The 55,910-nt window shown below is 42.8% G+C and carries 68 protein-coding genes, 1 other RNA gene and 1 riboswitch (2 of these 70 cut by a window edge); of the genes, 51 read left to right on the top strand and 18 right to left on the bottom strand.

Features of this window, described 5'->3' with window-relative positions:
• The 5 genes from aspB to M1D65_RS10935 all read left to right on the top strand — a co-directional run.
• Window positions 1-135, top strand: partial view of an aspartate transaminase AspB gene (aspB, locus tag M1D65_RS10955; protein WP_003230667.1) — the final stretch only. 1,047 nt of this gene lie to the left of the window's left edge; 135 of the gene's 1,182 nt are visible here — the last part of the coding sequence; its start codon lies off the left edge, out of view; it ends in the stop codon at window positions 133-135.
• Between the two features lie 143 nt (window positions 136-278).
• The gene (asnS, locus tag M1D65_RS10950) at window positions 279-1,571 is read left to right on the top strand and encodes an asparagine--tRNA ligase (protein WP_004398777.1); all 1,293 of its coding nucleotides are present in this window, start codon (window positions 279-281) and stop codon (window positions 1,569-1,571) included.
• 92 nt (window positions 1,572-1,663) lie between these two features.
• Window positions 1,664-2,362 (top strand): DNA replication protein DnaD, encoded by a 699-nt coding sequence (gene dnaD / locus M1D65_RS10945; protein WP_456270573.1) that lies wholly within the window; start codon window positions 1,664-1,666, stop codon window positions 2,360-2,362.
• 18 nt (window positions 2,363-2,380) lie between these two features.
• Window positions 2,381-3,040 (top strand): endonuclease III, encoded by a 660-nt coding sequence (nth, locus tag M1D65_RS10940; RefSeq protein ID WP_009967580.1) that lies wholly within the window; start codon window positions 2,381-2,383, stop codon window positions 3,038-3,040.
• Window positions 3,037-3,531 carry a YpoC family protein gene (locus M1D65_RS10935; protein ID WP_032726025.1) on the top strand — a complete coding sequence of 165 codons (495 nt, stop codon included), beginning with the start codon at window positions 3,037-3,039 and terminating at the stop codon, window positions 3,529-3,531. The genes nth and M1D65_RS10935 overlap by 4 nt, the downstream gene beginning before the upstream one ends.
• Before the next feature lie 75 nt (window positions 3,532-3,606).
• Here the strand turns inward: M1D65_RS10935 and M1D65_RS10930 are convergent, their stop codons facing one another.
• Together M1D65_RS10930 and recU are read right to left on the bottom strand one after the other, a co-directional pair.
• The gene (locus M1D65_RS10930; protein ID WP_456270572.1) at window positions 3,607-6,354 is read right to left on the bottom strand and encodes a PBP1A family penicillin-binding protein; all 2,748 of its coding nucleotides are present in this window, start codon (window positions 6,352-6,354) and stop codon (window positions 3,607-3,609) included.
• Window positions 6,355-6,375: 21 nt separating this feature from the next.
• Window positions 6,376-6,996 (bottom strand): Holliday junction resolvase RecU, encoded by a 621-nt coding sequence (gene recU / locus M1D65_RS10925; protein ID WP_004399067.1) that lies wholly within the window; start codon window positions 6,994-6,996, stop codon window positions 6,376-6,378.
• A 40-nt stretch (window positions 6,997-7,036) separates the two neighbouring features.
• Here recU and M1D65_RS10920 point away from each other — a divergent pair, with 40 nt between their 5' ends.
• Entirely contained in the window at window positions 7,037-7,999 is a 963-nt protein-coding gene (locus M1D65_RS10920; protein WP_021481527.1) for a DUF2515 domain-containing protein, read from the top strand.
• A 24-nt stretch (window positions 8,000-8,023) separates the two neighbouring features.
• Here M1D65_RS10920 and sspM read toward each other — a convergent pair whose 3' ends face one another.
• Entirely contained in the window at window positions 8,024-8,128 is a 105-nt protein-coding gene (sspM, locus tag M1D65_RS10915; RefSeq protein WP_003225606.1) for an acid-soluble spore protein SspM, read from the bottom strand.
• A 198-nt stretch (window positions 8,129-8,326) separates the two neighbouring features.
• On the opposite strand from sspM, the gene M1D65_RS10910 reads away from it, so the two are divergent.
• Both M1D65_RS10910 and M1D65_RS10905 read left to right on the top strand, forming a co-directional pair.
• Window positions 8,327-8,572: a DUF5446 family protein gene (locus tag M1D65_RS10910; protein WP_021481526.1), complete on the top strand. Its 246-nt coding sequence runs from the start codon at window positions 8,327-8,329 to the stop codon at window positions 8,570-8,572.
• A 45-nt stretch (window positions 8,573-8,617) separates the two neighbouring features.
• On the top strand, window positions 8,618-8,989 hold the full coding sequence (locus M1D65_RS10905; protein ID WP_003246080.1) for a YppE family protein: 372 nt from the start codon (window positions 8,618-8,620) through the stop codon (window positions 8,987-8,989).
• A gap of 38 nt (window positions 8,990-9,027) precedes the next feature.
• Here M1D65_RS10905 and M1D65_RS10900 read toward each other — a convergent pair whose 3' ends face one another.
• The gene (locus M1D65_RS10900) at window positions 9,028-9,216 is read right to left on the bottom strand and encodes a YppF family protein (protein ID WP_003230690.1); all 189 of its coding nucleotides are present in this window, start codon (window positions 9,214-9,216) and stop codon (window positions 9,028-9,030) included.
• A gap of 186 nt (window positions 9,217-9,402) precedes the next feature.
• Between M1D65_RS10900 and M1D65_RS10895 the strand changes: the two genes are divergently transcribed.
• Window positions 9,403-9,780, top strand: a complete 378-nt coding sequence (locus M1D65_RS10895) for a YppG family protein (protein WP_456270571.1) — start codon at window positions 9,403-9,405, stop codon at window positions 9,778-9,780.
• Window positions 9,781-9,800: 20 nt separating this feature from the next.
• Here the strand turns inward: M1D65_RS10895 and M1D65_RS10890 are convergent, their stop codons facing one another.
• Window positions 9,801-10,220 (bottom strand): Hsp20/alpha crystallin family protein, encoded by a 420-nt coding sequence (locus M1D65_RS10890; RefSeq protein WP_124048174.1) that lies wholly within the window; start codon window positions 10,218-10,220, stop codon window positions 9,801-9,803.
• Between the two features lie 137 nt (window positions 10,221-10,357).
• On the opposite strand from M1D65_RS10890, the gene M1D65_RS10885 reads away from it, so the two are divergent.
• From M1D65_RS10885 to M1D65_RS10845, 9 genes are all read left to right on the top strand, one after another.
• Window positions 10,358-10,864, top strand: a complete 507-nt coding sequence (locus M1D65_RS10885; protein ID WP_169037900.1) for a PTS sugar transporter subunit IIA — start codon at window positions 10,358-10,360, stop codon at window positions 10,862-10,864.
• Window positions 10,865-10,966: 102 nt separating this feature from the next.
• On the top strand, window positions 10,967-13,216 hold the full coding sequence (mrfA, locus tag M1D65_RS10880) for an ATP-dependent helicase MrfA (protein ID WP_456270570.1): 2,250 nt from the start codon (window positions 10,967-10,969) through the stop codon (window positions 13,214-13,216).
• Window positions 13,217-13,231: 15 nt separating this feature from the next.
• Entirely contained in the window at window positions 13,232-14,473 is a 1,242-nt protein-coding gene (gene mrfB / locus M1D65_RS10875; protein ID WP_456270569.1) for a metal-dependent exonucleaseMrfB, read from the top strand.
• 100 nt (window positions 14,474-14,573) lie between these two features.
• Window positions 14,574-14,702, top strand: coding sequence for a hypothetical protein (locus M1D65_RS10870; RefSeq protein WP_003230707.1), 129 nt, complete (start codon window positions 14,574-14,576; stop codon window positions 14,700-14,702).
• A gap of 83 nt (window positions 14,703-14,785) precedes the next feature.
• Entirely contained in the window at window positions 14,786-15,013 is a 228-nt protein-coding gene (cotD, locus tag M1D65_RS10865; RefSeq protein WP_010886551.1) for a spore coat protein CotD, read from the top strand.
• An 87-nt stretch (window positions 15,014-15,100) separates the two neighbouring features.
• Window positions 15,101-15,646 carry a DUF1273 domain-containing protein gene (locus M1D65_RS10860; protein WP_038828609.1) on the top strand — a complete coding sequence of 182 codons (546 nt, stop codon included), beginning with the start codon at window positions 15,101-15,103 and terminating at the stop codon, window positions 15,644-15,646.
• 75 nt (window positions 15,647-15,721) lie between these two features.
• Complete coding sequence (gene gpsB, locus M1D65_RS10855; RefSeq protein ID WP_003225629.1) at window positions 15,722-16,018, top strand: cell division regulator GpsB; 297 nt, start codon at window positions 15,722-15,724, stop codon at window positions 16,016-16,018.
• Window positions 16,019-16,083: 65 nt separating this feature from the next.
• Window positions 16,084-16,464, top strand: an RNA gene (gene rnpB, locus M1D65_RS10850) — RNase P RNA component class B.
• Between the two features lie 100 nt (window positions 16,465-16,564).
• Window positions 16,565-17,722 carry a THUMP domain-containing class I SAM-dependent RNA methyltransferase gene (locus tag M1D65_RS10845; protein WP_021481520.1) on the top strand — a complete coding sequence of 386 codons (1,158 nt, stop codon included), beginning with the start codon at window positions 16,565-16,567 and terminating at the stop codon, window positions 17,720-17,722.
• Window positions 17,723-17,774: 52 nt separating this feature from the next.
• Here M1D65_RS10845 and M1D65_RS10840 read toward each other — a convergent pair whose 3' ends face one another.
• Window positions 17,775-17,927 carry a YpzG family protein gene (locus M1D65_RS10840; RefSeq protein WP_010327933.1) on the bottom strand — a complete coding sequence of 51 codons (153 nt, stop codon included), beginning with the start codon at window positions 17,925-17,927 and terminating at the stop codon, window positions 17,775-17,777.
• A gap of 163 nt (window positions 17,928-18,090) precedes the next feature.
• Between M1D65_RS10840 and M1D65_RS10835 the strand changes: the two genes are divergently transcribed.
• Window positions 18,091-18,282 (top strand): hypothetical protein, encoded by a 192-nt coding sequence (locus M1D65_RS10835; RefSeq protein ID WP_064671145.1) that lies wholly within the window; start codon window positions 18,091-18,093, stop codon window positions 18,280-18,282.
• 102 nt (window positions 18,283-18,384) lie between these two features.
• Window positions 18,385-20,310 carry an ATP-dependent DNA helicase gene (locus M1D65_RS10830; protein WP_014477152.1) on the top strand — a complete coding sequence of 642 codons (1,926 nt, stop codon included), beginning with the start codon at window positions 18,385-18,387 and terminating at the stop codon, window positions 20,308-20,310.
• A gap of 41 nt (window positions 20,311-20,351) precedes the next feature.
• Here the strand turns inward: M1D65_RS10830 and kduD are convergent, their stop codons facing one another.
• Together kduD and kduI are read right to left on the bottom strand one after the other, a co-directional pair.
• Window positions 20,352-21,116, bottom strand: coding sequence for a 2-dehydro-3-deoxy-D-gluconate 5-dehydrogenase KduD (gene kduD / locus M1D65_RS10825; RefSeq protein WP_077671375.1), 765 nt, complete (start codon window positions 21,114-21,116; stop codon window positions 20,352-20,354).
• A gap of 1 nt (window position 21,117) precedes the next feature.
• The gene (kduI, locus tag M1D65_RS10820; protein WP_015251844.1) at window positions 21,118-21,945 is read right to left on the bottom strand and encodes a 5-dehydro-4-deoxy-D-glucuronate isomerase; all 828 of its coding nucleotides are present in this window, start codon (window positions 21,943-21,945) and stop codon (window positions 21,118-21,120) included.
• 221 nt (window positions 21,946-22,166) lie between these two features.
• Here kduI and kdgR point away from each other — a divergent pair, with 221 nt between their 5' ends.
• From kdgR to exnP, 14 genes are all read left to right on the top strand, one after another.
• The gene (gene kdgR, locus M1D65_RS10815) at window positions 22,167-23,186 is read left to right on the top strand and encodes a pectin utilization transcriptional regulator KdgR (RefSeq protein ID WP_015383935.1); all 1,020 of its coding nucleotides are present in this window, start codon (window positions 22,167-22,169) and stop codon (window positions 23,184-23,186) included.
• A gap of 37 nt (window positions 23,187-23,223) precedes the next feature.
• Entirely contained in the window at window positions 23,224-24,198 is a 975-nt protein-coding gene (gene kdgK / locus M1D65_RS10810; protein WP_015251846.1) for a 2-dehydro-3-deoxygluconokinase, read from the top strand.
• 1 nt (window position 24,199) lies between these two features.
• Window positions 24,200-24,790: a bifunctional 4-hydroxy-2-oxoglutarate aldolase/2-dehydro-3-deoxy-phosphogluconate aldolase gene (eda, locus tag M1D65_RS10805; RefSeq protein WP_015714145.1), complete on the top strand. Its 591-nt coding sequence runs from the start codon at window positions 24,200-24,202 to the stop codon at window positions 24,788-24,790.
• A 44-nt stretch (window positions 24,791-24,834) separates the two neighbouring features.
• Complete coding sequence (kdgT, locus tag M1D65_RS10800; RefSeq protein WP_015714144.1) at window positions 24,835-25,827, top strand: 2-keto-3-deoxygluconate transporter; 993 nt, start codon at window positions 24,835-24,837, stop codon at window positions 25,825-25,827.
• A 112-nt stretch (window positions 25,828-25,939) separates the two neighbouring features.
• Window positions 25,940-27,445, top strand: a complete 1,506-nt coding sequence (ypwA, locus tag M1D65_RS10795; protein ID WP_456270568.1) for a carboxypeptidase — start codon at window positions 25,940-25,942, stop codon at window positions 27,443-27,445.
• A gap of 141 nt (window positions 27,446-27,586) precedes the next feature.
• Window positions 27,587-27,686, top strand: a riboswitch (purine riboswitch).
• Window positions 27,687-27,776: 90 nt separating this feature from the next.
• Window positions 27,777-28,361 carry a xanthine phosphoribosyltransferase gene (gene xpt / locus M1D65_RS10790; protein ID WP_032726019.1) on the top strand — a complete coding sequence of 195 codons (585 nt, stop codon included), beginning with the start codon at window positions 27,777-27,779 and terminating at the stop codon, window positions 28,359-28,361.
• Window positions 28,358-29,674 carry a xanthine permease PbuX gene (pbuX, locus tag M1D65_RS10785; RefSeq protein WP_021481516.1) on the top strand — a complete coding sequence of 439 codons (1,317 nt, stop codon included), beginning with the start codon at window positions 28,358-28,360 and terminating at the stop codon, window positions 29,672-29,674. The genes xpt and pbuX overlap by 4 nt, the downstream gene beginning before the upstream one ends.
• A 72-nt stretch (window positions 29,675-29,746) precedes the next feature.
• A complete protein-coding gene (bpsA, locus tag M1D65_RS10780; RefSeq protein ID WP_456270567.1) occupies window positions 29,747-30,844 on the top strand; it encodes a type III polyketide synthase BpsA in 1,098 nt (365 codons plus the stop codon).
• Window positions 30,845-30,847: 3 nt separating this feature from the next.
• Window positions 30,848-31,354, top strand: coding sequence for an alkylpyrone methyltransferase (gene bpsB, locus M1D65_RS10775; protein ID WP_004398552.1), 507 nt, complete (start codon window positions 30,848-30,850; stop codon window positions 31,352-31,354).
• A 70-nt stretch (window positions 31,355-31,424) separates the two neighbouring features.
• Window positions 31,425-31,514 carry a Fur-regulated basic protein FbpC gene (gene fbpC / locus M1D65_RS10770; RefSeq protein ID WP_100069434.1) on the top strand — a complete coding sequence of 30 codons (90 nt, stop codon included), beginning with the start codon at window positions 31,425-31,427 and terminating at the stop codon, window positions 31,512-31,514.
• A gap of 175 nt (window positions 31,515-31,689) precedes the next feature.
• Window positions 31,690-35,271 carry a dynamin GTPase gene (dynA, locus tag M1D65_RS10765; protein ID WP_283857407.1) on the top strand — a complete coding sequence of 1,194 codons (3,582 nt, stop codon included), beginning with the start codon at window positions 31,690-31,692 and terminating at the stop codon, window positions 35,269-35,271.
• Between the two features lie 64 nt (window positions 35,272-35,335).
• Window positions 35,336-35,593, top strand: coding sequence for a YpbS family protein (locus M1D65_RS10760; RefSeq protein ID WP_021481513.1), 258 nt, complete (start codon window positions 35,336-35,338; stop codon window positions 35,591-35,593).
• Window positions 35,594-35,667: 74 nt separating this feature from the next.
• Complete coding sequence (locus tag M1D65_RS10755) at window positions 35,668-35,814, top strand: hypothetical protein (protein WP_003230761.1); 147 nt, start codon at window positions 35,668-35,670, stop codon at window positions 35,812-35,814.
• 100 nt (window positions 35,815-35,914) lie between these two features.
• Window positions 35,915-36,805 carry a 5'-3' exonuclease ExnP gene (gene exnP / locus M1D65_RS10750; RefSeq protein ID WP_003230763.1) on the top strand — a complete coding sequence of 297 codons (891 nt, stop codon included), beginning with the start codon at window positions 35,915-35,917 and terminating at the stop codon, window positions 36,803-36,805.
• A gap of 7 nt (window positions 36,806-36,812) precedes the next feature.
• Here exnP and sspL read toward each other — a convergent pair whose 3' ends face one another.
• From sspL to M1D65_RS10735, 3 genes are read right to left on the bottom strand one after another with little or no spacing between them, the layout of a single operon-like run.
• A complete protein-coding gene (gene sspL, locus M1D65_RS10745; RefSeq protein ID WP_003218255.1) occupies window positions 36,813-36,941 on the bottom strand; it encodes a small, acid-soluble spore protein L in 129 nt (42 codons plus the stop codon).
• Between the two features lie 41 nt (window positions 36,942-36,982).
• Window positions 36,983-37,381 (bottom strand): reverse transcriptase-like protein, encoded by a 399-nt coding sequence (locus tag M1D65_RS10740; RefSeq protein ID WP_015251853.1) that lies wholly within the window; start codon window positions 37,379-37,381, stop codon window positions 36,983-36,985.
• Window positions 37,381-38,070 carry a queuosine precursor transporter gene (locus tag M1D65_RS10735; RefSeq protein ID WP_014477139.1) on the bottom strand — a complete coding sequence of 230 codons (690 nt, stop codon included), beginning with the start codon at window positions 38,068-38,070 and terminating at the stop codon, window positions 37,381-37,383. Before M1D65_RS10735 ends, M1D65_RS10740 begins: the two co-directional genes overlap by 1 nt.
• An 82-nt stretch (window positions 38,071-38,152) precedes the next feature.
• Here M1D65_RS10735 and M1D65_RS10730 point away from each other — a divergent pair, with 82 nt between their 5' ends.
• Together M1D65_RS10730 and M1D65_RS10725 are read left to right on the top strand one after the other, a co-directional pair.
• Entirely contained in the window at window positions 38,153-38,833 is a 681-nt protein-coding gene (locus M1D65_RS10730) for a ribonuclease H family protein (protein ID WP_276352768.1), read from the top strand.
• On the top strand, window positions 38,826-39,008 hold the full coding sequence (locus M1D65_RS10725) for a zinc-finger domain-containing protein (protein ID WP_004399003.1): 183 nt from the start codon (window positions 38,826-38,828) through the stop codon (window positions 39,006-39,008). The genes M1D65_RS10730 and M1D65_RS10725 overlap by 8 nt, the downstream gene beginning before the upstream one ends.
• 27 nt (window positions 39,009-39,035) lie before the next feature.
• Here M1D65_RS10725 and M1D65_RS10720 read toward each other — a convergent pair whose 3' ends face one another.
• Window positions 39,036-39,305, bottom strand: coding sequence for a DUF2564 family protein (locus tag M1D65_RS10720; protein WP_021481510.1), 270 nt, complete (start codon window positions 39,303-39,305; stop codon window positions 39,036-39,038).
• A 155-nt stretch (window positions 39,306-39,460) separates the two neighbouring features.
• On the opposite strand from M1D65_RS10720, the gene degR reads away from it, so the two are divergent.
• Complete coding sequence (degR, locus tag M1D65_RS10715) at window positions 39,461-39,643, top strand: transcriptional regulator DegR (protein WP_003230774.1); 183 nt, start codon at window positions 39,461-39,463, stop codon at window positions 39,641-39,643.
• Between the two features lie 51 nt (window positions 39,644-39,694).
• Here the strand turns inward: degR and cspD are convergent, their stop codons facing one another.
• The 4 genes from cspD to metA form a co-directional block, all read right to left on the bottom strand.
• On the bottom strand, window positions 39,695-39,895 hold the full coding sequence (gene cspD / locus M1D65_RS10710; RefSeq protein ID WP_003153604.1) for a cold-shock protein CspD: 201 nt from the start codon (window positions 39,893-39,895) through the stop codon (window positions 39,695-39,697).
• A gap of 15 nt (window positions 39,896-39,910) precedes the next feature.
• The gene (locus tag M1D65_RS10705; RefSeq protein WP_120028300.1) at window positions 39,911-40,057 is read right to left on the bottom strand and encodes a hypothetical protein; all 147 of its coding nucleotides are present in this window, start codon (window positions 40,055-40,057) and stop codon (window positions 39,911-39,913) included.
• 80 nt (window positions 40,058-40,137) lie between these two features.
• Complete coding sequence (locus tag M1D65_RS10700) at window positions 40,138-41,286, bottom strand: diglucosyl diacylglycerol synthase (protein WP_003246153.1); 1,149 nt, start codon at window positions 41,284-41,286, stop codon at window positions 40,138-40,140.
• A 230-nt stretch (window positions 41,287-41,516) separates the two neighbouring features.
• Window positions 41,517-42,422 (bottom strand): homoserine O-acetyltransferase MetA, encoded by a 906-nt coding sequence (gene metA, locus M1D65_RS10695; RefSeq protein ID WP_021481508.1) that lies wholly within the window; start codon window positions 42,420-42,422, stop codon window positions 41,517-41,519.
• A gap of 342 nt (window positions 42,423-42,764) precedes the next feature.
• Between metA and M1D65_RS10690 the strand changes: the two genes are divergently transcribed.
• From M1D65_RS10690 to M1D65_RS10645, 10 genes are all read left to right on the top strand, one after another.
• Window positions 42,765-43,247, top strand: coding sequence for a glutathione peroxidase (locus tag M1D65_RS10690; protein WP_043857697.1), 483 nt, complete (start codon window positions 42,765-42,767; stop codon window positions 43,245-43,247).
• Window positions 43,248-43,262: 15 nt separating this feature from the next.
• Complete coding sequence (gene hdhQ / locus M1D65_RS10685; RefSeq protein WP_085187454.1) at window positions 43,263-43,880, top strand: Mn(2+)-dependent (deoxy)ribonucleoside pyrophosphohydrolase; 618 nt, start codon at window positions 43,263-43,265, stop codon at window positions 43,878-43,880.
• Between the two features lie 59 nt (window positions 43,881-43,939).
• The gene (locus M1D65_RS10680; RefSeq protein WP_077671367.1) at window positions 43,940-45,073 is read left to right on the top strand and encodes a conserved virulence factor C family protein; all 1,134 of its coding nucleotides are present in this window, start codon (window positions 43,940-43,942) and stop codon (window positions 45,071-45,073) included.
• Window positions 45,074-45,361: 288 nt separating this feature from the next.
• Complete coding sequence (ilvD, locus tag M1D65_RS10675; RefSeq protein WP_009967560.1) at window positions 45,362-47,038, top strand: dihydroxy-acid dehydratase; 1,677 nt, start codon at window positions 45,362-45,364, stop codon at window positions 47,036-47,038.
• Between the two features lie 106 nt (window positions 47,039-47,144).
• Window positions 47,145-47,579, top strand: a complete 435-nt coding sequence (gene brxA, locus M1D65_RS10670; RefSeq protein WP_003230794.1) for a bacilliredoxin BrxA — start codon at window positions 47,145-47,147, stop codon at window positions 47,577-47,579.
• A 41-nt stretch (window positions 47,580-47,620) separates the two neighbouring features.
• Window positions 47,621-48,394: a class I SAM-dependent methyltransferase gene (locus M1D65_RS10665; RefSeq protein WP_339183076.1), complete on the top strand. Its 774-nt coding sequence runs from the start codon at window positions 47,621-47,623 to the stop codon at window positions 48,392-48,394.
• Window positions 48,395-48,653: 259 nt separating this feature from the next.
• Window positions 48,654-49,265, top strand: coding sequence for a YpjP family protein (locus tag M1D65_RS10660; protein ID WP_009967559.1), 612 nt, complete (start codon window positions 48,654-48,656; stop codon window positions 49,263-49,265).
• Between the two features lie 17 nt (window positions 49,266-49,282).
• A complete protein-coding gene (locus M1D65_RS10655; RefSeq protein ID WP_003230797.1) occupies window positions 49,283-49,816 on the top strand; it encodes a phosphatidylglycerophosphatase A family protein in 534 nt (177 codons plus the stop codon).
• Window positions 49,817-49,958: 142 nt separating this feature from the next.
• Complete coding sequence (gene dfrA / locus M1D65_RS10650) at window positions 49,959-50,465, top strand: dihydrofolate reductase DfrA (RefSeq protein WP_015714128.1); 507 nt, start codon at window positions 49,959-49,961, stop codon at window positions 50,463-50,465.
• Complete coding sequence (locus M1D65_RS10645) at window positions 50,466-51,086, top strand: lysophospholipid acyltransferase family protein (protein WP_038828628.1); 621 nt, start codon at window positions 50,466-50,468, stop codon at window positions 51,084-51,086. It begins immediately after the preceding gene.
• A 39-nt stretch (window positions 51,087-51,125) separates the two neighbouring features.
• On the opposite strand, the gene trhA is transcribed toward M1D65_RS10645, so the two are convergent.
• Window positions 51,126-51,767: a PAQR family membrane homeostasis protein TrhA gene (gene trhA / locus M1D65_RS10640; protein ID WP_004398522.1), complete on the bottom strand. Its 642-nt coding sequence runs from the start codon at window positions 51,765-51,767 to the stop codon at window positions 51,126-51,128.
• A gap of 20 nt (window positions 51,768-51,787) precedes the next feature.
• Window positions 51,788-52,783 (bottom strand): sigma 54-interacting transcriptional regulator, encoded by a 996-nt coding sequence (locus tag M1D65_RS10635; protein WP_004399025.1) that lies wholly within the window; start codon window positions 52,781-52,783, stop codon window positions 51,788-51,790.
• Between the two features lie 248 nt (window positions 52,784-53,031).
• Here M1D65_RS10635 and ilvA point away from each other — a divergent pair, with 248 nt between their 5' ends.
• The 4 genes from ilvA to M1D65_RS10615 all read left to right on the top strand — a co-directional run.
• Window positions 53,032-54,300 (top strand): threonine ammonia-lyase IlvA, encoded by a 1,269-nt coding sequence (gene ilvA / locus M1D65_RS10630; protein ID WP_003230803.1) that lies wholly within the window; start codon window positions 53,032-53,034, stop codon window positions 54,298-54,300.
• Between the two features lie 85 nt (window positions 54,301-54,385).
• Window positions 54,386-54,637, top strand: coding sequence for a DUF2535 family protein (locus tag M1D65_RS10625; protein ID WP_014480066.1), 252 nt, complete (start codon window positions 54,386-54,388; stop codon window positions 54,635-54,637).
• A gap of 147 nt (window positions 54,638-54,784) precedes the next feature.
• The gene (gene scuA / locus M1D65_RS10620; protein WP_019258696.1) at window positions 54,785-55,366 is read left to right on the top strand and encodes a cytochrome c oxidase assembly accessory protein ScuA; all 582 of its coding nucleotides are present in this window, start codon (window positions 54,785-54,787) and stop codon (window positions 55,364-55,366) included.
• A gap of 77 nt (window positions 55,367-55,443) precedes the next feature.
• Window positions 55,444-55,910: the 5' portion of an SGNH/GDSL hydrolase family protein gene (locus M1D65_RS10615; protein ID WP_003245956.1), read on the top strand. It continues 301 nt past the right edge of the window; 467 of the gene's 768 nt are visible here — the first part of the coding sequence; the start codon lies at window positions 55,444-55,446; the stop codon falls past the right edge of the window.

Below are 55,910 nucleotides of genomic sequence, written 5' to 3'. Positions count from 1 at the left end.
GAGGAAAAAGTTGCGATTGTTCCAGGATCCGGATTTGGCTCTCCTGAGAATGTCCGTCTTTCTTATGCAACATCGTTAGATCTTCTTGAAAAAGCCATTGAAAGAATCAAGCGTTTTGTAGAAAAACATAGCTAACAGATCAAAAAGCGGCTGACAGAAAAGCCGCTTTTTATCTGCATTGACCCGGTTAGTTAAGAGCGGGTATAATAAAGTGATGATAAAAGAGTTCGCGGGGCAATGAGCTTCCGAATGTCTTTCTTGTTTTGGAGGGAAATATGTTGAAAACAACAATCAACCAAGTGTACAAGCACGTAGGTGAGGAAGTAACGATCGGAGCTTGGGTCGCTAATAAGCGTTCAAGCGGGAAAATTGCGTTTTTACAGCTTCGGGACGGTACCGGTTTTATTCAGGGTGTCGTAGTAAAAGCGGAAGTGGAAGAAAGCATTTTCCAAACAGCTAAATCAGTGACGCAGGAAACGTCGCTCTATATAAAAGGGATTGTCAAAGAGGACGAGCGTTCTCCGCTTGGATATGAACTTGCTGTGACAGATATTGAAGTCATTCACGAAGCGACCGATTATCCAATTACACCAAAAGAACACGGAACGGAATTTTTGATGGATCACAGACATTTATGGCTGCGTTCAAAGCGCCAGCATGCGATCATGAAAATCCGTAATGAAATCATTCGCGCGACTTACGAATTCTTTAATAACGAAGGCTTCGTAAAAGTGGATCCGCCGATTTTGACTGGAAGCGCACCTGAAGGTACAACAGAACTCTTTGCGACAAAGTACTTTGATGAAGATGCGTATCTGTCTCAAAGCGGCCAGCTCTACATGGAAGCTGCGGCAATGGCTTTAGGAAAAGTATTCTCTTTCGGACCGACATTCAGAGCGGAAAAGTCTAAAACAAAACGTCACTTAATCGAATTCTGGATGATCGAACCGGAAATGGCGTTTGTAGAATTTGAAGAAAACCTTCAAGTACAGGAAAATTACGTTTCTTTCATCGTACAATCAGTTCTTAAGAATTGTAAAATTGAATTAAACACATTGGGAAGAGACACGTCAAAACTTGAGCAAATCAAAGCCCCGTTCCCAAGAATCACGTATGATGAAGCGATTGAATTTCTGAAAGAAAAAGGCTTTGACGATATCGAGTGGGGAGATGATTTCGGAGCGCCTCATGAAACAGCGATTGCTGAACATTATGACAAACCGGTATTCATCACTCGCTATCCGACGTCCTTAAAACCGTTCTATATGCAGCCGGCTTCTGACCGTGAGGACGTTGTGCTTTGCGCTGACTTGATTGCGCCGGAAGGCTATGGAGAAATCATCGGCGGGTCTGAACGGATTCACGATATGGAACTTTTGGAATCGCGTCTTAAAGAACATGGACTGGATTCTGACGCATATAAATGGTATGCTGAACTTAGAAAATATGGATCAGTTCCTCATTCCGGCTTCGGCCTTGGATTAGAGCGGACAGTAGCTTGGATCAGCGGAGCGCCTCACGTTCGTGAAACGATTCCGTTCCCAAGACTGTTAAACCGTCTGTATCCGTAATACATTCAAATGAAACAAAAAAGAGTCTCCTGCAAGGGAGACTTTTTACAGTAAAGGGGCAATCACAATCCTTTACAGTAAGAGGTGTGACGATGAAAAAACAGCAATTTATTGATATGCAGGAGCAGGGAACATCAACCATCCCCAATCTTCTGCTTACGCATTATAAACAGCTTGGGCTTAATGAAATAGAACTTATTCTGCTGTTAAAAATTAAAATGCATTTAGAAAAAGGATCATATTTTCCTACACCGAATCAGCTGCAGGAAGGTATGTCAATTTCTGTTGAAGAATGCACAAACAGATTGCGGATGTTTATTCAAAAAGGCTTTCTGTTTATTGAAGAATGCGAGGATCAAAACGGCATCAAATTTGAGAAATATTCTCTTCAGCCTTTATGGGGGAAACTGTACGAGTATATTCAGCTTGCACAGAATCAAACACAGGAAAGAAAAGCAGAAGGGGAACAAAAAAGCCTTTATACCATTTTTGAGGAAGAGTTCGCAAGGCCGTTATCGCCTTTGGAGTGTGAAACGCTGGCGATCTGGCAGGACCAGGATCAGCATGACGCACAACTGATCAAACACGCGTTAAAAGAGGCTGTACTATCAGGAAAACTCAGTTTCCGCTACATTGACCGGATTTTGTTTGAATGGAAGAAAAACGGGCTTAAAACTGTGGAGCAGGCAAAAATACACAGCCAAAAATTCCGGCGTGTACAAGCAAAGCAGAATGAACCGCAAAAAGAGTATAAAAGGCAGGTTCCTTTTTACAATTGGCTTGAACAATAAAGTGAAAAGGTGACAATCGTGTTAAATCTAAAACAAATTGAATTCTGTTTAGACAAGATAGGTGACATGTTTCCTCATGCGGAGTGTGAACTGGTTCATTCCAATCCTTTTGAATTAGTGGTGGCTGTTGCTTTATCTGCGCAATGTACAGATGCACTTGTAAACAGAGTGACCAAAACATTATTCCAAAAATATAAACGGCCGGAAGACTATTTGGCTGTTCCGCTGGAAGAGCTTCAGCAGGATATTAAATCAATCGGTTTATATCGTAATAAAGCGAAAAATATTCAAAAACTGAGTAAAATGATTATTGAAGATTACGGCGGAGAAGTGCCGAGAGACCGCGATGAGCTTGTCAAACTGCCAGGGGTCGGGAGAAAGACTGCAAACGTAGTGGTATCCGTTGCGTTTGGCGTGCCGGCCATTGCCGTAGATACCCATGTGGAGAGAGTCAGCAAACGATTGGGCATTTGCCGGTGGAAGGACTCGGTTCTGGAAGTTGAAAAGACGCTGATGCGCAAGGTTCCCAAAGAAGACTGGTCCGTTACGCATCACCGGCTTATTTTCTTCGGCAGATATCACTGTAAAGCCCAATCTCCGCGCTGTGCGGAGTGTCCGCTGCTTTCTTTGTGCAGAGAAGGGCAGAAGAGGGATAAAAAAGGACTGGTGAAACGATGACGCAAGCAAAAGAAGTGTTGGCTTCCTATGAGCAATACTTGCGCAGTCTTGACCAGAAGAGTTCCTCGGATATGAAGAAAACCTTGCAGACCAATCCCGTGTATTTTGATTTCTGCACGGAATTACAAGGCGATTTGCCATGGGAGGACAGCGGCAAGAATGTTCCGCTTTTATTTGAAGTGTGGGATGACATCAAAGCATCACTTCTTCCAGTCTTTCAAACACGAAAATCGAGATGTGACCAAAACGAAATGTTAAAGGGCATTGTGTGTTTGCTGGCTTCGTTACATTGGACAGCAGGTGAGCCGGTGAAATCGCTCGATTGGCAAGAACTGAGAGAGAAATCATATCCCGCAAAGCCGATTAATTGGGCTGAACGAGTGGAATTTATTCTTCTTAAGCCGACCCAATACCATTGCTTTATTCAGCTTGACGAGCTGATTACCGAAATGAAAAAGCATTTTTATAAATATTATGCGATGAATCGATAAAACCTCCTGTTAAAACGGGAGGTTTTTTATTGTGTACCAAAAAAGCCATCACCCCAAAGGTGACGGCTTTTTTGGTTAATTTGTTTTTCCAATTGATGATGAGTTTGTTTGTGTTTTATTAGATGTGTCTGTTTTATTTTTATTCGTGTCAGAACCTGTTGAATCATTCTTACCAGAGTTCGAATCACCATCCGACGTATCCTGGTTGTTACTGTTGTCGTTATCGTTATCGTTTGATTGGTCTTGGTTATTGTTGTCGGACGGATTGGTGTTCGTATTGTCTTGTTTTTTGTCTTGATCGTTTGTTGAATCATCTGTCTGATCTTGATCCGTCTGACCGTCATCTTTTTGAGAATCATCAGTTTGGGTATCATCCTGAGTCTTCTCATCATCTTGTTTTTCATCATCCGTTTGTTGCTGGTCTTTTTTATCTTCATCGTCTTCAGCTTTTGGCACCTCATAAGATGTGGAAGCTGTACTTTTGCCATCATCACTGACGGCTGTTACCTCGAATTTGTACACAGATCCTGGCTGCACACCCGAAATGACTGCCTCTTTTGCAGAGCTGTTTTGAATTTCCGAGTAGCTGCTGCCGTCAACAGATTGCTTAACAGCAAAGGTCGCATCTCCGTCATAATTCCAGCTTAACGTTAAAGATTGATTGTCTTTATCGTATTTCACGTTTAAACCAGACAGTTTAGCTGTTTCCTCTTTTTCTTCTTTCTCATATGTTTTAGAAACAGTAGAAGGAGCTGTGCCTTTAACAAAGTACTCTGTGAGCTTCTTATCGCTTGGCGTATTTGGCCCTGCCAGTTTTGCCGGATTAGAACCTTTTTCTACGGTGGCTTCCACTACGCTGTCAGGCTTCTCAAATGATCCGCTTCCGTCATCGACATCGGCAATGAGCTGGGCGAAGATGCGCTTTGCAACTTTTTGTTCTTCAGTTGAAAGAGATTTCTTTCCAGCTTCGTTTTCTCCCATACCCGTCCAGACGGCTGCTGTATATTGCGGTGTGTAGCCGACAAACCAAGAATCTCGGGCACCGTCGCTTGCGATATTGTACCTTTGGATTTCACTTTCTTCAAAGTTGGTCGTCCCTGTTTTTCCTGCTACTTCTACACCGGGTACTTGTGCAAGCTGTCCAGTACCTGTTTTAACAGCTGTTTTCAGCATATCTGTAATCATAAACGCAGTATAGTCGCTCATTGCTGACTTTGATTTTGGTGTTAAATCAAGCTTTGTGCCATCGTTAAATTCAATAGACTTTACAAAATGCGGTTCATTATATGTTCCGTTATTTCCGAAGGCGCTGTATGCTCCTGCCATTGTCAGTGAAGAGACACCAACATTCCCTTTTCCGAATCCTCCAATAGAGTAGGATTCATATACAGTGTCTTTATCTAATCCCAGCCCAAGTCCATTGGCAAAGTCTACCGCCGCATCTTTTCCGACTGCTTGGAATGCTTTTAAAGCCGGAATATTACGAGATTGTGCTAGTGCTTCACGCATAGACATTGGTCCTTTATATCTGCGGTCAAAGTCTCGAATAGGTGTTCCATCTGAATAAGTGTAAGCTGAGTCATCAATTTGCTCGTAAGTTGACCATTTTTTATTTTCAATAACTGGACCGTAGTCGAGAATAGGTTTAATGGTAGATCCAGGCTGTCGCTTAGCTTGGGTCGCGTAATTATAGCCACCAACCGTAGAATCTCTTCCGGCGCCAATCGCCCGCACTTCTCCGGTTTTCGTATCAAGAAGGGTAACGCCGCCCTGCATGCCTTCAGTAAATCCGACGGTGTCTCCGTCCATTAATTCATCTAGTTTATCTTGTGCTTTTGTATCTAATGTCGTATAGATCTTTAATCCGTCAGCAGATGGATCGACATCAGATTTTTCATCAATTTCCTTCATAACCTCTTCAACAAATGCGCTGTATTTGTTTGTACTTGCTTTTTCATATTCCTTCTGTGACACGACGCCTTCGTCTTTCACTGCCACTTTTTTCGCTTTGTTATATTGAGAATCAGAAATAAATCCTTGTTTTTTCATCAGACTGAGTACGATGTTCCGTCGTTTTTCCGCTTTATCCGGGTTTTTAACGGGATTGTACGCTGTCGGGCTTTGCGGCATTCCTGCAAGAGTCGCAGCCTGTTCGACAGTCAATTTGCTTAAATCTGTAACGCCGAAAAATTCTTCCGCCGCTTTTCCGATTCCGTATGCTCTAGGAGAAAAATAAATCCGGTTTAAATACATTTCTAAAATTTCATCTTTAGAGTAATTGCGCTCCAGCTGAATCGAAAGCCATACTTCCTGCACCTTCCGTTTCAACGTCTTCTGATGTGAAAGAAGGGAGTTTTTGACGACCTGCTGGGTGATCGTACTTCCGCCTTCAGCCCCGAAGCCGTCTTTAAAGTTGGCAACTAAAGCACCGCCGATACGGACAGGGTCAATCCCGTGGTGCTCATAAAAACGAGCGTCTTCTGTCGCGATAAAGGCTTCTTTTACAACATCGGGAATTTCATCTATCGAGACATAGGTCCGTTTTTCGGCGCCGACTTCGGCGATCTCTTTTCCATTTTTATCATAAATCGTTGATGAATAAGGCGTCTTCAATTTGCTTTCATCAAGGGACGGCGCATCAGAAACCATGACGGCAAATGTAACAGCACCGCCGACTACGCCTAAAACAAACAGAATGAGTAAAGTGAAAAGGGTCTTTTTAAACAATCCGCCCTTTTTTCGTTTCTTGCCTTTTTTCGGTGAAGGACTCGACTTGCTGTTCGCTTTTCGTCGAGCTTCACGGCTGTTAAATTGATCTGACATAACATCTCAACCTTTCGTTAATCAACCTTTCGCACCAGATGATGGCGAAAAATAAAGCTGTTCAATAATACTAATATAATCAATTCTGGGTGCGTATCCAAGAGAAATCGGATAAGCTGTTTCTTCCAACTCATCTTTTCGAATTGATTTTCTGCCGTTTTTTTCTTTTCTGTCCCAGAAATAAAACAGCTTATCGGCTTCCAAAAAATAAACCTGGTCGAAAGCGGATATAATAACAAAACAAATACCGTCTTGAGCCTTTACCTGCTTCATATGCTCGATTTGATGGTCATGAAAATTCTGCAGGGGGAAAGAGGTCTTGTTTTTCGTTTCTTTCGCCTCAAAATCAATATACCGCCCTTTGTAAATCCCATTGTAGTCTGTTGTCGATGATTGTTTAAAGTAAGCTTCTTTAATCACTGCGGCACTTCTTTTTGGATAATGGACATTTACAATTTGAACAGGTGTCGGCTTTTTGTGTATAACGGCAATTTGGTTTGTCAGATAATACTTATTCGTTTCGTTTAAGTCATCTTCGAGGGTCATTCCGCGATTACTGTAAGACGGGGCCCTTTTCTGACTGTTTTGGGATGAAACCGAATGTTTCGGCTGAAATGTTTTTCCGTTAGGATACCGAATCACTTTCTCATCCTCCTTATTAAACTAATCATGACGGAAGTGAATGAACGTGCAAGAACAACAGACCATCAGAAAGCTTCTGAGCCGAATTGAGCGGCAGACAAAAATAAAAAACGCGGATAACATTTCAAGAACAAATGCTTATAAAGCATTTTACGACCGTCATCCGGAAATCAAATGGTCGCTTTTGGCTTCTTTCGTTTCTCGTAATGCCGGCTGGTCAATGACTGACTTAAAAGGCAGTCTGTTTCAGCTTGGACTCCGTGAGAGACAGCAAAAATGGTTCTTTTTAGCCTATGAAAGAGCGAACTGGCTTATATTTTCGGATGCCTATCCGCAGCTTCTATTATACCAATGGTCAAAAAGAGTCGGGAAACCGCTGTTTCATCTGCTGCATGTGTTTGGCGTCTCACAATTTATGACGGAAGAATGGACCCGTTTTTGGCATGAGCGAAATACGGAGCGGCTAATGTATGCCCTCATTATAAATGAACAAAACACTATCCAAACACCTATTATACAAAATCCTTCGTTTAAAAAGAATGTTTTTGACACGATTCCTTTTTATTTAAGTGATTGGTTACATTTTAACACCGTTATTTTTCCTTCCTCAAATGGGTTTCTTTACGGCATTTCAGTGAAACGCTTTTCAAAGGCGGAGGAAAGGATAAGGCTGGGAAAGCAGCTGTCTCAATTGCTGTTCAAGCCAGAATTGTTCTCCTCTTTTTATCACTTTTTGCACACAGTGCCGCACACAGGTTCCCGTTTTGATATGGAAAAGATAATCGGGATTACAAAAAGAACATCTCCTATGCTAAGGACATGCTACCCTGAGTTAATCCACTCATTAGACGGAACGAAAACAGATTGGTTTCATGGAAAGATAAAGAAAACGTTCTTTAGGCGCGAGGAATTGCCGAAGCAGATTGAATTGACAGACTGGTATTTACATAAAAAGCGCCAGCTTCATGCGCTTTTTGCGGTGGAGCAGTGGCTGAAAAAATAAAGAAGCAAGGAAATTCCTTGCTTCTTACGTAGAAGGGCGGTTTGGGCCGCCTAATTTTTTATCTAAAGAATCGATTGCCTTTGATTCAGTCTTTTTTTGCTGGCCGGCTTTTTTCGGTCTTGTTTTCATACGGCACCTCCTCACAAGTATCGTTTGCATTAACGAGGAGGATCATACAATTTTTGCGGGTGTTTTTGTCGAAAACTTCAGCTTTTCGTGGAATACCTGTTTGTTTGGCGATTTGCTTCTAGTTTTGTCATGAGGAAGGAAAGAGCCTTGAGAGCAAAGAATGTTAACCGGGAGAGACGAGGAAAGGGAGGTACACGAATGTCCGGTTATGTTAGCAAGACAGATATTCTCCGTATGCTTTCTGATATAGAAGATGAATTAACGCGAGCTGAGCAAAGCCTGAATCATTCTGTAAATGCATTAGAGGCTGAGATGCGGGAAACGGAAAACGATCGCCTGAGTGTGCTGGAAGAAGAAATCATAGATCTTCATATTTGTATAAATGAGCTGTATCAATCGCCTGAACACAGGTATGCGTTTGAGAAGGTATACCGCATCGGCTGAATTTGCGAGTGAAATTTGGTACGATAGGCATTGAGGTGAAAGGTATTGTTATCACAAACATTGCTGGAAATGACCGAGCAAATGATTGAAGTTGCTGAAAAAGGCGCTGATCGGTATCAGGAAGGAAAAAACAGTAATCATTCTTATGATTTTTTTGAGACGATAAAGCCTGCAGTTGAAGAGAATGATGAACTGGCGGCTCGCTGGGCAGAGGGTGCTCTAGAATTGATAAAAGTCCGCCGGCCAAAATATGTGCATAAAGAGCAAATTGAGGCCGTAAAGGATAATTTCCTGGAATTGGTCCTTCAATCATATGTTCATCATATTCATAAAAAACGGTTCAAGGACATCACTGAGTCAGTCCTTTATACATTGCACGCAGTAAAGGATGAAATTGCAAGAGAAGACAGCCGGTAAAAGGCTGTCTTCTTTTCGTTTTTATAGGGGGCCGGACGTTAATTCATCTCATATGCCGGGCTTTCTGCTCCATTTGCTTCGAGAACCTTCATACTGTTACGAAACTCAGTTATGCTGAGATGTCCTTGAATATAGAGGAACTTGGCAAAGTCCATCAGTTTATTCATACAGTCTGTTTCATATTTCTTCATTTCTGCAAAACGTTTGCTTAAGTATGATACGTTCATTATGGTGCATCCCCTCTCATCTGTATTGAAAATATGGTACCATAATGATTCGACTTTTTTCTGTTTTTAAAAAATTTAAACTTTCGACACAATTTGACAAATGCTAATCATCACTTGTGACACAAACAATAGAAGTCATTCATACATATATAGAAGAGAAATATGTTGTGTTTAGGGGGAATCGCAATGAACGGGAGCTCTCGAAGCTATCCTCGGCAAATGGGCTATTATTATTCTCAGCAAATGCAAGGATATTATCAGCAGGCTGCACCCGGTTATTTAGAGCAACAACTGCCTCAGCAGCATTATGGACAGCAGGATTATTATCAGCCTTATGCTCCGATTCAGCCTATGCCTATGCAGCCGCCTGTATTTTCTAACCCTTATCCTATCCCAAGGCCTAATCAACAGCAGCCTTCGCCATTTCAAAGCATTATGTCGCAGTTCAAAAAAGCCAATGGGCAATTTGATTTTAATAAAATGATGGATACGACAGGTCAAGTAATGAGTGCAATGAATCAGGTCGGATCTTTAATAAAGGGATTTACCAGCTTTTTTAAATGATAGAAGCATGAATGAATCGTTCATTCATGCTTATTTTTTGGAAAGAAAAGTGTCATTGTCTGCTCGTTCCAAGACGTTTCCATATCTTCTTGGCGAACTTCATAAGGCAGCTGAACCGTTCTTGTCATGCTTGTAAAGGTAGCCTCATTTTGGTGTTTCTGTTTTTCTTGGAGTGTTACATGGAGATACCTCGATTTAACATCAACGACGATCTCGCCATCCCGAAACGTCTCCGGAATGGTAATATCGATATACAGCCCAGTATCTCTTTCTCTGACATGTATGGTCGTCTGCACATCCTTTAAACTCGAGTTGATCAGGTTCTGAAATCCGTTTATAAGGTTGCCGAACGCTGAGGATTGAAAAAGAGTGTCGATTGCCTCCGTTATGATTTCTTCTTTCTTTTGCAGTTCGTTCTTTTTGTCATCATAGAATTCCAATTTCGCCACCGCCTTTTTTAATCAGATTATGCGTCTATGCCAAATGTTGTTATAAATTGAAGCAAAATTGAAAGTGTGGTTAAATAGTGGTGAATGAAGGGATAACGGTTGAAGTGAATGAGAAGGGAGAAAATACATTGCTGAAAAAATTATTCGGAATGGGCAAAACTCAGGAAAAGGTGACAGAAGAGGTTATTTATTCTCCGGCAGACGGTACAGTAATGGACCTGTCAGATGTGCCGGACCCTGTTTTTTCACAGAAAATGATGGGAGAAGGAATAGCGGTGGAACCTTCTAGCGGTGAAATCGTATCTCCCGCTGAAGGTGAAGTCATTCAGATTTTCCACACCAAACACGCCGTTGGCATTCGGACTCGCTCGGGAATTGAGCTGTTAATTCATGTCGGGCTGGAGACAGTCAATATGAACGGAGAAGGATTTACTGCCCACATTAAAGAAGGGGATAAAGTGAAGGTCGGTGACCCGCTGATTACATGTGATTTGGAATTAATAAAACAAAAAGCGAGCAGCACAGTCATCCCAATCGTTATAATGAATGGTGAGGCTGTAGGATCAATTGTACCGGCAGGCGAAATTGCTGCTCGTAAAGGCGAATCAAAGCTCCTTACAATAAAAGCGAAATAAGCAGGGCGTATGCCTTGCTTTTTTTATTCAACTGTATAAAATTTGCACCTAGCCATGCAAACAAATATTCGGTAAACTGTACTTGACAAAGAGGTGTAAAGAATGAAAAAGAAATCACTGACTGAACTCATTTCTGATTTAAAAGGAAATGAAAACGTTGTGAATTGGCATGAAATTGAGCCTCGGGAAGCAAAAACAAGGCCTATGCCCGAAAGTATAGACGAGAGAATCAAAGCGGCCCTTTCGAAAAGGGGCATTGATGAACTATATACTCACCAATATTCCGCTTTTCAATATGTGCAAAAAGGAGAAAGCATCGTTACCGTAACGCCAACAGCATCAGGAAAAACGTTATGCTACAACCTCCCAGTCCTGCAGTCCATCGCCCAAGATGAAACAAACCGGGCGTTATATTTATTTCCGACTAAAGCGCTGGCACAAGACCAAAAGAGCGAGTTAAATGAAATTATTGATGAAATGGGCATTGATATTAAAAGCTTTACATATGACGGGGATACGTCTCCGGCAATCAGACAAAAGGTGAGAAAAGCAGGTCATATTATCATTACAAACCCCGATATGTTGCATTCTGCCATTCTACCGCATCATACGAAATGGGTCAGTTTGTTTGAAAACCTTAAGTATATCGTCATCGATGAGCTTCATACGTATCGAGGTGTGTTCGGCAGCCATGTGGCAAATGTGATCCGGCGGCTAAAGCGGATCTGCCGGTTTTATGGAAGTGATCCGGTTTTTATTTGTACTTCCGCAACAATTGCCAACCCAAAGGAATTGGGAGAGCAGCTGACAGGCAACCCGATGCGGCTGGTCGATGACAACGGCGCACCGAGCGGACGCAAGCATTTTGTGTTTTACAATCCGCCAATTGTGAACAAACCGCTCAATATTAGAAGGAGCGCAACCGCAGAAGTGAATGAACTGGCGAAAGAGTTCCTTAAAAACAAAGTGCAGACCATTGTTTTTGCCAGAAGCAGAGTTCGGGTGGAAATTATTTTAAGCCATATTCAGGAGCTTGTGAAAAAAGAGATTGGAACAAAATCAATCAGAGGCTATCGGGGAGGCTATCTGCCGAAAGAGCGAAGAGAAATCGAAAAAGGCCTGAGAGAAGGCGACATTTTAGGAGTGGTCAGTACGAATGCCTTAGAGCTTGGTGTTGATATCGGCCAGCTGCAAGTGTGTGTAATGACGGGGTATCCCGGAAGTGTTGCAAGTGCTTGGCAGCAGGCGGGACGAGCCGGCAGAAGACACGGTGAATCTTTGATTATCATGGTAGCCAATTCAACACCGATTGACCAATATATTGTGCGGCATCCTGAATATTTCTTTAATCGTTCGCCGGAATCTGCAAGAATCAATCCGGAGAATTTGATTATTTTAGTAGACCACTTAAAGTGTGCGGCTTATGAGCTTCCTTTTAGAGCTGATGAAGAATTTGGACCCATGGAAGTCAGTGATATTCTTGAGTATCTTCAGGAAGAGGCTGTTCTTCACCGCAACGGCGAACGGTACCATTGGGCAAGTGAGTCGTTCCCTGCTTCAAACATCAGTTTGCGTTCCGCCTCCCAGGAAAACGTCGTTATAATTGATCAGTCGGATATTGCAAATGTAAGGATTATAGGTGAAATGGACCGTTTTAGCGCGATGACGCTTTTACATGATGAAGCGATTTATTTGCATGAAGGCGTTCAGTATCAAGTTGAGAGGCTCGATTGGGACCATAAAAAGGCGTATGTCAGAAAAGTCGATGTCGAATATTATACGGATGCAAACCTGGCAGTTCAGCTGAAGGTTTTAGAAATCGATAAAACGAAAGAAAAAAGCCGTACGTCATTGCACTACGGAGACGTCACTGTCAATGCCCTGCCGACCATTTTTAAAAAAATAAAAATGACCACTTTTGAAAATATTGGGTCTGGACCTATTCATTTGCCGGAAGAAGAACTGCATACAAGTGCAGCTTGGCTCGAAATCAAAACAGCGGATGAAGACATCGGGGAAAAGACACTGGAACAGCTGCTTCTTGGCATCTCGAATGTGCTGCAGCATATTGTCCCTGTGTATATCATGTGTGATCGAAATGATGTTCATGTTGTTTCTCAAATTAAAGCAGCCCATACCGGATTGCCAACCATATTTTTATATGATCATTATCCGGGCGGTATCGGTTTGGCGGAGGAAGTCTTTAAACGTTTTTCAGACATTAATGAAGCGGCGAAACAACTGATTACACATTGTCCTTGTCATGACGGCTGTCCGTCTTGTATAGGTACGGAAATAGAAGGGATAAAAGCAAAGGAAAGAATTTTGCAGCTGTTGGATCAAATGTCGTAAGGAGGGAGGCCGGATATGTCATTAAAAGGGAAACTCCAGCGGATGAAAAAGCACATGGTGCTCGATGAAGGAGAACAAAAAATAGAAGCAGGCAAACAAGAAAACCACTTTGATGACATCCCGTTTTTAGAAGAGTGGGAGGCTTTTGGCATGAAGCCTTTCATCTTCGAAGATGAATATTGCCTCATCAGAGAAGTAGAATATCCGCTTTCTCACAACCATGGGTTATACAGCTTTTCTGAGCTTGAGGAAGTGATCACACTGTGGAATCAAAGCGGCCTGTCGCATACGTTGTCAGCAAAAGGGTATAACAAAAACAACCTCTTTTTCTTTGATACAGAAACAACCGGTCTTGGGGGTGGAGCTGGGAATACCATTTTTTTGCTTGGGCATGCGAGAGTATATGAAGACCGAGTGACAGTCAAACAGCATCTTTTGCCCAAACCGGGGAACGAAGTCGCCTTGTACCAAAGCTTTTTAAGCGAGGTTGACATTACATCACTTGTGACCTACAACGGCAAAGCCTTTGATTGGCCGCAGGTGAAAACAAGGCACACCTTGATCCGTGACAGACTTCCGAAGCTTCCGGAGTTTGGCCACTTTGATCTTTTGCATGGAGCTAGACGCCTGTGGAAACACAAAATGGACCGCGTATCTCTTGGCACGGTTGAAAAAGAGGAGCTCGGCATCCGCAGACTAGAAGACACACCGGGCTACTTGGCGCCAATGCTTTACTTTCATTTTATCAAGGCACAAGAGCCGGATCTTTTAAAAGGTGTCCTGCATCATAATGAAATGGATGTGTTATCACTCATTTCATTGTACATCCATATGTCTAAAAAAATCCTTTCAGAATCACATGCGCCAAAAGAACACAGTGAAGCCTATGCTATGGCGAAATGGTTTATGGCTCATAAAGAAACGGACCAAGCGATCAAGCAGTTGGAAAGGCTTATAGAAAAATCGTTTAAGAATCAGGACAGTGCACGGCTGGATTTATCGCTCCTGTACAAAAAACAAAACCGCTTGGAAGAAGCAGTGCCGCTTTGGGAAAAGCTGTCCCGCTCGCAAAACCAGAAGTGCAGATACGCTGCTGTAATAGAGCTCGCGAAATATTTTGAGCATAAGAAAAAAGAATTCGGAAAAGCATTGCAAATAGCAGAGCAATTGCTTAGCGATGCGGCATGCTTATCAGAGAAAGAAACTGAAAAACTGCATGTGAGAATTGCCCGGCTGAAGAGGAAATATTCCTCTTAAATATTCCCCGGGAAAGCGCAAAAGACGACTTGTTTCGCCATGAATTTTTTTTGCTGAATTCACATTGATTTTGTTGTAGAATAGCGGCGAATCCTGTAAAATGACGTTAGTTATTTTTAAAGGGAGAGTTGGTATGTATAAGGGTGTTTTTTACTTGTTCTTTGTTGTGGTATTTTTGATTGCTTTTGTATTTTCAAACTTTAAAGACAGCTTAATTGCACACTTTTAAAATAGGTCTTTGCATCAGAACATGTACCCCTTATTTTTCATAGCTTAGTATTGTAATAAAGTTTATGGAAAGGGGATTTTATCATGCATCACTGCAGACCGCATATGATGGCGCCAATTGTCCATCCTACTCATTGCTGTGAACACCATACGTTTTCGAAGACTATCGTGCCGCACATTCACCCACAGCATACAACAAACGTAAACCACCAGCATTTTCAGCACGTTCACTACTTTCCACACACTTTCTCAAATGTTGACCCGGCTACGCATCAGCATTTTCAAGCAGGAAAACCTTGCTGCGACTACTAGTATGGAAACGTGCAGCTTGATGGTGTAAACAATGCAGCACAACAAATGGGGCCCACGGGAGCCCCATTTTTTAAAGCAGGTGAAATGATGAAAGTACTGGCAATTACGGGCTATAAACCGTTTGAACTCGGGATATTTAAGCAGGATGACAAGGCGCTGTATTACATAAAAAAAGCCATTAAGAACCGGCTGATTGCTTTTTTGGATGAAGGATTAGAATGGATTTTAATTTCGGGCCAGCTTGGAGCGGAGCTGTGGGCGGCAGAAGCTGCATATGATTTGCAGGAGGAATACCCTGACTTAAAGGTAGCTGTCATCACACCATTTTACGAGCAGGAAAAGAACTGGAAAGAACCGAATAAGGAACTGTATGAAGCAGTTCTGGCTCAGGCAGACTATGAAGCAAGCCTGACTCACCGTCCTTATGAAAGCCCGCTTCAATTCAAACAAAAAAATCAGTTCTTCATTGATAAGTCCGACGGGCTTCTGCTTTTATATGACCCGGAAAAGGAAGGCTCCCCTAAGTATATGCTTGGGACAGCGGAAAAAAGGCGCGAAAAGGATGGCTATCCCATCTACTTTATTACAATGGATGACTTGAGAGTGACAGTAGAGGAAGACAGCTACTCATAGCAATAAGAGAAATTTGACAACCGTACAGATTTCTGAAAAAATATATGTGATGATTCACGATACGAGGTGAAAAAGATGCTTGCTGATAAAGTAAAGCTTTCTGCGAAAGAAATTTTGGAAAAAGAATTTAAAACAGGCGTTAGAGGCTACAAGCAAGAAGACGTTGACAAATTTTTAGATATGATTATTAAGGATTATGAAACCTTCCATCAAGAAATTGAAGAACTGCAGCAGGAAAATCTGCAGCTGAAAAAACAGCTTGAAGAAGCAAGCAAAAAACAGCCTGTGCAATCTAACACAACAAACTTTGATATTTTAAAACGGCTGTCTAACTTAGAAAAACACGTTTTTGGTAGCAAGCTTTATGATTGATCACGCTTGAAAAAAATGGCGCTTGTAAATTGTAATCAGTTGTTATATAATAATTCATGTTCTTAACGTTCGGGTAATCGCTGCAGATCTTGAATCTGTAGAGGAAAGTCCATGCTCGCACGGTGCTGAGATGCCCGTAGTGTTCGTGCCTAGCGAAGTCATAAGCTAGGGCAGTCTTTAGAGGCTGACGGCAGGAAAAAAGCCTACGTCTTCGGATATGGCTGAGTATCCTTGAAAGTGCCACAGTGACGAAGTCTCACTAGAAATGGTGAGAGTGGAACGCGGTAAACCCCTCGAGCGAGAAACCCAAATTTTGGTAGGGGAACCTTCTTAACGGAATTCAACGGAGAGAAGGACAGAATGCTTTCTGTAGATAGATGATTGCCGCCTGAGTACGAGGTGATGAGCCGTTTGCAGTACGACGGAACAAAACATGGCTTACAGAACGTTAGACCACTTACATTTAAAATGATGAAAACAAGCTCTCCCGTATAAGGAGAGCTTTTATCTTGAAAAGAGAAAAGTTTTAAAAGACAGGGTGATACGATGAAGAAGTATACACTAATTGCAACGGCGCCGATGGGCATTGAAGCTGTTGTCGCAAAGGAAGTACGAGATTTAGGATACGAATGCAAGGTTGATAACGGGAAAGTTATTTTTGAAGGTGATGCACTTGCCATCTGCCGTGCGAACCTTTGGCTTAGAACAGCCGACCGCATAAAGGTTCAGGTTGCTTCTTTTAAAGCGAAAACATTTGATGAACTGTTTGAAAAAACGAAAGCGATTAACTGGCGCTCATTTATACCTGAAAACGGGAAATTCCCTGTCATCGGAAAATCGGTAAAATCAACACTTGCAAGCGTTCCCGACTGTCAGCGGATCGTCAAAAAAGCAATTGTCGAAAAGCTCAAGCTGCAGTCCGGCAAAGCCAATGATTGGATTGAAGAAACAGGTGCCGAGTATAAAGTGGAAATATCTTTATTGAAAGATCAGGCTTTGATTACACTGGACTCATCAGGGACGGGCCTTCACAAACGAGGATACCGTGTCGATCAGGGCGGTGCGCCGATTAAAGAAACACTTGCTGCCGCTTTGGTGCAATTAACCAATTGGACGCCTGACCGCCCGTTTGTTGATCCTTTCTGCGGCTCCGGAACAATCGCGATAGAAGCGGCGCTAATCGGTCAAAACATCGCCCCGGGATTCAATCGCGATTTTGTTTCAGAGGATTGGGAATGGATCGGTAAAGATCTGTGGAACAAAGCGCGGCTTGAAGTCGAAGAGAAGGCAAATTATGACCAGCCGCTTACAATTTTCGCTAGCGACATAGACCACCGCATGGTTCAAATCGCAAAAGAAAATGCAGAGGAAGCAGGATTGGGAGATCTAATCCAGTTCAAACAGATGCAGGTCAAAGACTTTACCACAAATCTGGAGTTTGGCGTAATTGTCGGCAACCCGCCATATGGAGAGCGTCTCGGCGAGAAAAAAGCCGTTGAGCAGATGTACAAAGAAATGGGGAAGGCGTTCGAGCCGCTTGATACTTGGTCTGTGTATATGCTGACATCAAATGAAAACTTTGAGGAAGCATATGGCAGAAAAGCAACGAAGAAACGAAAGCTCTTTAACGGGTTTATTAAAACGGATTATTATCAATATTGGTCAAAAGTAAGGCCGCAGCGAAAGAAAACAGAAAACGCATAAAAAGAAGACGCTCTGCATGCGTCTTCTTTCATCTTTCAGCCCTATTCTATCGTTACCAACGGTGAGCTTTCGCGTTGCTTCTCAATATAATGTTGGTTTGGGACATTTCAGTGTGACCGTTTACTTGAGACTTAGAACGTTTAGGCCGCGTCCAATTGTGATGAAACAGTTCAGAATGCTGATCTAATCGGTTTCTATAACTCATCTCAACATCACTCCCTGATAGAATATTGTTGATAAGACGGATAATCCGGAGACGGAATATCAAGTGTAGTTTGTGCATGTTTCGGTGATAACATGCGGTAAAGCATGTATATAAAATGAAAAGTTCGCATACAATGATGATTATTTCCATCAGAGGTGATCTCATGCTGAACAGCGAACATTTTAATCTTATTCAAAGGGCGCTTGACGCAACAGCAAACGAGCTGAAGGATCTCAGGACTGATTCGTCTCCGTCTGTGATTTCGCATGCGCAAACTGATTTAGAAAAAGCGGTAGAACATATTTATTCAACAGACCATCCTTTTTTATCGTCGCATGTGATCAATCGTAAGTAAACTGCAAAAAACTTGGCATTGCCAAGTTTTTTTATTGTATTCATCAGCGGAAAATGATATTATTGGTGGTCTGAATGTCGAATAGTTGGGGGTTGGAACTAGGTGACAACATCACGTTTGCCTTTTTCTTTAACGAAAACAAAGAATTTTTATGAAGAATTGAACAATTGGATTGGTGACGTGTTTTACGATATCCTTCCCGAAAAAGGGTTTGATCTTCGGGACGAGCAAGTATTTATGGCTTTTCAGCTGGAGCGGGCGTTTAAAGAGAAAAAAGTCATGTTCGCCGAAGCTGGAGTGGGAACGGGGAAAACGCTGGTTTATCTTCTTTTTGCAATCAGCTATGCAAGGTATGTCGGCAAACCCGCCATCATCGCTTGTGCAGATGAAACATTAATTGAACAGCTGGTGAAAAAAGAGGGCGATATTTCTAAGCTGGCTGAGCATCTTGATCTGAAAATTGATACAAGACTGTCAAAATCACATGAACAATATTTATGCTTGAAGAAGCTTGAAAAAACAATGCAGCGTTCTGATGATGATAAATGGCTGGATCTTTATGAGTCGTTACCGTCATTTGTCCACGAGTCACAGGCGATGCAGCGCTTTTATCCGTATGGCGACCGTAAGCAGTACGCAAATCTATCGAATGAAGAGTGGTCTGACGTAAGCTACGACTCGTTTCAGGACTGTCTGACTTGTGATATGAGACACAGATGCGGTCTGACACTTTCCAGAGATTACTACCGCAAGTCAACGGACTTAATCATTTGTTCCCATGATTTTTATATGGAGCATGTGTGGACGGAAGAATCACGCAAACGAGAGGGCCAGCTGCCGCTCTTGCCTGATCATAGTGCAGTTGTATTTGATGAGGGGCACTTGTTAGAGTTTGCTGCGCAAAAAGCGCTAACCTATAGAGTGAAGCAGTCTACTCTTGAATTGTTTTTAGAACGATTGCTGCAAAATGACATCAGAGAAGAGTTTGCAGAATTGATTGAAGATGCGCTTCTCGCAAACGACGAATTTTTCTATGTTCTTTCTGAAGAATCAAAGGAAGTAGCCGGTTCACACCGTTTAGAAATAAAAAATGACCAGCGTGTCAAAAAGGCGGCGGACGAGCTTTGCCGTTTACTTGATAAAATCGGTGAGGCACTTGTATTTGAGTCTGAAATGTATACGATTGATCAATACGAGCTGTCAGTAGTGGAAGAATATGTTGAACAAATGGCGTATTCATTATCTCTATATCAAAAGGATGCGATCAGCTGGCTGGAGAAAAAGGAAGCAGAATCAACTTTTGTCGTGATGCCGAGAACGGTAGCAGAAGTACTTGGCGAAAAAGTGTTTTCTAAGAAAATTCCTTATATCTTTTCTTCTGCTACGCTGTCAGAAGGCGGTTCGTTTGATTATATTGCCGACAGTCTTGGGATTCATGATTATTTGTCATTAACTGTTGATTCCCCTTATGATTATGACGAGCAAATGAGTATTAATCTATACGCAAAAACAGATATGGCCGCTGAACAAAAAACGGCTGAAACGATTGAAACAATCAAACGTTACAAAGGAAGAACGCTGGTGCTTTTCCCTTCTTTTGAAGAATTAAACGAGTTTAAAGAGCTGTCGGCGGCATGGGAGCTGCCGTATCCAATTTTCTTCGAAGGTGACGAGGAAATCAGCAGCTTAGTAGAGAAATTCCAAGAGGAAGAAGAAACAGTACTTTGTTCAGTTCACTTATGGGAAGGACTCGACATTCCCGGTGACGCATTGAAGAATGTTACCATTTGGTCATTACCGTTCCCGCCACACGATCCTGTATTTACAGCGAAGCGCAACGGAGCGAAAAAAGATCCGTTCGAAGAAGTTGATCTGCCATATATGTTGTTACGTGTACGGCAGGGCATCGGGCGCCTGATTCGCTCGAATCAAGACAGCGGCTCGATTCACATTTACGCTGGCGGAGAAAATGAACGCATCATTGATGAGGTCAAAAAGGTCTTGCCTGTTGAACCGCACATGATGTAATGGAAAAAAGCTGACGATCGTTCGTCAGCTTTTTTTATTTGTCAGCGGGATAGCCAGCCGCCATCAACTGCTAAAATATGTCCATTTACATAATCTGAAGCACGTGATGCCAAAAAGACTGCAGTCCCCCCGATATCATCCGCTTGGCCCCAGCGGCCGGCAGGAATTCTCTTTAAAATGTCCTCATTTCGCTTTTCGTCATCCCGAATAGGCTTTGTATTCGCAGTAGAAATATAGCCTGGGGCGATTGCGTTGACCTGAATACCTGACGCTGCCCACTCATTTGCAAATGATTTTGTCAAACCGGCAACAGCGTGTTTGCTCGCGGTGTAAGCCGGAACGAGGATGCCTCCTTGAAAAGACAGGAGAGAGGCAATATTAATAATCTTTCCATGACCTCTTTTCAGCATGTGCCTGCCAGCAAGCTGTGTCAGAATAAACAGGCTGTTTAGATTGACATTCAGTACGTGCTGCCAGTTCTCTTCTGAAAAATCTTCCGCTTTTTCCCGATGAATAATGCCGGCATTATTGACAAGGATGTCGATCTGCCTGTTTTCAAACAGCTCAGCTGCAGAATCCTTTATCGCTTCCGGCTTGCTCATGTCCAATGTAAAAGATGTAAATATCCGGCCTTCCTGTTCCACAAGCTGCTGTGTTTCAGATAGGCTGCTTGTATGTGATGTGCCGATAATATCAGCGCCAGCCCCGGCTAGGGCTTTGGCTATACCTTGACCGATCCCTGTTCCCGGGCCTGTCACAAGCGCTGTTTTTCCTTCTAATGAAAAGGCGTCATGTAGATAACCCATCTTATTTCAGCCCATCCATCGGAACGAGATCCATGTCCGTAAATGTGTAATTTTCTCCAGCCATCGCCCACACAAAGCTATAGTTTGATGTTCCTGCGCCAGAATGAATAGACCAGGCGGGAGAAAGGACAGCCTGCTCATTTCCAACAACAAGATGGCGTGTTTCGTCCGGCTGGCCCATGAAATGAAATACCTTTGAATCCTTTTCAAGATCCAGATAAAGATAAGCCTCCATCCGACGGTCATGAACGTGTGCTGGCATCGTATTCCAGTTGTTGTTTTGATCTAACATCGTTATTCCCATCATCAGCTGACAGCTTTTAATGCCATCCTGATGAATGACTTTGTACAGACTTCTGACATTAGACGCTGCATCATCACCAAGGCGGTCCGGTGTCAGTTCAGCTAGGGCGGCTTTTTGTGTCGGATAGCTTTTGTGGGCGCAAGCGGAGACGAAGTAAAACTTCGCTTTTTCACCGTTCAGGCTTGAAAATGATACATCCTGATTACCCATTCCGATATAGAGAAAATCCTTTGTTTGAAGCACATATTCATCATCGCCGACTCTAACGGCACCAGGCTGGCCGACATTAATAATCCCGATTTCACGCCGTTCCAAAAAGAAGTCTGTTTTTAGAAAATCACCTGCATCAAGCTTCAGTTCACTTTGCCCTGGAGCCGCTCCGCCGATGACAACCCGGTCTTCATGTGAGTAATACATCGTAAGTTTGTTTTCTGTAAATAAAGGATCCATTAAGAAATGACTGCGAAGCTCCTCTGTTGTAAAGCGTTTTACTTGTTCAGGATGTACAGAATAACGATTTTCCATTATATTTCCCCCTTGGTTAGGATTTCAGCAGCACTTGAATGAAAATATTTTGGTAACGGTTTCAAAGAAAATTTTAGGATAAATAGTGAAAAGAGTCAACGAAAAAATAATGAATTGACACATTATTAAAAAAACTCTTTCCAAATTTTAAAATTATGGTATCCTTTTGTTGTAACAGTTTTGAAATCGGTTTCAAATATATGAGATACAGGAGCACTTGAATGAAAAAGAAAACAACAGGCCATACAACCATCAAAGATGTAGCTGAATGTGCAGGAGTTTCGAAATCGACAGTTTCCCGCTATATTAACGGAAAAATTGACGCGATTTCTCCTGAAAAAGTGAAAAACATTAAAAAGGCAATCGCAGAATTGAATTATCGGCCGAGTAAAATGGCACAAGGTTTGAAAATAAAAAAAAGCAAGTTAATCGGATTTGTTGTAGCTGACATTACAAATCCTTTTTCGGTCGCTGCTTTCAGGGGAGTCGAAGAGGTTTGTGATCAATATGGATACAGCATTATGGTGTGCAACACAGATAACAGTCCTGAAAAAGAGCGGGAAATGCTCTTAAAGCTAGAAGCCCATTCGGTTGAGGGCTTGATTTTAAACGCAACAGGGGAAAACAAGGATGTACTCCGTGCTTTTGCTGAACAGCAAATTCCAACAATCTTAATTGACCGGAAACTGCCGGATCTGAAACTGGATACCGTAACGACTGACAACAGATGGATCACAAAAGAGATTCTTCAGAAGGTGTACAGCAAAGGGTATACTGATGTCGCGCTGTTTACCGAACCGATTTCCTCTATCAGCCCTCGTGCAGAAAGAGCAGCTGTGTATCAGGAAATGGCTTCGGTTCAAAATGTGAACGGGCTTGTCAGATTGCATGAAATTGACGTAAAAGACAAGGAGCAGCTTAAGGCGGCGCTTCGTTCTTTTCACAAGGAAATGCCGGAGCAAAAAAAAGCGATTCTGGCTTTGAATGGCTTGATTATGCTGAAAATCATCAGCTGTATGGAAGAGCTTGGCCTGCGCATCCCTCAAGATATAGGGATTGCAGGATTCGATGATACGGAGTGGTACAAACTGATCGGTCCAGGCATTACAACGATCGCCCAGCCGTCACATGATATGGGCAGGACGGCGATGGAACGTGTATTAAAAAGGATTGAAGGTGACAAAGGAGCGCCTCAAACCATTGAATTAGAGGCAAAAGTCATCATGAGAAAGTCACTTTAATCCTAGGTGCCCTCAACTAAGAGGAGGTTGGGAAGAGATGAAGCTTGATGCGGTGACATTCGGGGAATCAATGGCCATGTTTTACGCAAATGAGTATGGAGGCCTTCATGAAGTATCCACTTTTTCTAAAGGGCTTGCCGGAGCAGAAAGCAATGTCGCCTGCGGCCTTGCCAGACTCGGATTCCGAATGGGATGGATGAGCAAGGTCGGCAATGATCAGCTCGGAACGTTTATTTTACAAGAGCTTAAAAAAGAGGGAGTGGATGTGTCCCGCGTGATCCGCTCGCAGGACGAAAATCCCACCGGGCTGCTGCTGAAGTCAAAAGTGAAAGAAGGCGACCCGCAAGTTACCTACTATAGGAAAAACTCAGCTGCAAGCACATTAACTTCAGCTGAATATCCAAGAGATTATTTTCAATGCGCAGGCCATTTGCATGTGACAGGCATTCCGCCTGCTTTATCAGCCGAGATGAAAGACTTCACGTATCATGTCATGAACGACATGAGAAACGCAGGGAAGACCATTTCATTCGACCCTAATGTAAGACCTTCGCTTTGGCCTGATCAAGCAACAATGGTACACACAATCAATGATCTGGCTGGGCTTGCAGACTGGTTTTTCCCGGGTATCGCAGAGGGAGAGCTATTGACCGGAGAAAAAACACCTGAAGGCATTGCCGACTATTATTTGAAAAAAGGTGCCAGCTTTGTTGCTATTAAACTTGGAAAAGAAGGCGCTTACTTTAAAACGGGGACAAGTGAAGGATTTCTAGAAGGCTGCCGGGTCGACCGGGTGGTTGATACGGTCGGCGCCGGAGACGGATTTGCAGTCGGTGTAATCAGCGGTATCCTAGACGGTTTGTCGTACAAGGATGCGGTGCAAAGGGGAAATGCGATTGGCGCTTTGCAAGTGCAGGCACCGGGGGATATGGACGGTTTGCCGACCAGGGAGAAATTAGCTTCTTTTTTATCTGCTCAAAGAACGGTTCACCAAAAGAAAGGGGATTATTAATATGGAGTCCAAAGTCGTTGAAAACCGTCTGAAAGAAGCAAAGCTGATTGCAGTCATTCGTTCAAAGGATAAGCAGGAGGCCTGTCAGCAGATTGAGAGTTTATTAGATAAAGGGATTCGTGCAGTTGAAGTGACGTATACGACCCCCGAGGCATCAGATATTATCGAATCCTTCCGTAATAGGGAAGATATTTTAATTGGCGCGGGCACGGTCATCACCGCGCAGCAAGCTGGGGAAGCTGCTGAGGCTGGCGCGCAGTTTATTGTCAGTCCGGGTTTTTCAGCTGATCTTGCTGAACATCTATCTTTTGTAAAGACACATTATATCCCCGGCGTCTTGACTCCGAGCGAAATTATGGAAGCGTTGACATTCGGGTTCACGACATTAAAGCTGTTCCCAAGCGGTGTGTTTGGCATTCCGTTTATGAAAAATTTAGCGGGTCCTTTCCCGCAGGTGACCTTTATTCCGACAGGCGGGATACATCCGTCTGAAGTGCCTGATTGGCTTAGAGCCGGAGCTGGCGCCGTCGGAGTCGGCAGCCAGCTGGGCAGCTGTTCAAAAGAGGATTTGCAGGCTGTTTTCCAAGTGTAAGTGGAATTGTTTTTTCATAACCGGAGGATGGGAGAATCCACAATATGAAAATCAAGGCGACAATTGAACGGGTACCTGGCGGAATGATGATTATTCCGCTATTTCTTGGAGCGGCGCTCAACACGTTTGCGCCTGGAACAGCGGAGTTCTTTGGAGGGTTTACGGGTGCTTTGATTACCGGAACGCTGCCGATACTGGGTGTATTTATCTTTTGCGTAGGAGCAACGATTGATTTTCGTTCTTCAGGCTATATCGCAAGAAAAGGAATCACGTTATTATTGGGGAAGATCGGATTTGCGGCGCTGCTCGGCGTGATCGCAGCGCAATTTATACCTGACGAAGGCATACAATCCGGCTTTTTTGCAGGTCTTTCTGTTTTAGCAATTGTCGCGGTAATGAATGAAACGAACGGCGGACTGTATTTAGCGCTCATGAACCATATGGGAAGAAAAGAGGATGCGGGCGCTTTCGCCTTTATCAGTACAGAATCTGGTCCTTTTATGACCATGGTGACGTTTGGTGTGACGGGACTTGCCGCATTCCCATGGGAAACGCTGGCAGCGACAGTCATCCCGTTTTTACTTGGATGTATACTTGGAAATCTGGATCATGATCTCAGAGACTTATTCAGCAAGGTTGTGCCGGCGATCATTCCATTTTTTGCCTTTTCGCTCGGCAATACCTTGAATTTTGGAATGCTGATCCAATCAGGGCTGCTCGGCATTTTTATCGGAGTTTCTGTCGTCATTTTATCGGGCAGTTCCTTGTTTTTGCTTGATCGTTTTATTGCGCGGGGAGATGGTGTCGCGGGAGTGGCCGCTTCTTCTACGGCGGGGGCGGCTGTAGCCGTGCCATATGCATTAGCGGAAGCGAATGCCTCATTTGCGCCAGTTGCTGAGTCGGCAACTGCAATTATCGCGACAAGCGTTATTGTCACCTCGCTCTTAACCCCGCTTGCAACAGTGTGGGTAGATAAAAAAATCAAGCAGAAAAAGCGGAGAACACCTCCGCCAAAAAATCAAATGACGATCAACTGAATAAAAAGGCTGCCATAAAAACATACCGGCAGCCTTTTATACAAACAATTTGACTTTCATACCCCCTTCCATTAGCCTGTAATGGAACGGCTAGAATAGGGAGGGAATGGATATGGAGATACATACATATGAAAAAGAATTTTTTGATCTTTTAAAAAGAATCTCACATTACAGCGAAGCAGTTGCGTTAATGCACTGGGACTCCAGAACAGGCGCGCCGAAAAACGGCTCAGAGGATCGTGCCGAAAGTATCGGCCAGCTTTCAACAGATATATTCAATATCCAAACATCAGATCGAATGAAGGAGCTTATCGATGTCCTGTATGAACGATTAGATGACTTGTCGGAAGATACGAAAAAAGCAGTGGAACTGGCGAAAAAAGAGTATGAAGAGAATAAGAAAATCCCTGAGGCTGAATACAAAGAATACGTGATTCTGTGTTCAAAGGCAGAAACAGCGTGGGAGGAAGCGAAAGGAAAATCTGATTTCAGCTTGTTTTCTCCTTATTTAGAACAGCTGATTGAATTCAATAAACGTTTTATTACGTATTGGGGATATCAAGAGCATCCTTATGATGCATTGCTTGATTTGTTTGAGCCCGGCGTCACGGTAAAGGTGCTTGATCAGCTGTTTGCTGAGCTGAAGGAAGCGATTATCCCTCTTGTTAAACAGGTGACAGCTTCCGAAAATAAACCAGATACAAGCTTTATTACAAAAGCGTTCCCGAAAGAAAAGCAAAAAGAGCTCAGTCTGTATTTTTTACAGGAGCTTGGCTACGATTTTGATGGCGGAAGACTTGATGAAACCGTTCATCCGTTTGCAACTACGCTGAACCGGGGAGACGTTCGGGTCACGACGAGATATGATGAAAAAGATTTCCGGACGGCGATCTTTGGCACCATTCATGAGTGCGGGCACGCGATATACGAGCAAAATATTGATGAAGCACTCAGTGGCACGAACTTGTCAGACGGCGCATCAATGGGAATTCATGAATCGCAATCATTATTTTACGAGAATTTTATCGGCCGCAACAAGCATTTTTGGACACCGTACTATCAGAAGATTCAAGAAGCATCACCTGAACAGTTCAAGGACATCTCCCTGGATGATTTTGTCCGGGCAATCAATGAATCAAAACCTTCATTTATCAGGGTCGAAGCGGATGAATTAACGTATCCTCTTCATATCATCATCCGTTATGAAATTGAAAAAGCGATTTTCAGCAATGAAGTGTCTGTGGAAGATCTGCCGTCGCTTTGGAATCAAAAATACCAAGATTATTTAGGGATTACACCGCAGACTGACGCAGATGGGATTTTACAGGACGTCCATTGGGCAGGTGGTGATTTCGGCTACTTCCCATCCTATGCGCTCGGCTACATGTATGCGGCTCAGCTGAAACAAAAAATGCTTGAGGATCTCCCTGAATTTGACGCTCTCTTGGAAAGAGGAGAGTTCCATCCGATAAAGCAATGGCTGACGGAAAAGGTGCACATTCACGGAAAACGGAAAAAGCCGTTAGACATTATTAAAGATGCAACAGGAGAAGAGCTGAATGTTTGCTATTTAATTGATTATTTATCAAACAAATATTCAAATCTCTATCTGTCATAATCAAAAGCCTGGCGGCGCGGTCGTCAGGCTCTTTTATATCGTATACCCTTGAAATACGAATGATATCTAAAAAAACAAAAATAAAGTTCGGGAATTTTTATTTTCAGCCTATGCAAGAGATTAGAATCTTGATATAATTTATTACAATATAATAGGAACACTCATATAATCGCGTGGATATGGCACGCAAGTTTCTACCGGGCACCGTAAATGTCCGACTATGGGTGAGCAATGGAACCGCACGTGTACGGTTTTTTGTGATATCAGCATTGCTTGCTCTTTATTTGAGCGGGCAATGCTTTTTTTATTCTCATAACGGAGGTAAGACAGGATGGAAGCACTGAAACGGAAAATAGAGGAAGAAGGCGTCGTATTATCTGATCAGGTATTGAAAGTGGATTCTTTTTTGAATCACCAAATTGATCCGCTGCTTATGCAGAGAGTTGGTGACGAATTTGCGTCCAGATTTGCAAAAGACGGTATTACCAAAATTGTGACAATCGAATCATCAGGTATTGCTCCCGCTGTAATGACGGGCTTGAAGCTGGGTGTGCCAGTTGTCTTCGCGAGAAAGCATAAATCGTTAACACTCACCGACAACTTGCTGACAGCGTCTGTTTATTCCTTTACGAAGCAAACAGAAAGCCAAATCGCAGTGTCTGGGACCCACCTGTCGGAACAGGATCATGTGCTGATTATCGATGATTTTTTGGCAAATGGACAGGCAGCGCACGGGCTTGTGTCGATTGTGAAGCAAGCGGGAGCTTCTATTGCGGGAATTGGCATTGTTATTGAAAAGTCATTTCAGCCGGGAAGAGAAGAACTTGTAAAACTGGGCTACCGAGTGGAATCTTTGGCAAGAATTCAGTCTTTAGAAGAAGGAAAAGTGTCCTTCGTACAGGAGGTTCATTCATGAGAAATGGATTCGGCAAAACGCTGTCTTTAGGGATTCAGCATGTTCTCGCCATGTATGCCGGCGCCATTGTCGTTCCTCTGATTGTCGGAAAAGCAATGGGACTGACCGTCGAGCAGCTGACTTACTTAGTATCAATTGATATTTTTATGTGCGGTGTGGCTACACTTCTGCAAGTGTGGAGCAACCGATTTTTTGGGATCGGGCTTCCGGTAGTGCTTGGATGTACCTTTACAGCTGTATCGCCAATGATTGCGATTGGATCTGAATATGGGGTTTCAACAGTTTACGGCAGCATTATCGCTTCAGGCATTCTTGTCATTCTTATTTCATTTTTCTTTGGAAAGCTCGTATCGTTTTTTCCGCCGGTCGTGACAGGCTCTGTTGTTACGATTATCGGTATTACACTGATGCCGGTTGCCATGAATAACATGGCCGGCGGAGAAGGAAGTGCAGATTTCGGAGATCTCTCCAACCTTGTTCTTGCTTTTACCGTGTTGAGTATCATTGTGCTTCTGTACCGTTTTACAAAAGGCTTTATCAAGTCCGTCTCGATTTTGATCGGTATTTTGATTGGCACCTTCATCGCTTATTTTATGGGGAAAGTTCAATTTGATAATGTTTCGGACGCGGCAGTTGTTCAAATGATTCAGCCATTTTACTTCGGCGCGCCGTCTTTTCATGCAGCGCCTATCATTACGATGTCCATCGTTGCAATTGTCAGCCTTGTGGAGTCAACTGGTGTTTACTTTGCTTTAGGTGACCTGACAAACCGCCGTTTGACAGAGAAAGATTTGTCTAAAGGCTATCGAGCTGAAGGACTGGCTGTGCTTCTGGGAGGTATTTTTAACGCTTTTCCTTACACGGCATTCTCTCAAAACGTCGGGCTTGTTCAGCTCACAGGGATCAAAAAAAATGCCGTCATTGTGGTCACAGGTGTGATCCTAATGGCATTTGGGCTGTTTCCAAAGATCGCTGCTTTCACGACCATTATTCCATCCGCTGTTTTGGGCGGTGCAATGGTGGCGATGTTTGGAATGGTGATTGCTTACGGAATTAAAATGCTCAGCCGCATTGATTTTGCGAAACAGGAAAATCTGCTGATTGTTGCTTGCTCAGTGGGATTGGGGCTCGGTGTGACCGTTGTGCCGGATATTTTCAAACAGCTTCCGAGTGCCTTAACGCTGCTTACAACGAATGGCATTGTGGCGGGCAGCTTTACTGCAGTCGTCTTAAATATTGTATATAACGTTTTTTCTAAAGCTAAAAAAACAGAACAAGAAGCTGACCTCGCTGAACAAAAAACAGCAGTCTAACTCCGCCGCGGCGGAGTTTTTTTGCATATAAAAAAGATTGTTGCGGCACAATGTATGCAAAGAGGTGATCGCATGGCGTTTATTTTATCCATTGGAACAAGTCTTCCTGCGTATAATGTAAACCAAGAGAAAGCGGCCGAGTTCGCCCGCTATATGTTTCAGCATTCTTTTAAGGATATTGACCGGCTGTTATCCTCCTTTAAAAACGGGCAAATCCATTCGAGACAGTTTGTTAAGCCGATTGAATGGTATAAAGAGGGGCACAGCTTTGAAGAAAAAAATCAAATATACATAGAGGAAACACTTAAACACAGCAGAGCGGCTGTTCATGAGTGCCTCTCTCATCCGGAATTTTTTCAAGAAGCCATTCCTTATGAGAAAGTGGAAGCTGTTTTTTTCGTCTCCAGTACAGGTCTTTCCACACCGAGTATCGAGGCGCGGCTTATGAATGAACTTCCGTTTTCTCCATATACGAAGCGGATTCCGATTTGGGGGCTTGGCTGTGCAGGAGGAGCCAGCGGAATTGCGCGTGCAGCCGAATACTGCAAAGCGTATCCTGAGGCTTTTGTGCTTGTCATTGCTGCTGAGCTGTGCAGCCTGACATTTCAGCCGGAAGATAAAACGAAAAGCAATCTGATCGGCACCTCGCTTTTTGGTGACGGCATTGCCGCAGCTTTATTATGCGGAGAGAAGGCGGGCCGCAGGATGTCAAAGCTGAAGCTTGCGCCGAAGATAATGGACGCCCAATCTGTTTTGATGAAACAATCAGAAGATGTCATGGGCTGGGACTTTACCGATCAAGGATTCAAAGTCATTTTCTCACGAGACATTCCGACTTTGGTGGAAAAATGGCTCAAAACAAATGTACAGATTTTTTTGGACAAACATAAGCTGTCATTCCATGATATCAGTGTTTTTTTGGCGCATCCAGGTGGGAAAAAAGTGATCGATGCATACATCAAAAGTCTCGGGCTGTCGTCAGAAAAGCTTTCATCTGCGCAAAGCATTTTGCAAAAGCACGGAAATATGTCTTCAGCCACAATCTTGTATGTGATCAAAGACCATCTGGAGAACGGACATAAAAAGGAAGCTGAACGAGGACTGATTGGCGCATTAGGGCCGGGTTTCTCATCAGAATTGCTGTTATTCAGCTGGGAAAAGGGGGCCTGACTCATGTTTTGGTTGTTGATCGCCATTCTCATTGTTCAAAGAGCAGCAGAAATGGCAGTGGCCAGGCAAAACGAACAAAAGGTAAAGAAGCAAGGAGCAATTGAATTTGGCGAGAGCCACTATCCGTATATCATTACGATGCATATCCTTTTTTTCCTGTCCTTAATTGCCGAGGTGCTGCTGATGAATAAACAGCCGTCCAGCTGGTGGCTCGGTATCGCTGCAGTTATTTTAAGCGTACAGATCGTACGGTATTGGGCGCTTTGTTCCTTAGGGGCATATTGGAATACGAAAATCCTTGTTGTTCCAGGTGTAGAGCTTGTAAAAAAAGGTCCATATAAATGGATGAAACATCCAAACTATGCCGTTGTTATACTCGAAATTTTGTTGATTCCGCTGCTTTATCAAGCATACGTCACCATGTGTCTGTTTTCCATTTTCAATGCAGTGTTGTTAAGCGTCAGAATTCGCGCAGAAGACAAAGCATTACAGGAATACAGCGTAAAATAGCGATTGAAAATCATTCTCAACCATGTTAAAATGAATTTGAAAAAGATTCTCAATCAGGATGGTGAAGCAAATGACAATGTTGTTTTTGCTTGGAGCGGTTTGTACATATAGTGTATTAATTGGTTTTGTATTAAAAGGAATCTCTAATAAATCTGTTTGATGAATCTGGAACTTGTAAAAGTTGCAGATTTTCTTTTATAGAAGCTGCCGTAATGGCGGCTTTTTTCTATTCTCCTAAAGAAATTTGGTTTATTCTTGTGTAAAATGAAAAGGGAATGAATTCAGATCTTTCGAAAAAGGTTCACAATTGAAACGGCACAAAGGGGTTCAGACTTATGACAGATCAAAACAGAAAAAAGCTTTTGCATAAAACTGGGGAACTTTATAAGCAATTTATTGAGAATCAAGATGAACAAAGGGCTGCTAAACTGGCTGCGGTCATGAAAAAAGCGGCTGATGAAGAGGTTTATATCGCGTTTACCGGGCATTATTCAGCGGGAAAATCGTCACTGCTGAACTGCCTGTTAATGGAGAATATTTTGCCGACAAGCCCGATTCCGACAAGCGCTAACCTTGTTGTGATCAGAAACGGGGAAAAGCGAGTTCGGCTTCATACAACAGACGGAGCGTGTGCTGAGCTGGAAGGGACTTACCAGAAAGACAAGGTGCAGCAATATTGTAAAGACGGGGAACAGATTGAAAGCGTCGAAATTTTTGACAGATATACTGAGATCGATTCCGGGGTTGCGTATATTGATACTCCAGGGATAGATTCAACAGATGATGCGCATTTTCTATCGGCTGCTTCTATTCTTCACCAAGCGGATGCGCTGTTTTACGTCGTTCACTATAATCACGTGCACTCTGAGGAAAATGTAAAGTTTCTCAGATCAATAAAAGAAAGCATTCCGAATGTGTATTTTATCGTCAATCAAATTGACCGCCATGATGAGACGGAGACGAAATTTGGAGACTATAAAGCGCAGGTAGAGGAGATGCTTTGCAATGAAGGGATTTCAAAGGAAGCGCTCTATTTTACGTCAGTAACAGAACCGGACCACCCGTTCAATCAGATGGCGGCCCTGAGAGAAGAGTTAAGAAGAATAGAACAGCAATCAAAAAGCAATATGCAGGCTTTAACCGAACAAAAAGTCCGTAATCTGCTAAAGGAACATACGGAAATGCTGAAGAAAGACGAAACAGGCGCTCCGAGTTTCGCGGAACAGCTTAATATCCAAACTGGACTGGTCCAATCGCTGCGTGATCAATTGGATGAGGCCGAAAAACAAACGACTGAGGCAGAGAAGAGGATGCAGGAAGAAATCAATCGTATTTTAAAAAACGCCAACCTGACGCCTTTTGAAATGCGTGAATTGGCGGCTGCATTTTTAGAATCACAAGAGCCTTCCTTTAAAACCGGCCTTTTCTTTTCTAAAGCGAAAACTGCACAGGAAAGAGATAAAAGGCGGAATGCTTTTTTCTCTGATGTGGCAAAACGAACAGAGGCCGAAGCGGATTGGCATATGATAGACACGCTTCATAAACTCGCCAAGGCATTTGATGTCTATACCGCTGAAAGTGAAAAGCTGATTCAGGCCTATCGCACACCGCTTGATATAAGCATCATTGAACGCGCGGTCAAGCATGGTGCAGCCTTTTCTTCTGAATATGTATTGCAATATACAAAAGATTTGGCAGAGCTCATCCGGAAAGAGGCGAAAAGAGAAGCCGCAGACATCATAAAGGTGCTCTCCGCTATGGTGAAAGAGCGTGTTTCCAAAGACGTGCAAACGATTAACGACCGGCTCGTCCAAGAATCAGAAAAACTTGTCTTTCTTCAAGAACAGGCGCGTTTAGAGAATAATGCCCGAGAGAAAACCGATCGCCTGTGGGCCATTTGGGAAGAAGAGTCCGCATGCCCAATGCATATAGACACAGAATGGTTTAAATCGAAGAAAACAAGAGTGGCGGCTCCAGAGCAGAAACAAGGCCGAAGCCAGCTGACGGCGCAGCCGATGCCGAAATCAGAAATCAAAATGGAACAAGAAATGCCGCTTCAAGACCAAATCAAACGCTTTTACACTTTGTCTGACCTTTTAGGCGAATGCAGCATGTTGTTAAAGCAAACTTCAGCGTTTCGTGAAAGGGTGAAAAGGCTTGAGGAACGGAAATTTACACTCGCTCTTTTTGGAGGCTTCAGCTCGGGGAAATCATCATTTGCCAATGCGCTTGTCGGCGAAAGAGTGCTGCCATCCTCTCCAACGCCAACCACAGCGACAATAAACAAGATCACAATGCCAATCAATGGCAACTTAAACAAAACAGCGGATGTAGTGTTTAAGACAGAGGATGACATAACGACTGAAATTTTGCAGCTCACCGGAATACCAAAGGAACCGGCAGGCCGTTCCTTCACAGAGAAGTGGGAAAAGGCAGTCAAAAAAAACAGGCTGCAGGAAGAACACGTGAAATTGATCAGCAATTTCCTGCTTGCATATGAGAAGTATCAGCAGTATATACAGGAACAGAAGAAATTAACGATTCCGCTATCTGAATTAAAGCCGTATGTAGCAGAGGAAACAACGGCCTGTGCTGTGAAAGAGGTAACGGTCTACTATACATGCCCGCTCACTGAAAAAGGGATTACGATCGTTGATACACCCGGCGCGAGCAGCATGAATAAACGGCATACAGAACTGGCATTCCAATATATCAAAGATGCTGATGCATTTTTTTATATGACTTATTATCAGCACTCTTTTTCAAAAGGAGACCGTTCATTTTTGCGAAAGCTTGGACTTGTGAAAGAATCGCTCAGCATGGATAAAATGTTTTTTATTATTAATGCTGCAGACCTTGCAAAAGATAAAACAGAGCTCGAAACAGTGACCGATTATGTCAGCGCAGAGCTTGTAAAAGAAGGGGTTTATGAGCCGCAGCTCTTTACCGTATCAAGTAAGGAGGAACTGGTGGGAAAACCGGAGTCATTTTATAATCAGTTCTCGAAAGTAAGAAAACACTTAGACCGGTTTATCGAAGTGGATGTAAAAAAAGCGTCAGCAGCGCAGCTCAGTTCGGAGGCAGACAAACTATGCGAAACTGTTTTTCAGCTTCACCAATCCCAGCATCAGTCCCGAGAAGAGAAGGAAGCGCAGAAACAGCGCCTTATGCTGTCATTTGAGCGGACAGCGGCCGATATCGAGAAACGGCGGAACTCAGAAACCATCATTGAAAAAGTAAAAAAAGATACAAGAGAGCAGCTATATCACATTACACAGCGATTATCATATTTTGCAAATGATTTATTAAAATCGGCATTTCATCCCGGGCTGCAAAACGGGGATTGGAAAAAGAACGTCAGTAAGGCGATGACAACAGCCTTACATGAATATCAATTTGAATATATTCAGGAAATCAAAACGCTTGATGTTCGTATGAGCGGTTTCATCGAACGGCATATCAATGAAGAATGGCTGGATCAATTTCAAAAAACATTAAACGAGGACGGCTATTTTTCCGTTTATGCGGGTGATCAGCATTCAAACGGCATACAGTTGAAGGAAGTTGAACCAGAAATAGAAGAACGTGCTTTTGAGCAGGAACTAAAAGAGGTCAAATCACCGAAGCAGTTTTTTGAGCAGAAAGGAAAATCGGCCTTTATCGAAGCTGTACGGATGAAACTTACGAAAATCACAGAGGCATGGATAAAAAATGAAGAAGAAAGCCTGATTTCTCATTACACAGCTCACCTCAGACGCTTACAGGAAGATATGGGCGAAAAAGCAATCGCGCAAATAACGGATCAAAAAGAGACATATTTAAGAGGATATGCGGAAGGGGAACATGCGAAAGAGATTGAAATAGCGTACCAGGCGTGCATCTCCTGGAAAAATTCAGACAATACAATAAAAATGTAAAATTCAGTTGGCTTGTATTTCAAGTCATGGTAGACTAAATAGAAAAAAGCGAGATGAACGATTAATGTCAGAGGTACATAAAGCAATTTCAGCACATTCATCAAAACAGCACGAGCATATCAAAGCATTTATGCGTCTTGAAAATATGCGTGAATTGGCGATTGAAGAAGCTGTTGCGAAATGCAAAAACGATGAGCCTTATACTACAGAAGCAATTAATGAAATTACCGAGCAAATGAATCAGCTCGCTAAAAAAGGCATCGTCCCGACAAGACGGCTTGTATCAAAAGAAATGGTCAGAGAATACGTAAGCCGCATGTAAGCTGGATGATCCTGTCGCGAGTGAACCTCCTGCCGGAAGCATATACTATATGCATCCGACGTAAGGGGGGATTCATGTTGGGCAGAACAAAGCTCGGAAACAGAAATGCACAGGCGAATAACAATGCCAAAAAGAAAAACGGATTTCAAACCCATTTTGACTCTTACGCAGGACGCGAAGCTGAAAAGCTGATCGCCAGCAACAAAAGACACAACGATTGATAAATATCCAAACAGTATCTCTAATTAAAGAGATACTGTTTTTTATTTTTGGGCTGCTTTATGATAAAATAGAAGGAATGAAAGAAAAGGGAGTTATTTGATGAATAATAATAAACTATTGCTGGTTGACGGCATGGCTCTTTTATTCCGGGCCTTTTTTGCCACGGCCGTACATCGCAACTTTATGATAAATGACAGCGGGGTGCCGACGAACGGCGTCAACGGCTTTTTAAAGCATTTGATTACAGCTGTGGAAACATTCCAGCCGACACACGTCGTCTGCTGCTGGGACATGGGGAGCAAAACGTACCGAAATGACTTGTTCCAAGATTATAAGGCCAACCGCAGCGCGCCGCCTGTGGAGCTGATTCCGCAGTTTGATTTGGCAAAGGAAGCAGCCGCAGAGCTTGGAATCATGAATATTGGCTTTGCCGGCTATGAAGCGGATGACTGTATCGGTACTCTTGCCGATTTATTTGCGAATGAAGCGGACATTACGGTCGTAACAGGGGACAGAGATTTACTTCAGCTGTTAACGGATAAAGTAAGCGTTGCTTTGCTTCAAAAAGGAATCGGAAATTATAAAGTCTATACAAAAGAGACTTTTTATGAAGAAACAGGCGTAATGCCGAAGGCTTTGATTGATATTAAAGCGCTTATGGGAGATTCCAGTGATAACTATCCCGGAGTCAAAGGGATTGGAGAAAAAACAGCCTACAAACTGATTCGTGAATACGAAACGATTGACCGTTTATTGGAAAATCTTTCTCTTCTTCCAAAAGGACAGCAGGGAAAAATTCAGCAAGGTTTAAGCGATTTGGAGATGTCGAGGAAGCTTGCGGAAATTCATTGCTCAGTGCCGCTGGCCTGCACACTGAAAGACGCTTTATTTACTTTGCAAATGGAGCAGGCGGCTGACATGCTTCGCCGCCACCAAATCAAAGGAATTGAGCGTATGCTTGAAAAGCTGAACGCTAGAGAGATCGTTTAGATCTTCTCTAGCGTTTTGTATTGCTTTTTTTTGCTCTCTCCTCAAGCTCTGTTTTAGGGTCATTATGTGTATTGCCTTCCAGGTCGCCTTGCGGAGTAACACCGCCGGTCAGCCGGCCTTTATCTTTCTTTTTCATGTTAGTTCACCTCGCCATTAGGATGAACCAATCATCAAGATTTAATTCTTTTCATTCAGCCGAATCGCTTCTTTTGCCAGAAGATCGGCTTTTTGGTTTTGCTTGCCCGGTATCCATTTGATGAAAAAAAGAGGGAATGCCGCTTTTAATCGGATGATTTCTTCTACGAACGGTTGAAACGTTTTATTTTTAACCATTTCAAGCTCAGTGGCGCGTTCCACAATATCTGAATCGGTTCGAAAGGAAACCGATTGATACCCGCGCGTTGCACATAGCTTCATCCCTTCAATTAATGCAAGAAATTCCGCTTCCTGATTTGTATGCACTCCGATTGGAATAGAGAAGGATTCTGCTGTTCCCTCATGTTTGATAAAAATGCCGATACCGGAAGGCCCGGGATTACCAGCGCTTGCGCCGTCTACGTATATTTCTGTAGGCATTATGAACTCCTTTCATCTTTAGGTATCATTTTTTTGGCTGCATAAGCATAAGGCAATGAAATCAAAGATACCGCAAACTTAATCAAATATGTAGAAATAAAAATATGAAGCCACACGCCTGCCGGATAAATGCCGAGAAAGGCGACTGCAGTGAATATGAATGTATCAAACAGCTGGCTGACTGCTGTACTGCCGCCGTTTCTGAGCCATAAAAGCCGATCAGAAGGAAATATCCTTCTAATTGCCGAATATACATAAACATCCAGCGTTTGGCTGAAGATAAAGGCAAGCAGACTTCCTAACGCAACTCGCGGAAGGAATCCGAAGATCGTTTCCAGCGCTGTTTGTGATATGTCGCTGGAAGCCGGTTCGAAAAGCAGCACACCCTGCATGACAAATGTCAGCGTCAGGAGCGTTGAGAATCCGAGCCATACCGCTTTTCTGGCTTCAGCTGGTCCGTATTTTTCATTCAGCACATCTGTCGCAAAAAAGATTGTGCCATACATCACATTCCCGAGTGTCGCTGTTAAGCCAAACAGTTCAACTGTTTTGACGACTTGGAGGTTGGCGCAGACTGTCGCAAAACCGATCCAAACAAACAGTCCCATTTTGCCAAATCCTTTATAAAATAAAAGAACAATGATAAAATGAATGATCGCAAAAAAGATCCAAAACGAATTATTAAACAAGATGAAAAAGCTTCCTTTCCGGGGTAAGATTGGTTTGATTATAGCATAAGCCCGGCAACTAATGAATGGTAAGGTGATTGTAATGAAGCTCAGACCGCATTTGAAAATAGAAGCAAAAGGAACGGGATCCGTCTCATTTTTTAGCGAAGACTGGCTGACAGCACAGCAGGCACGTATGCTCGCCAGAGAACTTGGCCGTTTTCCATACATGAAAGAGCTAGAGTTCGAAGACGAGAAAGGCGGCAGCTGGACGCTGAAGGAATTGGAAAAGCTGACAGAGGAGCTTGCTCAAGAGCCTGATGACATTACTGTTTATTTTGACGGCAGTTTCGATAAGGAGAGCGAACTGGCCGGTCTCGGGATCGTCATCTATTATTCATTGGGAGGAATCCGGCATCGTTTGAGAAAAAATAAAAGCTTCCGGCTGAAAACCAATAATGAAGCTGAATACGCAGCGCTTTATGAAGCAATAAGAGAAGTAAGAGAGCTTGGGGCAAGCAGAAATTCAATTACAATCAAAGGGGACTCGCTTGTTGTGCTGAATCAGCTTGACGGCAGCTGGCCTTGTTATGATCCATCTCATAATGAATGGCTCGACAAAATAGAAGCACTCCTTGAATTGCTGAAGCTTACTCCAACCTACGAAACAATACAACGAAAAGACAATCAGGAAGCTGACGGCCTCGCTAAAAAAATTCTATCCCATCAATTCGTAGAAAGCCACACGAAATTAGACCGTAACGGAGATGACGATATTGGATAAGAAAATGATCTTTAAAGAGCTGACAGAACTGCACGATGAATATTGCAAGGACTGTTTTATTAAGAAGCAGTTTCGCAAAGAATTTGGCAAAACTTATGCGCATTCATTTTGTATCAATAAATGTACGGTTGGTGAAAAGCTGAAACAATACGGAGATGTCTTAACCAATCACTAAAAATAAAAACCGCAGAAGCTGCGGTTTTTATTCTTTGAATTCATCCAGCTGATGCTCGCTGTCATCTAGCAGCTGCTGTTGCTGCTTTACAAATTCAGGATCATCGAGAGCTGCCAGCTCTTCAGATTGTGACAGTTCTCTAGCATCCTCAATGGCTTGGTATGCAGAGTCAACTAATGTTTTGCTTTGGCCTCTCGTCGCAGCTCCTGTTGTTTTCTGCGCTGTTTCCACCGCTAGTTCCAGCTGCCGCTTATCCGTAAAGCCAGTCTGATCCTCTTTATGAAATTCTGAAGTCACCAAAAACACCTCCGCCATTATTTTGCAGAGTTTTTTTGAAATTTATGTACCAAAATAGAAAAGAAAATAAAAATAAGCCGATATAACTATTGAACCAGAATAAATAGGACTGTTTTACTATTTGAGGTATCTTGATAGAGAAGGGGAACGCAGCTATGGATGATAAAGACTTGAAGTTGATCCTTCACAAAACATTTATAGAAATATACAGTGATTTAGAAGAACTGGCGGATATCGCGAAAAAAGGAAAACCGTCAATGGAAAAGTATGTTGAAGAGATTGAACAGAGGTGCAAACAAAACATTTTGGCGATTGAAATCCAGATGAAAATCAAATAGGAGAGGCGAATGCCTCTCCTCTATTTGTCATCTCATCATCATGTATTGAGTTTAGAGTTTTACAACATTAGAAGCTTGAGGTCCACGATTACCTTCGACAATTTCAAAAGAAACTTCTTGTCCTTCTTCTAATGATTTGTATCCTTCTCCTTCGATAGCTGTGAAGTGAACAAATACATCGTCTCCGCCTTCAACTTCAATGAAGCCGAATCCTTTTTCGTTGTTGAACCATTTTACTTTACCGTTTTGCATATTGCTTAATTCCTCCTAGTACTGTAGCACCCATGTGCTAAAAAAAATTTTGTCATCATTTAACTTTGATTCATTGTTAAATGATGGTTCAACTATACACCATCTGGGAGCACCCGTCAAGTTGCGAAACGGCTTATTTTTCAAAAGAAGGGCAAGTTCCATAAAAAAATGTAACCGCTTTTATTGATGGCTGAATATAAATAAAAAGAGCACACGATTTTCGTATGCTCTCAAGTACGCCATTACGATAGCACTTTGGCTTTTTGTTTGGCAGTCATCATTTCTGATTCCTTCAGGATATCCTCTAAAATCACTTCAGAGGAGTTTGCTAAATGAAGGTCCTTAATGTTTTTCTTCATGCGATGCAAGGTATCTTCATCTGCAAGAAGGGAAGTGACTGATTCGAGAATCTCTTCATGACGGTTCACAACGATGGCAGCTCCGCGGTCTTCAAAGAAGTTTGCATTTTCTTTTTCCTGGCCAGGCACGGGTTTGTACAGAATGACAGGCACTCCAATGGCTGTGGCTTCTGTCAAAGTAATGCCGCCGGGCTTGGTAATCATGCAATCTGTGATCCGAAATAGCTCATCAATGCGCTCCACATAGCCCAGAACTTTTAATTTGTCACCATTTTCCGCCTCAAGCGCACTCAAAGATTCTTTTAAAGCCGTATTTTTCCCGCACACGACAACCACTTGCACTTGGTCATCCTTGACAAGGTTTTCGCACAGCTCTTTTACGTTCTTTAATACACCGTGAGCACCTGCCATGATCAGAAGCACTTTTTTGTTTGGTGAAAGATTGTACTTTTTATATATCGGGCCAACCGGCATGGATTCTTCAAATTGCGGCCTGATTGGAATTCCTGTGATTTTTACATTGCTTGGATGAGTGCCGATCTCCAGCAGTTTTTCCTTCACGTAATCTGTTGCCACATAATATTTATCCACGTTTTCGTGAACCCAAATTTTATGAAGACAAAAATCAGTCATAACGTTGAAGGTAGGAATGACTCTTCCAGTTCGGCGTCTGTATTCCGGCACGACGATCATCGGAAATGTATTAATAATAATATCGGGCTGATGTTCATCGACAAGTTCGCCCAATCTTTTATTACCCATTTTAAAGTAAATATTGAATTTACGTTTATTATAGATTTTGTCAACTCCGTAATAAAACAAACGATAAAACTGTTTCCCGATTGAGAAGCTTTTTAAATAAAGGTATTGAGTTACCTCTGAAACAATCGGATTTGACTCTTGGTACAAATTAGAAACTGTTACATGCTGAAAGCCGAGCCGTACACATTGTTCATAAAGTGTTTTGGCTACCTGCACATGTCCATTTCCGTAATTTGCAGTCAAAATTAATACTCTTTTATTGGTATTCAAGTAAATTCACCTCAATGTAATCAACAACAAGCAAGCTTCATGCATCGTAAGGAGTTATTGTCTATACATAAACATAACACAAATACATAATCGAATTATTAATGCAGTGAAAAAGTTAAGCTAATTTTAAATGATTTGGATTCCAGTATTTTAAATTTTTGTTATACGCAGACTGAATCAGATGTATTTTATCATATTTTTTGCTCAGCGTATCACTAAAAAAAGAAAAATTAGTCCCATTCATAAGGAGTTTCTTGGTAAACGTAATAATTCAGCCAATTCATAAACAATAATGTGGCATGCGCTTTCCAGCGATTCACTGGCTCGTTGCTGCCTTTTGCAAAATAATGTTTAGGCTCCTCGACAGTAGAAAGGTTTCGTTCCAAATCTCTTTCATACTCTTGAAGAAGCGTATTTGTATCATATTCAGGGTGCCCTGTCAAAAAGACTTGTTTTTCGTCTTTTGACACAATTAAGCAAACCCCGGCTTCCTTTGATGCGGTAAGAATGTTTAAATCGGGCACTGCTTGAAGCTGTTCCATATTTATATCTGTATGCCGGGAATGCGGCACGTAGTATAGCTCGTCAAAACCTCTTACCAATCTTTCGTGTTTTGAAAGAACGGTATGTTCGAACACACCGAAGATTTTTTTCGGCATTTGAATTTTTTCCACACCGTAATGGTAATACAAACCTGCTTGAGCACCCCAGCAAATATGCAAGGTTGAAGTGACATTTGTTTTGCTCCACTCCATGATTTCCTTGAGCTCTTCCCAATATGAAACATCTTCAAACGCCAAATGCTCGATCGGCGCACCGGTGATAATCATGCCGTCAAACCTCTTGTGACGGATATTGGAAAAAGTCGTGTAAAATTCGTCAAGGTGTTCTCTCGCAGTATTTTTCGGCGTGTGTGTGCTTGGGATTAAAAATGTGAAATGAACCTGTAAAGGCGAATTTCCAAGCAATCTGAGAAGCTGAGTCTCTGTTTGGATTTTTTTCGGCATCAAATTTAATATAATAATTTTTTGCGGCCGGATATCCTGATGAAATGCTCTGCTTTCATCCATTACAAATATATGTTCACTTTCAAGCACCTGTTTTGCCGGCAGGTGTGTTGGTATATTAATAGGCAACGTGCCACCTCCATTATTTCCCCGTTTAATTTTCTTCATTATAGGAATTTTCACGCCAATTTTCAATCTATCTATACGTGTTGAGGGGGAAACAACAGAAAACTCTTTAAATAAAACGCACTGACACGCCTTTTGGTTTCACAGTAAAATGATTTTCAAAGATGTCAGAGGGAATTGTAATGTTTTATAGAATGATAAGATAAAAAATGAGCCATATGAATTGATAATGAACGGACGCTCATATCGTTAGGTTTCTTATGAGTTCTTAATTGATGTTTACATTTTGAATTGCGATTTAAAAAAGGTAAAATAATCAGCACTAGGGACATAGGAGGGACTTACATGTCTATTTATCATATGAAGGTACGTACAATCACAGGGAAAGACACGACACTTCAGCCTTTCTCAGGAAAGGTACTGATGATCGTGAATACAGCAAGTAAGTGCGGTTTTACTCCCCAATTAAAGCAGCTGCAGGAATTATATGATACATATCAGCAGGAGGGGCTGGAGATCTTAGGGTTCCCCTGCAATCAATTCATGAACCAAGAGCCTGGTGAAGAGGCTGACATACAGGAATTTTGTGAAACAAATTACGGTGTTACATTTCCTATGTTTTCAAAAGTGGATGTAAACGGGAAAAACGCCCACCCGCTGTTTGTGTATTTGACAGAACATGCGAAAGGGATGCTGGGAACTAAGGCGATCAAGTGGAATTTCACGAAATTTATAGTGGATAGAAATGGAGAAATCGTTGGCCGTTATTCACCAAATACAAATCCGAAAGAGCTGGAAAACGATATCGTGAAGCTATTAGAGCAATAAAAAGAGGGTGTTTTTGTGAAGGAATTGAAGCAGGCAGAGCAAATCAGGACATGGGTTCAATCTATCCTGACTGACGAAAGCTCTGGACATGACTGGCATCATGTATCAAGAGTAGCAGATCTTGCAGCGTATATTGGAGAAAAGGAAAAAGCGGATTTGTTCATTGTTGAAACGGCGGCTTTGGTTCATGATTTAATTGATGTGAAGCTGCCTGACACGGTCAGGCTTTCTGTGAGCGAAGTATATGATCAGCTCGTTTTTTTCGGAGTAGGAAAAGAGAATGCTGACAGGGTGATTCATATTATAACAAGGATGTCCTTTCGGGACAGGGGGAAATTGGCGAAGGAGCCGCTCTCAATTGAAGGAAAAGCTGTACAGGATGCTGACAGACTTGATGCGATTGGTGCTGTCGGCATTGCGAGAGCTTTCATGTTTGCGGGCGCAAACGGGCATGGCCTTTATGGAGATGAGCAAAGCGCCTACGCTCATTTTTTTCATAAGCTGCTGCGGCTGAAAGATATGATGAATACAGACACTGCACGGGAACTGGCAGAAGAAAGACACAATTTTATGCTTCAGTTTGTCCGCCAATTAGAAAAAGACATACCCGGGATTGATGCCGAAACGTCGTAATAGAAGGCTTGGAGCGACTATGATAGAATAAGTCACAGATATGCTATAGGAGGACGATCATGAAGATAAAATCAATTGAACCTACACCAAGCCCGAATACAATGAAAGTCATCTTAACGGAAGAGCTTCCGGCGGGCAAAAGCAATAACTATAAACCTGAGCAAGCAGAAGGCGCACCGCCTGTTATAGCGGAAATTCTTAAAATAGATGGAGTTAAAGGGGTATATCACGTCGCAGATTTTCTTGCTGTTGAACGGAATGCAAGATACGACTGGAAAGACATATTACCGCAAGTCCGCACTGCATTTGGGATGGAAAGTGCTGAAAGCGGAGAAGAAAATCGTTCTGATCAAGAATCTTTTGGAGAGGTAAAAGTTTTTGTGCAGATGTTCAGCGGCATTCCTATGCAAGTTAAATTAACCGATGGAGAGCGGGAAGAACGCTTCGGCTTACCTGAACGCTTTCAGCAGGCGATCTTAAAACTTAGATCTGAAGCTTCCAATGTTGTGTTTGAGCGGGCTTGGAAAGAACAAGGTGTCAGATTCGGTGACTTTGATGAAATCGGCCATGACGTGACAGAAGAGCTTCAGGCGGCATACAGTGATGAACGGCTGAAACGACTGACTGAAGCAGCCGCTCAAGGAAAGGGCGAAGCAAAACAAACTGTACAGCGCAAAGCGTATAAAGTAACGCTTGACATGCTGGATGATGAGGACTGGAAAAAGCGTTATGCACACTTGGAACAGATGGATCCGAAAGAAGAGGATATCCCGGTTTTACAGAAGGCATTGGATGATCCAAAGGTGTCCATCAGAAGACAGGCTGTTGTGTACTTAGGGATGATTGAAACACCTGATGTTCTTCCTCTATTGTATAAAGCACTTGAGGACAAAGCTGTATCAGTCAGAAGAACGGCCGGAGATTGCCTGTCTGATATCGGCGATCCTCAAGCCATTCCTGCTATGATCAAGTCGTTAAGCGACTCCAGCAAGCTTGTTCGCTGGCGTGCGGCCATGTTCCTATACGAAGTCGGGGATGAAAGTGCAATTGAAGCTTTGCGCGCTGCCGAAGATGACCCCGAATTTGAGGTCAGCCTTCAAGTCAAAATGGCGCTTGAACGTATTGAGCATGGAGAAGAAGCAAAAGGTTCTGTTTGGAAACAAATGACGGAAAGCAGAAAAAAAGGCGAATAGAAATAAAAAAGGTGCAGATCATGCACCTTTTTTATGTGAATTCACTTTTTATAAAAATTATTTCGAATATTGTTGAAAAATATCCGAAAACTATTTATAGTAAGTAACAATATTAATAGTTGGAGGGTTCAAATCGAAAGAAAGCTATATAAATATAAAAACACGAAAGAACAAAACAAGGTGAGGGCGGCCTGTATTTATCTTATTTGCAAAAACAGCCCATAAATAAACTGAAAATTGTCAAAATAAAATCCAATCAAACAATTGAAAGAATTTAGGAGGATCACCATGGCAGAATTACGCAGTAATATGATCACACAAGGAATCGATAGAGCTCCGCACCGCAGTTTGCTTCGTGCAGCAGGGGTAAAAGAAGAGGATTTCGGCAAGCCGTTTATTGCGGTGTGTAATTCATACATTGATATCGTTCCCGGTCATGTTCACTTGCAGGAGTTTGGGAAAATCGTAAAAGAAGCAATCAGAGAAGCAGGGGGCGTTCCGTTTGAATTTAATACCATTGGGGTAGATGATGGCATCGCAATGGGGCATATCGGTATGAGATATTCGCTGCCAAGCCGTGAAATTATCGCAGACTCTGTGGAAACGGTTGTATCCGCACATTGGTTTGACGGAATGGTCTGTATTCCGAACTGCGACAAAATCACACCGGGAATGCTTATGGCGGCAATGCGCATCAACATTCCGACGATTTTTGTCAGCGGCGGACCGATGGCGGCAGGAAGAACAAGTGACGGGCGAAAAATCTCCCTTTCCTCAGTATTCGAAGGGGTAGGCGCCTACCAAGCAGGGAAAATCAACGAAAACGAGCTTCAAGAACTAGAGCAGTTCGGATGCCCAACGTGCGGGTCTTGCTCAGGCATGTTTACGGCGAACTCAATGAACTGTCTGTCAGAAGCACTTGGTCTTGCCTTGCCGGGTAATGGAACTATTCTGGCGACATCTCCGGAACGCAAAGAGTTTGTGAGAAAATCGGCTGCGCAATTAATGGAAACGATTCGCAAAGATATCAAACCGCGTGATATCGTTACAGTAAAAGCGATTGATAACGCGTTTGCACTCGATATGGCGCTCGGAGGTTCTACAAATACCGTTCTTCATACGCTTGCCCTTGCAAACGAAGCCGGCGTTGAATACTCTTTAGAACGCATTAACGAAGTCGCTGAGCGCGTGCCGCACTTGGCCAAGCTGGCTCCTGCATCGGATGTGTTTATTGAAGATCTTCATGAAGCGGGCGGCGTGTCAGCGGCTCTGAATGAGCTTTCCAAGAAAGAAGGAGCGCTTCATTTAGATGCGCTGACTGTTACAGGAAAAACTCTTGGAGAAACCATTGCCGGACATGAAGTAAAGGATTATGACGTCATTCACCCGCTGGATCAACCATTCACTGAAAAGGGTGGCCTTGCTGTTTTATTCGGTAATCTAGCTCCGGACGGCGCTATCATTAAAACAGGCGGCGTACAGAATGGGATTACAAGACACGAAGGGCCGGCTGTCGTATTCGATTCTCAGGACGAGGCGCTTGACGGCATTATCAACCGAAAAGTAAAAGAAGGCGACGTTGTCATCATCAGATACGAAGGGCCAAAAGGCGGACCTGGCATGCCGGAAATGCTGGCGCCAACATCCCAAATCGTTGGAATGGGACTCGGACCAAAAGTGGCATTGATTACGGACGGACGTTTTTCCGGAGCCTCCCGTGGCCTCTCAATCGGCCACGTATCACCTGAGGCCGCTGAGGGCGGGCCGCTTGCCTTTGTTGAAAACGGAGACCATATTATCGTTGATATCGAAAAACGTATCTTGGATGTACAAGTGCCAGAAGAAGAGTGGGAAAAACGAAAAGCGAACTGGAAAGGTTTTGAACCGAAAGTGAAAACCGGCTACCTGGCACGTTATTCTAAACTTGTGACAAGTGCCAACACCGGCGGTATTATGAAAATCTAGATAGCTGGGGACACTTTCTTTTATTTTAAGGTGTGAACATTTGAAATCCGGCCCTCTCTATAGTATCCTTTACTTCAGATGAAGGATACTAGAGGGGGCTTTTTTTATGTCAATGGCTTATGAAGAATACATGCGCCAGCTTGTCGTACCGATGCGCCGCGAGCTGACTGGAGCAGGTTTTGAAGAGTTAACAACAGCGGAAGAAGTAGAAAACTTTATGGAAAAGGCAGAGGGCACAACTCTTGTAGTCGTTAACTCTGTATGCGGCTGCGCGGCAGGCCTTGCGCGTCCTGCGGCTACACAGGCAGTCCTCCAGAATGACAAAACACCTGACAATACGGTGACTGTATTTGCGGGCCAAGATAAAGAAGCTACTGCGAAAATGCGTGAGTATTTTACTGGCCAGGAGCCTTCTTCACCATCAATGGCTCTTTTGAAAGGCAAAGAAGTCGTACATTTTATTCCGCGTCATGAAATTGAAGGACACGATATGGAAGAAATTATGAAAAATCTGACTGCTGCCTTCGATGCGCACTGCTAAATGCCCGTTTTCCGGGCATTTTCTTTTTGGGAGTACAGAAGATGATAACAACAAGCTATAGACCGTCTGAACACACCATAAAAACCGCAAAGCAGCTTTCTAAAGAGCTAAATATGCCATACTGCGGCCGGAATAAACAAACGGTTGAACACCTGCTGAAGTCAGCTGAACGCGATTTGCTTGTGGTCGGCAAAGAGCGGTTTGAGCTGTATACGAAACAAGGTGCCAAATTCTTTTTTCATCCGAATACAGCGATGTTTAGAGCCAAACGCTTCTTGCAGGGGGAGAAAGAGCCTATGCTTCGGGCTGCCGGCTTATCTGAAGGGGATGCGTTTTTAGATTGCACACTCGGGCTGGGGTCAGATGCCATTATCGCAAGTATGGCAGTAGGCGAAACGGGTTCTGTTGTTGGGATTGAAAAAAACCATCTTGTGTCTGTTTTAGTGAGGACGGGACTGCATTCATGGGAAACGGGTATAGAAGAGCTTCAAGCTGCGATGAGAAGAATCCAGGTGAAGAATGGTGATTGCTTTGAACACATCAAGCAGCTTCCTGACAACTCTGTTGATGTGGTTTATTTCGATCCAATGTTTCATGAACCTGTAGAAACCTCTGACGGTATCGCGCCTTTACGTGATTTGGCAGAGGATTCCGTTTTGCGCGAAGGATGTATCAATGAAGCGGTACGAGTTGCCAGAAAAAGCGTTGTGCTAAAAGACCACTGGAAAAGCCCGCGGTTTGAACAGTTTGGTTTTAACGTCATGAAAAGAAAAACAGCACTGTTCCATTATGGCGTCATTCAAACAAGCCCGTGATTCATATCACGGGCTTTCTGTTAATCGGTGACCTCCATGACGACAAAGTATAACAATGTTAAGAGTGAAACTGTGGCAAACAGAGCGTCAATCATGCGGAAAGCCTCCTTTCATGGAATATTGTAAGCGTTTTTACGCAAAGTGCATAGCAACGAATCTCCTAATTTGCATATCAGTTTCATATAGTACATGACTTGCATGTTTTGGATGTGCTAAAATAAGAGAAACATGACAATAAAATAGAGAGGAATAAGCAGTCATGAAATTGTGGATGAGAAAGACCCTTGTGGTTTTATTTACCATTGTAACATTCGGGCTCGTATCTCCTCCGGCTGCCCTTATGGCGGACAAGCCTTCCGGACAGCCGAGCAGTCTTGAGCAGAATGATTACACCGCTTTTTATGATGAGCATGACCTGTACGATGATGAGTCGGATGACAGGCGAGATCCTGAACTGCTTTTTCAATCGTACAAGGAACAGCTCCTTGACAGCGCTGAGGATCAGTCCTTTTTAAAATTCGGCAGCAGAATCGCTCCTGTCATTGAGGATGACTATCGGAAAGAGATCCTGCCAAAAATCGAAAATGTGATTAGTGATTATTTAGCGACATTGCAAGATGATGAGGCGTACCAAGATGTTGTGATCTCAAGCATGCCTTCAGCGGGCAAAACGGAAAAAATTTTCAACGTTTACAATCGGACAACTGGAGAAGATCTTCTCAGATTCCATGTGCGAAGAGACCACCCGCCTCATGACGGCTACTGGTTTAATTTTCATTATCATACAGCAGAAGATGGATTTCAATCACATCATGAGCTTGGGAGTATTTACTGGGACCGCAACACGCCTCCCAACTGGATGAGTGCCTAAAGGAGATGCCATTAGACATGAAAAAGTACACAATGAATGAAATGGTCGATATAACAAAGGATATGCTGAACAAACGGGGCGTTATGATAGAAGATATTGCACGGATTGTTCAAAAACTTCAGGAAAAATACAATCCAAATCTGCCGCTCAGTGTTTGCATGGAGAATGTAGAAAAAGTCCTGAACAAACGTGAAATTATTCATGCTGTTTTGACAGGCCTTGCACTCGATCAGCTTGCAGAACAGAAGCTTCTCCCCGAACCGCTGCAGCACCTTGTTGAAACGGATGAACCGCTTTACGGCATAGATGAAATTATCCCGCTTTCCATCGTTAATGTGTACGGGTCGATCGGTTTGACCAATTTCGGTTATTTGGATAAAGAGAAGATTGGAATTATTAAGGAACTTGATGAAAGTCCAGACGGTATTCACACCTTTTTGGATGATATTGTGGCAGCTCTTGCTGCAGCAGCGGCGAGCAGAATTGCACATACGCATCAGGATCTGCAAGATGAAGAAAAAGAACAGGATGAAAAGCCTGTCGTCAGCTGACTATAAAAAAATCATTTCTGGGTTCAGAAATGATTTTTTATTGTGTTACACTACTAGAAGACTACTTTTAAAGGATGAAAAAAATGAAACAGTATAAGGATTTATGCAGACATGTTTTAGAGCAAAAAGGGGCGGTCAGCGTATGATTTCATTCATTTTTGCGATGGATGCCAACAGGCTTATCGGCAAAGACAATGATTTGCCGTGGCATTTGCCCAATGATCTTGCATACTTTAAGAAAGTAACATCGGGCCATTCAATCATTATGGGCCGAAAAACATTTGAATCGATCGGACGTCCGCTTCCAAATCGGAAAAATATTGTCGTTACCTCAGCGCCGGCTTCAGAATTTCCGGGATGCACGGTTGTCGGTTCATTAAAGGATGTACTGGACATTTGTTCAGGCCCTGAAGAATGCTTTGTGATCGGAGGGGCTCAGCTCTATACGGACCTTTTCCCTTATGCGGACAGACTGTATATGACGAAAATTCATCACGAGTTTGAGGGTGACCGTCACTTCCCTGAATTTGATGAATCCAATTGGAAACTGGTTTCTTCTGAGCAGGGGATCAAAGACGAAAAAAACCCGTATGATTACGAATTTCTAATGTATGAAAAAAAGAATTCTTCTAAAGCGGGAGGATTTTAATTGGTTCGCTACAGCCTTCTAGTGGTTTATATTGTGTATATGCTGTTAAAAAATATGAAACAATTATTTAATCAAACAATGCTTGATCCCCGTCTGTCATACAAAAAACAGATGACTCTTGTGTACGAACAGCCAAAGGCGTTTTTGGAAGGCTGTATCGGCATCTCCGGTTCAGTTGTGACAATCCATCAGCCAGAGCCAATACCACAAGGTCCTGTTTTGTATGTGCATCCCCGTTTGCGTTTGGCTGAACTGGCCTTAATTGCTGGATATATTGAGGAACCGGCTGGCTTTATCGCCAACCCAAAAGTGTTCCGCTTGCCTTTTATCGGGCAATGGCTGGATCGGATGGATGTGATTTCAGACGGTGATTCAGAAAAGGTATATGAAGATGTGACAAAACAGCTGGAAAAGGGACAAAGCCTGATTCTTTCACTAGATGGTTCTATTGATCCTATAGAACTTGCGGCCCGCTATCATCTTCCGTTGGTGATGGTGGAAACGAAAGGAACAGATAACATGCAAAAGGGCTCGTTTTTTAAACGCTTAAAACCGGCAGACATTGAATTGTCCTTTTCAAAAGCTTATATACCTGCCAATGAAAAACAATTACGTGCATAAAAAAAGCGCAGTCGTGAAGACTGCGCTTTTCTGTTACTGTTACGAAAGGAACGGCACCTTTACACAATAGAAGAGCACGCAGAAAAACATGGCAGCGCTCCCGCCCAATACAAAGCTGTGCCAAATGGCGTGATGGAAGGGGATCTTTTTCCAAATGTAAAAGATGGTTCCGACAGAGTATAAAATGCCGCCGAGAAAAAGGAGGCTGAATCCCGCTCCGCTTAGTGAAGCATATAAAGGTTTAACTGCAATAATCATCAGCCACCCCATGACTAAATACACGAAGGTTGACAATAGGATAAACCGTTTCACAAAGAAAATTTTAAAAACGATTCCGCCTAGGGCAAGTGACCATACGATAACCAACAGGGTAAAGCCGAGTGTGCCTTTCAGCGGCCCAAGCAAAAAAGGCGTGTAGGTTCCGGCGATGAGTACGTAAATTGCGCTATGATCAATAATCTCCAAAATGTCCTTCGTTTTTTTATGTGTGATGCTGTGAAGCAGGGTGGAGCTCAAATATAACAGCAGCATAGAGACACCGAATATTGTAAAGCTGACAATGTCCCATGCAGACCCGTAATTAGCCGCAAATATGATTAGAAACACTAATGCTGGGATGGATAAGAGGACACCGATGCCGTGTGTAATCGCATTGGCGATCTCTTCTTTGATTGTAAACAAGTACATTCTCCTTTCGATCGCTAGATCATTTGATTTTTTAACGTCTCTATAAAGCTCAAGCCCTCAAAGGTAATTTTTGTGCCTGCGCGTCCGCGGCTTTTGGTGACATAATCTTTTTTCTCCAAATAGTCGAGACGGCTTCTGACCTGCTGAGGAGTTAACGAGGTTTGGGTATTTTTGCTGTGTTCAGAAATGATCCGTCTGCTGGCAGGTTCTCCTTTTTCGTTCAATACTTTTATTGTTTCCAAAATAAACAAAAACTCAGCTTTTTCCATTAAAGTCAGCAGTTTCGCTTTTTTCTTCGACGTTTTTCCGTCTATCGTGCCTCTAATATACGGCGGCAGGTCATATGGCTGAATCGTTCCCCCGCTTGATACTGCCGCCATATAATCTGCAGCGTTTTTTAATTCCCTGACATTGCCTTCAAATGCATGCTTCTCAAGCACGGGAAAAACGGAGGGATCGATTAACAATTGCTGACCAGAATTTGAGAGAAAATGCTGTGTCAAAAGCGGAATATCGCTTTTTCGTTCCGATAATTCGGGCAGTGTGAGCGTTAAAATGTTCAGTCTGTAGAATAAGTCTTGCCTGAATGTATGTTCCACGGATCGGTCTGCAGAAGCACAGATCATTCGCGGTTTCTCCGTGTCTGAATCAAGCGCTTTTAACAGCTGAGCTTGTACAGAAGCAGGCATGCGCCATACATCATCAAGAAAAAGGGTTCCTCGTACCGCTTTTTGAAAAACACCAGTGTTTCCGTTAGGGCCAAAAAGCTCATGAATAAGGGTTTCTTCCGAATGGGTGCTGCAATTGACGCTTATAAACGGTTCATTGCTTCTCGAAGATTCCAAGTGTATGGCATGTGCGAAGTGATTTTTGCCTGTTCCGATTTTTCCTGTTATTAAGACAGGAAGCTCCGATAACGAGAACTGCTTGGCGATTCGCTTCGCTTCCAGGAAAGTTTGATGTTCTCCGATTAGATGTTGAAATGTATTGAGTTTTGGTGCACTATTCATCAATTGGCTCCTTTTGGTTCTAATTGGTTTCATTATATCATGCCTTTTGGTTGAAAACACCCTTTATTTTACGATCATCTTTTTTCTTGACTCTGCAGGATAATGGTTGAACAGAAGTTACCACAAGATGTGGTGGACATAGTCTGTATTTTTTTAATAATTAAATAAAAATAATTGTCTTATTTTTTGAATATTCATGTTATAATGGCATATTAAATAGGGATTTAAAACAAGAAAGGAATCTGTACATGAAACCGTTGCTTAAAGAAAACTCTCTCATCCAAGTGAAAGACATTTTGAAGGCTCACCAAAACGTAAAGGACGTTGTCATTCACACACCTTTGCAGAGGAATGACAGACTTTCTGAGAGATATGAATGCAATATCTATTTAAAACGCGAAGACTTGCAAGTTGTCAGATCTTTTAAGCTCAGAGGGGCTTATCATAAAATGAAACAGCTTTCCAGCGAGCAGACAGAGAACGGAGTTGTGTGTGCAAGTGCCGGAAACCACGCTCAAGGTGTGGCATTTTCGTGTAAACATCTTGGCATTCACGGGAAAATTTTTATGCCGTCTACTACACCGAGACAAAAAGTATCTCAAGTTGAACTATTCGGAAAAGGATTTATCGATATTATTTTGACAGGCGATACGTTTGACGACGCGTATAAAAGCGCTGCTGAATGCTGTGAGGCGGAATCTCGGACGTTTATCCATCCGTTCGATGATCCGGATGTGATGGCCGGACAGGGAACGCTCGCAGTCGAGATTTTAAACGACATTGATACAGAACCGCATTTTCTTTTTGCAAGTGTCGGAGGCGGCGGCCTTCTCTCTGGGGTAGGTACATATTTGAAAAACGTGTCTCCTGATACAAAGGTAATTGCTGTTGAGCCGGCGGGAGCGGCATCCTACTTTGAATCAAACAAAGCTGGGCATGTCGTCACACTTGATAAAATTGATAAGTTTGTAGATGGTGCGGCTGTTAAAAAAATTGGCGAGGAAACCTTCCGGACGCTGGAAACTGTCGTTGATGACATTCTCCTTGTGCCTGAAGGAAAAGTATGTACATCCATTCTTGAATTATATAACGAATGTGCGGTTGTTGCTGAACCGGCTGGAGCTCTTTCTGTCGCAGCGCTTGATTTGTACAAGGATCAAATTAAAGGGAAAAACGTGGTGTGTGTGGTAAGCGGGGGCAATAACGATATCGGAAGAATGCAGGAAATGAAGGAGCGTTCCTTGATTTTTGAAGGTCTTCAGCATTATTTTATCGTCAATTTTCCGCAAAGAGCGGGGGCGCTCCGCGAATTTCTTGACGAAGTCCTCGGGCCGAATGATGACATTACAAGGTTTGAATATACGAAGAAAAATAATAAAAGCAATGGACCTGCTCTTGTCGGCATCGAGCTGCAGAACAAAGCCGATTATGGGCCGCTGATTGAACGGATGAACAAAAAACCGTTTCATTATGTAGAGGTGAACAAGGATGAGGACTTGTTCCATTTGCTAATCTAATTTTTTTACACAACCGCGCAAAATGACAGACAGCCCGGCTGGCATCATATATAATAGAAGAAAAACAAAAAAGAGGATTGATAGCTTGTTACTCAAAAGCCTAGAGTTCAAACGCGATGACGGGATTCAGGTGAAAGTGACAGAAATACCTGTATTAAAGGAAGATGAGCACTATTTCTTTATGTTACATCACCATTTGCAATTCTACTTAAAAGAAGTGTTTTCATCAAACAGCAGGGCAAAAGTGTATTCTTTCCGACATTATATGAAGCGCCGGATGAAGTGGGCAGATTATCAGGCTGTATTTCATCAAGAGGTGTTAAAGCACAACGCGTAACATGCCGTTTTTTACCTGCATGCCCTCCTTTGTAATCGTTAATGGGGAGGCATGCAGGATTTTTTTTGCTCAGTATCGAATACAAACATGGGACAGTAAGGACGGTTTTAGAAAGCGTTTTTATGCTGGCTGGAAAGGATGGATGTCATGAAGGTTATCAAGGGGTTAACGGCTGGGCTGTTTTTTCTGTTTTTGTGTGCATGCGGAGGACAGCAGATTAAAGATCCGCTCAATTACGAGGTGGAGCCTTTTACATTTCAAAACCAAGACGGCAAGAACGTTTCTTTAGAGAGTTTAAAAGGAGAAGTATGGCTGGCGGATTTTATTTTTACCAATTGTGAAACTGTATGTCCGCCGATGACCGCTCATATGACCGAGCTGCAAAAAAAACTGAAGGCTGAGAACATAGATGTCCGTATCGTATCCTTTAGCGTTGATCCAGAAAACGATAAGCCGAAACAGCTGAAGAAATTTGCCGCAAACTATCCATTATCTTTTGATAACTGGGATTTCCTCACGGGATACAGCCAGAGTGACATTGAGGCATTCGCGCTTAAGAGCTTTAAAGCGATTGTGAAGAAACCGGAGGGAGAGGACCAAGTCATTCATTATTCTTCTTTTTATTTGGTAGGCCCGGACGGTAAGGTGCTGAAAGATTACAACGGAGTGGAAAATACACCGTACGATGATATTATCGCCGATGTGAAGACAGCCAGTACACTCAAGTAAGCTAGGAGACTGGGCATTTGCAAATCTTCTAAAACATGATACACTTTCCACTAGTAGAATGGGAAGGAGCAACAAGATTGAAGCTGCGCATTTTTTCAATCATGGCCAGTTTGATTTTGCTTCTTACTGCGTGTACGAGCATACGTACATCATCTGAGGGAAAACAAAAAGCCCATGAAACGAAAACAAAAGAACACATTGTCATAGCGGCTGTCGGAGATTCGCTGACAGAAGGAGTCGGAGATCCCGACGGAAAGGGATATGTCGGCAAGGTGGCGGATTCTATCCGGTCAGATAAACAAGTCAAAACGGTCGACGTGAAAAATTATGCCGTAAAAGGGAACCGTTCGGATGATTTATTAGAAAAACTAAAAGATAAAAAGGTTCAAAAAGGCATAAAGGACGCAGATTATGTCTTTTTTACAATTGGCGGTAATGATTTGATGAAAATCCTTCGCCAAAACTTTCTGCAATTAACCGTTGAACCGTTTCAGGAAGCGGAAAAACCGTACGAAAAGCGCTTTGAAAAAATCATTTCTGAAAT

The organism is Bacillus sp. JZ39, assembly GCF_053903145.1.
This window is presented reverse-complemented; position numbering and strand designations above follow the sequence as displayed.

Coding starts and splice junctions, on each gene's coding strand:
- dnaD (WP_456270573.1), top strand. CDS start 1,664: ATGAAAAAACAGCAATTTATTGATATGCAGGAGCAGGGAACATCAACC.
- M1D65_RS10935 (WP_032726025.1), top strand. CDS start 3,037: ATGACGCAAGCAAAAGAAGTGTTGGCTTCCTATGAGCAATACTTGCGC.
- M1D65_RS10930 (WP_456270572.1), bottom strand. CDS start 6,354: ATGTCAGATCAATTTAACAGCCGTGAAGCTCGACGAAAAGCGAACAGC.
- M1D65_RS10920 (WP_021481527.1), top strand. CDS start 7,037: ATGAACGTGCAAGAACAACAGACCATCAGAAAGCTTCTGAGCCGAATT.
- sspM (WP_003225606.1), bottom strand. CDS start 8,128: ATGAAAACAAGACCGAAAAAAGCCGGCCAGCAAAAAAAGACTGAATCA.
- M1D65_RS10910 (WP_021481526.1), top strand. CDS start 8,327: ATGTCCGGTTATGTTAGCAAGACAGATATTCTCCGTATGCTTTCTGAT.
- M1D65_RS10900 (WP_003230690.1), bottom strand. CDS start 9,216: ATGAACGTATCATACTTAAGCAAACGTTTTGCAGAAATGAAGAAATAT.
- M1D65_RS10895 (WP_456270571.1), top strand. CDS start 9,403: ATGAACGGGAGCTCTCGAAGCTATCCTCGGCAAATGGGCTATTATTAT.
- mrfA (WP_456270570.1), top strand. CDS start 10,967: ATGAAAAAGAAATCACTGACTGAACTCATTTCTGATTTAAAAGGAAAT.
- mrfB (WP_456270569.1), top strand. CDS start 13,232: ATGTCATTAAAAGGGAAACTCCAGCGGATGAAAAAGCACATGGTGCTC.
- M1D65_RS10870 (WP_003230707.1), top strand. CDS start 14,574: ATGACGTTAGTTATTTTTAAAGGGAGAGTTGGTATGTATAAGGGTGTT.
- cotD (WP_010886551.1), top strand. CDS start 14,786: ATGCATCACTGCAGACCGCATATGATGGCGCCAATTGTCCATCCTACT.
- M1D65_RS10860 (WP_038828609.1), top strand. CDS start 15,101: ATGAAAGTACTGGCAATTACGGGCTATAAACCGTTTGAACTCGGGATA.
- gpsB (WP_003225629.1), top strand. CDS start 15,722: ATGCTTGCTGATAAAGTAAAGCTTTCTGCGAAAGAAATTTTGGAAAAA.
- M1D65_RS10845 (WP_021481520.1), top strand. CDS start 16,565: ATGAAGAAGTATACACTAATTGCAACGGCGCCGATGGGCATTGAAGCT.
- M1D65_RS10840 (WP_010327933.1), bottom strand. CDS start 17,927: ATGAGTTATAGAAACCGATTAGATCAGCATTCTGAACTGTTTCATCAC.
- M1D65_RS10835 (WP_064671145.1), top strand. CDS start 18,091: ATGCTGAACAGCGAACATTTTAATCTTATTCAAAGGGCGCTTGACGCA.
- kduD (WP_077671375.1), bottom strand. CDS start 21,116: ATGGGTTATCTACATGACGCCTTTTCATTAGAAGGAAAAACAGCGCTT.
- kduI (WP_015251844.1), bottom strand. CDS start 21,945: ATGGAAAATCGTTATTCTGTACATCCTGAACAAGTAAAACGCTTTACA.
- kdgR (WP_015383935.1), top strand. CDS start 22,167: ATGAAAAAGAAAACAACAGGCCATACAACCATCAAAGATGTAGCTGAA.
- kdgK (WP_015251846.1), top strand. CDS start 23,224: ATGAAGCTTGATGCGGTGACATTCGGGGAATCAATGGCCATGTTTTAC.
- eda (WP_015714145.1), top strand. CDS start 24,200: ATGGAGTCCAAAGTCGTTGAAAACCGTCTGAAAGAAGCAAAGCTGATT.
- kdgT (WP_015714144.1), top strand. CDS start 24,835: ATGAAAATCAAGGCGACAATTGAACGGGTACCTGGCGGAATGATGATT.
- ypwA (WP_456270568.1), top strand. CDS start 25,940: ATGGAGATACATACATATGAAAAAGAATTTTTTGATCTTTTAAAAAGA.
- xpt (WP_032726019.1), top strand. CDS start 27,777: ATGGAAGCACTGAAACGGAAAATAGAGGAAGAAGGCGTCGTATTATCT.
- pbuX (WP_021481516.1), top strand. CDS start 28,358: ATGAGAAATGGATTCGGCAAAACGCTGTCTTTAGGGATTCAGCATGTT.
- bpsA (WP_456270567.1), top strand. CDS start 29,747: ATGGCGTTTATTTTATCCATTGGAACAAGTCTTCCTGCGTATAATGTA.
- bpsB (WP_004398552.1), top strand. CDS start 30,848: ATGTTTTGGTTGTTGATCGCCATTCTCATTGTTCAAAGAGCAGCAGAA.
- fbpC (WP_100069434.1), top strand. CDS start 31,425: ATGACAATGTTGTTTTTGCTTGGAGCGGTTTGTACATATAGTGTATTA.
- dynA (WP_283857407.1), top strand. CDS start 31,690: ATGACAGATCAAAACAGAAAAAAGCTTTTGCATAAAACTGGGGAACTT.
- M1D65_RS10760 (WP_021481513.1), top strand. CDS start 35,336: ATGTCAGAGGTACATAAAGCAATTTCAGCACATTCATCAAAACAGCAC.
- M1D65_RS10755 (WP_003230761.1), top strand. CDS start 35,668: ATGTTGGGCAGAACAAAGCTCGGAAACAGAAATGCACAGGCGAATAAC.
- exnP (WP_003230763.1), top strand. CDS start 35,915: ATGAATAATAATAAACTATTGCTGGTTGACGGCATGGCTCTTTTATTC.
- sspL (WP_003218255.1), bottom strand. CDS start 36,941: ATGAAAAAGAAAGATAAAGGCCGGCTGACCGGCGGTGTTACTCCGCAA.
- M1D65_RS10740 (WP_015251853.1), bottom strand. CDS start 37,381: ATGCCTACAGAAATATACGTAGACGGCGCAAGCGCTGGTAATCCCGGG.
- M1D65_RS10730 (WP_276352768.1), top strand. CDS start 38,153: ATGAAGCTCAGACCGCATTTGAAAATAGAAGCAAAAGGAACGGGATCC.
- degR (WP_003230774.1), top strand. CDS start 39,461: ATGGATGATAAAGACTTGAAGTTGATCCTTCACAAAACATTTATAGAA.
- cspD (WP_003153604.1), bottom strand. CDS start 39,895: ATGCAAAACGGTAAAGTAAAATGGTTCAACAACGAAAAAGGATTCGGC.
- M1D65_RS10705 (WP_120028300.1), bottom strand. CDS start 40,057: ATGGAACTTGCCCTTCTTTTGAAAAATAAGCCGTTTCGCAACTTGACG.
- M1D65_RS10690 (WP_043857697.1), top strand. CDS start 42,765: ATGTCTATTTATCATATGAAGGTACGTACAATCACAGGGAAAGACACG.
- M1D65_RS10680 (WP_077671367.1), top strand. CDS start 43,940: ATGAAGATAAAATCAATTGAACCTACACCAAGCCCGAATACAATGAAA.
- ilvD (WP_009967560.1), top strand. CDS start 45,362: ATGGCAGAATTACGCAGTAATATGATCACACAAGGAATCGATAGAGCT.
- brxA (WP_003230794.1), top strand. CDS start 47,145: ATGTCAATGGCTTATGAAGAATACATGCGCCAGCTTGTCGTACCGATG.
- M1D65_RS10665 (WP_339183076.1), top strand. CDS start 47,621: ATGATAACAACAAGCTATAGACCGTCTGAACACACCATAAAAACCGCA.
- M1D65_RS10660 (WP_009967559.1), top strand. CDS start 48,654: ATGAAATTGTGGATGAGAAAGACCCTTGTGGTTTTATTTACCATTGTA.
- M1D65_RS10655 (WP_003230797.1), top strand. CDS start 49,283: ATGAAAAAGTACACAATGAATGAAATGGTCGATATAACAAAGGATATG.
- dfrA (WP_015714128.1), top strand. CDS start 49,959: ATGATTTCATTCATTTTTGCGATGGATGCCAACAGGCTTATCGGCAAA.
- M1D65_RS10635 (WP_004399025.1), bottom strand. CDS start 52,783: ATGAATAGTGCACCAAAACTCAATACATTTCAACATCTAATCGGAGAA.
- ilvA (WP_003230803.1), top strand. CDS start 53,032: ATGAAACCGTTGCTTAAAGAAAACTCTCTCATCCAAGTGAAAGACATT.
- scuA (WP_019258696.1), top strand. CDS start 54,785: ATGAAGGTTATCAAGGGGTTAACGGCTGGGCTGTTTTTTCTGTTTTTG.